The sequence below is a fragment of the Epilithonimonas hominis genome (assembly GCF_003730015.1).
GTDB lineage: Bacteria > Bacteroidota > Bacteroidia > Flavobacteriales > Weeksellaceae > Epilithonimonas > Epilithonimonas hominis.
The window spans coordinates 115,344-171,460 of sequence record NZ_RJTU01000013.1; the positions used below are offsets into that span (position 1 = coordinate 115,344).

57 protein-coding genes and 1 pseudogene (1 of these 58 only partly in view) are annotated in these 56,117 nt (G+C 34.4%); 26 read left to right on the forward strand and 32 right to left on the reverse strand.

Annotated features, from left to right (window positions below; genetic code table 11):
- Together EGH73_RS01755 and EGH73_RS01760 are read left to right on the forward strand one after the other, a co-directional pair.
- Positions 1 to 315, forward strand: partial view of a peptide deformylase gene (locus EGH73_RS01755; RefSeq protein ID WP_123280395.1) — the 3' portion only. Its footprint begins 309 nt before the window's first position; only the last 315 of its 624 coding nucleotides appear in the window; its start codon lies off the left edge, out of view; the stop codon is at positions 313 to 315.
- A 46-nt stretch (positions 316 to 361) separates the two neighbouring features.
- Positions 362 to 703, forward strand: coding sequence for a phage holin family protein (locus EGH73_RS01760; RefSeq protein ID WP_123280396.1), 342 nt, complete (start codon positions 362 to 364; stop codon positions 701 to 703).
- A 102-nt stretch (positions 704 to 805) separates the two neighbouring features.
- Here the strand turns inward: EGH73_RS01760 and trpA are convergent, their stop codons facing one another.
- From trpA to EGH73_RS01805, 9 genes are all read right to left on the reverse strand, one after another.
- Complete coding sequence (gene trpA, locus EGH73_RS01765; RefSeq protein ID WP_123280397.1) at positions 806 to 1,579, reverse strand: tryptophan synthase subunit alpha; 774 nt, start codon at positions 1,577 to 1,579, stop codon at positions 806 to 808.
- Between the two features lie 53 nt (positions 1,580 to 1,632).
- Entirely contained in the window at positions 1,633 to 2,838 is a 1,206-nt protein-coding gene (gene trpB, locus EGH73_RS01770; protein WP_123280398.1) for a tryptophan synthase subunit beta, read from the reverse strand.
- A 62-nt stretch (positions 2,839 to 2,900) separates the two neighbouring features.
- Positions 2,901 to 3,557 carry a phosphoribosylanthranilate isomerase gene (locus EGH73_RS01775; RefSeq protein WP_123280399.1) on the reverse strand — a complete coding sequence of 219 codons (657 nt, stop codon included), beginning with the start codon at positions 3,555 to 3,557 and terminating at the stop codon, positions 2,901 to 2,903.
- 5 nt (positions 3,558 to 3,562) lie between these two features.
- Positions 3,563 to 4,342: an indole-3-glycerol phosphate synthase TrpC gene (gene trpC / locus EGH73_RS01780; protein ID WP_123280400.1), complete on the reverse strand. Its 780-nt coding sequence runs from the start codon at positions 4,340 to 4,342 to the stop codon at positions 3,563 to 3,565.
- A gap of 65 nt (positions 4,343 to 4,407) precedes the next feature.
- Complete coding sequence (trpD, locus tag EGH73_RS01785; RefSeq protein ID WP_123280401.1) at positions 4,408 to 5,397, reverse strand: anthranilate phosphoribosyltransferase; 990 nt, start codon at positions 5,395 to 5,397, stop codon at positions 4,408 to 4,410.
- A 52-nt stretch (positions 5,398 to 5,449) separates the two neighbouring features.
- A complete protein-coding gene (locus EGH73_RS01790; protein ID WP_123280402.1) occupies positions 5,450 to 6,043 on the reverse strand; it encodes an anthranilate synthase component II in 594 nt (197 codons plus the stop codon).
- Between the two features lie 19 nt (positions 6,044 to 6,062).
- Complete coding sequence (locus EGH73_RS01795; RefSeq protein ID WP_123280403.1) at positions 6,063 to 6,419, reverse strand: four helix bundle protein; 357 nt, start codon at positions 6,417 to 6,419, stop codon at positions 6,063 to 6,065.
- 18 nt (positions 6,420 to 6,437) lie between these two features.
- Complete coding sequence (locus tag EGH73_RS01800; protein WP_123280404.1) at positions 6,438 to 7,886, reverse strand: anthranilate synthase component I family protein; 1,449 nt, start codon at positions 7,884 to 7,886, stop codon at positions 6,438 to 6,440.
- A 463-nt stretch (positions 7,887 to 8,349) separates the two neighbouring features.
- The gene (locus tag EGH73_RS01805; protein WP_089769095.1) at positions 8,350 to 8,817 is read right to left on the reverse strand and encodes an acyl-CoA thioesterase; all 468 of its coding nucleotides are present in this window, start codon (positions 8,815 to 8,817) and stop codon (positions 8,350 to 8,352) included.
- A gap of 123 nt (positions 8,818 to 8,940) precedes the next feature.
- On the opposite strand from EGH73_RS01805, the gene EGH73_RS01810 reads away from it, so the two are divergent.
- The 6 genes from EGH73_RS01810 to EGH73_RS01835 all read left to right on the forward strand — a co-directional run bounded on the left by EGH73_RS01810 (position 8,941) and on the right by EGH73_RS01835 (position 12,738).
- Positions 8,941 to 9,291: an arsenate reductase family protein gene (locus EGH73_RS01810; RefSeq protein WP_123280405.1), complete on the forward strand. Its 351-nt coding sequence runs from the start codon at positions 8,941 to 8,943 to the stop codon at positions 9,289 to 9,291.
- A 144-nt stretch (positions 9,292 to 9,435) separates the two neighbouring features.
- Positions 9,436 to 10,647 (forward strand): DUF763 domain-containing protein, encoded by a 1,212-nt coding sequence (locus EGH73_RS01815; RefSeq protein WP_123280406.1) that lies wholly within the window; start codon positions 9,436 to 9,438, stop codon positions 10,645 to 10,647.
- A 92-nt stretch (positions 10,648 to 10,739) separates the two neighbouring features.
- Positions 10,740 to 11,075, forward strand: coding sequence for a type II toxin-antitoxin system RelE/ParE family toxin (locus tag EGH73_RS01820; protein ID WP_123280407.1), 336 nt, complete (start codon positions 10,740 to 10,742; stop codon positions 11,073 to 11,075).
- On the forward strand, positions 11,059 to 11,364 hold the full coding sequence (locus EGH73_RS01825) for a helix-turn-helix domain-containing protein (RefSeq protein WP_123280408.1): 306 nt from the start codon (positions 11,059 to 11,061) through the stop codon (positions 11,362 to 11,364). The genes EGH73_RS01820 and EGH73_RS01825 overlap by 17 nt, the downstream gene beginning before the upstream one ends.
- A gap of 13 nt (positions 11,365 to 11,377) precedes the next feature.
- Positions 11,378 to 11,935 (forward strand): hypothetical protein, encoded by a 558-nt coding sequence (locus EGH73_RS01830; RefSeq protein WP_123280409.1) that lies wholly within the window; start codon positions 11,378 to 11,380, stop codon positions 11,933 to 11,935.
- 20 nt (positions 11,936 to 11,955) lie between these two features.
- Positions 11,956 to 12,738 (forward strand): hypothetical protein, encoded by a 783-nt coding sequence (locus EGH73_RS01835; protein WP_123280410.1) that lies wholly within the window; start codon positions 11,956 to 11,958, stop codon positions 12,736 to 12,738.
- Between the two features lie 57 nt (positions 12,739 to 12,795).
- On the opposite strand, the gene EGH73_RS01840 is transcribed toward EGH73_RS01835, so the two are convergent.
- The 10 genes and pseudogenes from EGH73_RS01840 to EGH73_RS01885 all read right to left on the reverse strand — a co-directional run bounded on the left by EGH73_RS01840 (position 12,796) and on the right by EGH73_RS01885 (position 23,248).
- Positions 12,796 to 14,583, reverse strand: coding sequence for an acyl-CoA dehydrogenase family protein (locus EGH73_RS01840; protein WP_123280411.1), 1,788 nt, complete (start codon positions 14,581 to 14,583; stop codon positions 12,796 to 12,798).
- 59 nt (positions 14,584 to 14,642) lie between these two features.
- Positions 14,643 to 14,885: a four helix bundle protein gene (locus EGH73_RS01845; protein ID WP_311316265.1), complete on the reverse strand. Its 243-nt coding sequence runs from the start codon at positions 14,883 to 14,885 to the stop codon at positions 14,643 to 14,645.
- A 149-nt stretch (positions 14,886 to 15,034) separates the two neighbouring features.
- Positions 15,035 to 16,210, reverse strand: coding sequence for an acetyl-CoA C-acyltransferase (locus EGH73_RS01850; RefSeq protein ID WP_394338730.1), 1,176 nt, complete (start codon positions 16,208 to 16,210; stop codon positions 15,035 to 15,037).
- A 27-nt stretch (positions 16,211 to 16,237) separates the two neighbouring features.
- Positions 16,238 to 18,610, reverse strand: coding sequence for a 3-hydroxyacyl-CoA dehydrogenase/enoyl-CoA hydratase family protein (locus tag EGH73_RS01855; RefSeq protein ID WP_123280413.1), 2,373 nt, complete (start codon positions 18,608 to 18,610; stop codon positions 16,238 to 16,240).
- Positions 18,611 to 18,772: 162 nt separating this feature from the next.
- Positions 18,773 to 19,225: a MarR family winged helix-turn-helix transcriptional regulator gene (locus EGH73_RS01860; protein ID WP_123280414.1), complete on the reverse strand. Its 453-nt coding sequence runs from the start codon at positions 19,223 to 19,225 to the stop codon at positions 18,773 to 18,775.
- A gap of 144 nt (positions 19,226 to 19,369) precedes the next feature.
- Positions 19,370 to 20,311: an ABC transporter ATP-binding protein gene (locus tag EGH73_RS01865; RefSeq protein ID WP_123280415.1), complete on the reverse strand. Its 942-nt coding sequence runs from the start codon at positions 20,309 to 20,311 to the stop codon at positions 19,370 to 19,372.
- A gap of 106 nt (positions 20,312 to 20,417) precedes the next feature.
- Positions 20,418 to 20,798: pseudogene (locus EGH73_RS01870) on the reverse strand (GxxExxY protein).
- A gap of 179 nt (positions 20,799 to 20,977) precedes the next feature.
- Complete coding sequence (locus EGH73_RS01875; RefSeq protein WP_123280416.1) at positions 20,978 to 21,943, reverse strand: FecCD family ABC transporter permease; 966 nt, start codon at positions 21,941 to 21,943, stop codon at positions 20,978 to 20,980.
- Between the two features lie 13 nt (positions 21,944 to 21,956).
- Positions 21,957 to 22,520, reverse strand: coding sequence for a TlpA family protein disulfide reductase (locus EGH73_RS01880; protein ID WP_089769125.1), 564 nt, complete (start codon positions 22,518 to 22,520; stop codon positions 21,957 to 21,959).
- A gap of 140 nt (positions 22,521 to 22,660) precedes the next feature.
- Positions 22,661 to 23,248 carry a zeta toxin family protein gene (locus EGH73_RS01885; protein ID WP_123280417.1) on the reverse strand — a complete coding sequence of 196 codons (588 nt, stop codon included), beginning with the start codon at positions 23,246 to 23,248 and terminating at the stop codon, positions 22,661 to 22,663.
- 56 nt (positions 23,249 to 23,304) lie between these two features.
- Between EGH73_RS01885 and EGH73_RS01890 the strand changes: the two genes are divergently transcribed.
- The 8 genes from EGH73_RS01890 (at position 23,305) to EGH73_RS01925 (ending at position 29,530) form a co-directional block, all read left to right on the forward strand.
- Entirely contained in the window at positions 23,305 to 24,432 is a 1,128-nt protein-coding gene (locus tag EGH73_RS01890; RefSeq protein WP_123280418.1) for a 2Fe-2S iron-sulfur cluster-binding protein, read from the forward strand.
- A gap of 2 nt (positions 24,433 to 24,434) precedes the next feature.
- A complete protein-coding gene (locus EGH73_RS01895; protein WP_089769131.1) occupies positions 24,435 to 25,058 on the forward strand; it encodes a SanA/YdcF family protein in 624 nt (207 codons plus the stop codon).
- An 89-nt stretch (positions 25,059 to 25,147) separates the two neighbouring features.
- Positions 25,148 to 25,765, forward strand: coding sequence for a uridine kinase (udk, locus tag EGH73_RS01900; protein ID WP_123280451.1), 618 nt, complete (start codon positions 25,148 to 25,150; stop codon positions 25,763 to 25,765).
- Between the two features lie 2 nt (positions 25,766 to 25,767).
- Entirely contained in the window at positions 25,768 to 26,118 is a 351-nt protein-coding gene (locus EGH73_RS01905; RefSeq protein ID WP_123280419.1) for an FtsB family cell division protein, read from the forward strand.
- 5 nt (positions 26,119 to 26,123) lie between these two features.
- Positions 26,124 to 27,290, forward strand: a complete 1,167-nt coding sequence (locus tag EGH73_RS01910; protein ID WP_123280420.1) for a methylmalonyl-CoA mutase family protein — start codon at positions 26,124 to 26,126, stop codon at positions 27,288 to 27,290.
- On the forward strand, positions 27,290 to 27,733 hold the full coding sequence (locus tag EGH73_RS01915) for a DinB family protein (protein ID WP_123280421.1): 444 nt from the start codon (positions 27,290 to 27,292) through the stop codon (positions 27,731 to 27,733). Before EGH73_RS01910 ends, EGH73_RS01915 begins: the two co-directional genes overlap by 1 nt.
- A gap of 90 nt (positions 27,734 to 27,823) precedes the next feature.
- On the forward strand, positions 27,824 to 28,843 hold the full coding sequence (locus EGH73_RS01920) for a pseudouridine synthase (protein WP_123280422.1): 1,020 nt from the start codon (positions 27,824 to 27,826) through the stop codon (positions 28,841 to 28,843).
- Between the two features lie 42 nt (positions 28,844 to 28,885).
- The gene (locus EGH73_RS01925) at positions 28,886 to 29,530 is read left to right on the forward strand and encodes an alpha/beta hydrolase (protein WP_123280423.1); all 645 of its coding nucleotides are present in this window, start codon (positions 28,886 to 28,888) and stop codon (positions 29,528 to 29,530) included.
- 33 nt (positions 29,531 to 29,563) lie between these two features.
- Here the strand turns inward: EGH73_RS01925 and EGH73_RS01930 are convergent, their stop codons facing one another.
- Both EGH73_RS01930 and EGH73_RS01935 read right to left on the reverse strand, forming a co-directional pair.
- Complete coding sequence (locus tag EGH73_RS01930) at positions 29,564 to 31,951, reverse strand: hypothetical protein (RefSeq protein ID WP_123280424.1); 2,388 nt, start codon at positions 31,949 to 31,951, stop codon at positions 29,564 to 29,566.
- A gap of 99 nt (positions 31,952 to 32,050) precedes the next feature.
- Positions 32,051 to 34,270, reverse strand: coding sequence for an NADP-dependent isocitrate dehydrogenase (locus EGH73_RS01935; protein WP_123280425.1), 2,220 nt, complete (start codon positions 34,268 to 34,270; stop codon positions 32,051 to 32,053).
- Positions 34,271 to 34,483: 213 nt separating this feature from the next.
- Here EGH73_RS01935 and tpx point away from each other — a divergent pair, with 213 nt between their 5' ends.
- Positions 34,484 to 34,981 (forward strand): thiol peroxidase, encoded by a 498-nt coding sequence (gene tpx, locus EGH73_RS01940; protein WP_089769147.1) that lies wholly within the window; start codon positions 34,484 to 34,486, stop codon positions 34,979 to 34,981.
- Between the two features lie 247 nt (positions 34,982 to 35,228).
- Here tpx and tatC read toward each other — a convergent pair whose 3' ends face one another.
- A complete protein-coding gene (gene tatC, locus EGH73_RS01950; RefSeq protein ID WP_123280426.1) occupies positions 35,229 to 36,035 on the reverse strand; it encodes a twin-arginine translocase subunit TatC in 807 nt (268 codons plus the stop codon).
- Between the two features lie 305 nt (positions 36,036 to 36,340).
- Here tatC and EGH73_RS01955 point away from each other — a divergent pair, with 305 nt between their 5' ends.
- The 3 genes from EGH73_RS01955 to EGH73_RS01965 are packed head-to-tail and all read left to right on the forward strand — an operon-like array spanning position 36,341 to position 39,021.
- Positions 36,341 to 37,243: a hypothetical protein gene (locus EGH73_RS01955; protein WP_123280427.1), complete on the forward strand. Its 903-nt coding sequence runs from the start codon at positions 36,341 to 36,343 to the stop codon at positions 37,241 to 37,243.
- A gap of 49 nt (positions 37,244 to 37,292) precedes the next feature.
- Positions 37,293 to 38,141 (forward strand): hypothetical protein, encoded by an 849-nt coding sequence (locus EGH73_RS01960; RefSeq protein WP_148041671.1) that lies wholly within the window; start codon positions 37,293 to 37,295, stop codon positions 38,139 to 38,141.
- Positions 38,142 to 38,172: 31 nt separating this feature from the next.
- Positions 38,173 to 39,021 carry a hypothetical protein gene (locus EGH73_RS01965; RefSeq protein ID WP_123280429.1) on the forward strand — a complete coding sequence of 283 codons (849 nt, stop codon included), beginning with the start codon at positions 38,173 to 38,175 and terminating at the stop codon, positions 39,019 to 39,021.
- Here the strand turns inward: EGH73_RS01965 and EGH73_RS01970 are convergent.
- Positions 39,014 to 39,973 carry a KpsF/GutQ family sugar-phosphate isomerase gene (locus EGH73_RS01970; protein WP_123280430.1) on the reverse strand — a complete coding sequence of 320 codons (960 nt, stop codon included), beginning with the start codon at positions 39,971 to 39,973 and terminating at the stop codon, positions 39,014 to 39,016. The genes EGH73_RS01965 and EGH73_RS01970 overlap by 8 nt on opposite strands.
- Before the next feature lie 176 nt (positions 39,974 to 40,149).
- Between EGH73_RS01970 and recQ the strand changes: the two genes are divergently transcribed.
- Positions 40,150 to 42,360: a DNA helicase RecQ gene (recQ, locus tag EGH73_RS01975; RefSeq protein WP_123280431.1), complete on the forward strand. Its 2,211-nt coding sequence runs from the start codon at positions 40,150 to 40,152 to the stop codon at positions 42,358 to 42,360.
- A gap of 75 nt (positions 42,361 to 42,435) precedes the next feature.
- Complete coding sequence (locus tag EGH73_RS01980; RefSeq protein WP_089769164.1) at positions 42,436 to 43,506, forward strand: glycosyltransferase; 1,071 nt, start codon at positions 42,436 to 42,438, stop codon at positions 43,504 to 43,506.
- 27 nt (positions 43,507 to 43,533) lie between these two features.
- On the opposite strand, the gene EGH73_RS01985 is transcribed toward EGH73_RS01980, so the two are convergent.
- Both EGH73_RS01985 and mnmD read right to left on the reverse strand, forming a co-directional pair.
- A complete protein-coding gene (locus EGH73_RS01985; protein ID WP_123280432.1) occupies positions 43,534 to 43,950 on the reverse strand; it encodes an NUDIX domain-containing protein in 417 nt (138 codons plus the stop codon).
- Positions 43,951 to 43,983: 33 nt separating this feature from the next.
- A complete protein-coding gene (gene mnmD / locus EGH73_RS01990; RefSeq protein WP_123280452.1) occupies positions 43,984 to 44,658 on the reverse strand; it encodes a tRNA (5-methylaminomethyl-2-thiouridine)(34)-methyltransferase MnmD in 675 nt (224 codons plus the stop codon).
- Positions 44,659 to 44,741: 83 nt separating this feature from the next.
- Between mnmD and EGH73_RS01995 the strand changes: the two genes are divergently transcribed.
- The 3 genes from EGH73_RS01995 (at position 44,742) to EGH73_RS02005 (ending at position 47,577) form a co-directional block, all read left to right on the forward strand.
- Positions 44,742 to 45,812, forward strand: a complete 1,071-nt coding sequence (locus EGH73_RS01995; RefSeq protein ID WP_123280433.1) for a branched-chain amino acid aminotransferase — start codon at positions 44,742 to 44,744, stop codon at positions 45,810 to 45,812.
- Between the two features lie 136 nt (positions 45,813 to 45,948).
- The gene (locus EGH73_RS02000; protein WP_123280434.1) at positions 45,949 to 46,461 is read left to right on the forward strand and encodes an FKBP-type peptidyl-prolyl cis-trans isomerase; all 513 of its coding nucleotides are present in this window, start codon (positions 45,949 to 45,951) and stop codon (positions 46,459 to 46,461) included.
- Positions 46,462 to 46,479: 18 nt separating this feature from the next.
- A complete protein-coding gene (locus EGH73_RS02005; protein ID WP_123280435.1) occupies positions 46,480 to 47,577 on the forward strand; it encodes a peptidylprolyl isomerase in 1,098 nt (365 codons plus the stop codon).
- A gap of 34 nt (positions 47,578 to 47,611) precedes the next feature.
- Here the strand turns inward: EGH73_RS02005 and EGH73_RS02010 are convergent, their stop codons facing one another.
- From EGH73_RS02010 to EGH73_RS02035, 6 genes are all read right to left on the reverse strand, one after another.
- A complete protein-coding gene (locus tag EGH73_RS02010) occupies positions 47,612 to 48,148 on the reverse strand; it encodes a biliverdin-producing heme oxygenase (RefSeq protein ID WP_123280436.1) in 537 nt (178 codons plus the stop codon).
- Positions 48,129 to 50,330, reverse strand: coding sequence for an ATP-binding protein (locus EGH73_RS02015; RefSeq protein WP_123280437.1), 2,202 nt, complete (start codon positions 50,328 to 50,330; stop codon positions 48,129 to 48,131). Before EGH73_RS02015 ends, EGH73_RS02010 begins: the two co-directional genes overlap by 20 nt.
- Before the next feature lie 184 nt (positions 50,331 to 50,514).
- Positions 50,515 to 51,756: a DUF1015 domain-containing protein gene (locus tag EGH73_RS02020; protein WP_123280438.1), complete on the reverse strand. Its 1,242-nt coding sequence runs from the start codon at positions 51,754 to 51,756 to the stop codon at positions 50,515 to 50,517.
- Between the two features lie 3 nt (positions 51,757 to 51,759).
- A complete protein-coding gene (locus EGH73_RS02025; protein WP_123280439.1) occupies positions 51,760 to 52,716 on the reverse strand; it encodes a D-2-hydroxyacid dehydrogenase in 957 nt (318 codons plus the stop codon).
- A gap of 156 nt (positions 52,717 to 52,872) precedes the next feature.
- A complete protein-coding gene (gene serC / locus EGH73_RS02030; protein WP_123280440.1) occupies positions 52,873 to 53,928 on the reverse strand; it encodes a 3-phosphoserine/phosphohydroxythreonine transaminase in 1,056 nt (351 codons plus the stop codon).
- Positions 53,929 to 54,007: 79 nt separating this feature from the next.
- Positions 54,008 to 54,358 carry a 4Fe-4S binding protein gene (locus tag EGH73_RS02035; RefSeq protein WP_089769184.1) on the reverse strand — a complete coding sequence of 117 codons (351 nt, stop codon included), beginning with the start codon at positions 54,356 to 54,358 and terminating at the stop codon, positions 54,008 to 54,010.
- 50 nt (positions 54,359 to 54,408) lie between these two features.
- On the opposite strand from EGH73_RS02035, the gene EGH73_RS02040 reads away from it, so the two are divergent.
- Entirely contained in the window at positions 54,409 to 55,443 is a 1,035-nt protein-coding gene (locus tag EGH73_RS02040; protein ID WP_123280441.1) for an acyl-CoA reductase, read from the forward strand.
- Between the two features lie 64 nt (positions 55,444 to 55,507).
- Here EGH73_RS02040 and EGH73_RS02045 read toward each other — a convergent pair whose 3' ends face one another.
- Positions 55,508 to 55,819 (reverse strand): DUF3817 domain-containing protein, encoded by a 312-nt coding sequence (locus tag EGH73_RS02045; RefSeq protein WP_123280453.1) that lies wholly within the window; start codon positions 55,817 to 55,819, stop codon positions 55,508 to 55,510.
- Between the last annotated feature and the right edge of the window lie 298 nt (positions 55,820 to 56,117).

Consider the following 56,117-nt stretch of genomic DNA (forward strand, 5'->3'; position numbering starts at 1 on the left):
GATAAAATGGATTATCCTGTAGAATATTTCATCAATCCAAAAATCATTTGGCGTTCCGAACTCCTAAGCAAAGGTCCGGAAGGCGACCTTTCTATAGATAAGTTCCGAGAGACATTTTACAGAAGCTACAGCATCCGACTGGAATATTTTGATTTGGATAACAAGAGACACGACGAGATGGTGGAAGGTTTTACGGCAGTGATTTTACAACACGAGATAGATCATCTTTCCGGTATTTTAATTCCTGATAAATTCAAAAATGACAAGGGATTACAATATAAAGAAGTGAAAGTTTATCAGAAAAATAAGAATTAGGTCTGGTTTTTGAAATAGAGAATAATAATCAATAAAACCTTAAACTATGAATTTTATTATCCGATTGCTGATTACTGCGATTTCAGCATTTTTGCTCAGCAAAATTCTTTCAGGTGTGCATTTTGACAGCTTTGGCGCAACTATTATTTTCGCCATTGTTTTAGGTCTTTTGAACGTGATTGTGAAACCGATTCTTTCAATTTTATCATTGCCGATTACAATTCTCACACTTGGATTGTTTTCCTTTGTTATTAACGCCTTGATCATTTTGCTTGCGGCTTACGTTATGGGAAGTATGCAGGTGGATGGCTTCTGGTGGGCATTGCTTTTCAGCATCTTGCTGTCGCTGGTCACATCGGCGTTTTCTACGATTTTTGAAAGAGATTAAGAATAAAAAAGAGTTTCAGATTTTTGAAACTCTTTTTTTATCTGAATTTATTTCTCGCACATTCAGCTAAATTAATTTGACTAATCTAGTCTGCGAGAATATTTACTTAATTTGTTTGATAAATTCTCTTCCTTTCGCTTCCCAATCCTCATTATCGAGAAGAATTTTCACAAAAGCTGTTCCGATAATTCCGCCTTGTGCTTTCTCAGTCACATTCTCAAAGTCAGATTTATCCTTGATTCCAAAACCGATGAAAACTGGATTTTTCAAATCCAATGAAGCCAGCGTATTGAGATAATTTTCGTTCTTCAAAACGGCATTTTTGTTTCCGGTTGTAGAGGAAGAACTTACGGCATATAGAAATCCTGAACTCAATGAATCGAGATATTTGATGCGCTCTTCCGAAGTTTCTGGTGTTACAAGAAAAGTGAAATTCAGGTTGTATTTTTTCAAGATTTCGCCATATTGATTTTCAAATGCTACTGGTGGCAAATCAGGAATAATCAATCCTGAAACACCAACTTCGGCACATTTCTGACAAAAATTTTCAAATCCAAATTGAAGTACAGGATTCAGATAACCCATTAATATTTTTGGAATCGTCACAGAATCTCTGATTTCCGCCAACTGCTCGAATAGTTTTTTGATAGACATTCCGTTTTTCAAAGCTAGAGAATGCGCATCCTGAATCACTGGCCCATCTGCGACAGGGTCAGAGTAAGGAATCCCAATTTCCATCATATCTGCTCCCGATTCTTGAATCAATTTTGCTATTTTTCCGGTGTCTTCCAAAGATGGAATTCCTGCTGTGAAGTATATGTTTAGTTTCTTTTGTTGGGAGTTGGAAGCGGGAAGCTTGGTGTTATAATCGTTCATAAATTTAATTTTAAGTAAAATAATTAATTGATTTGCGAAAAATTTAAAAACTATTAAACTTCCGTCATCTGACTTCCATCATCCAGCTTTCGCAAATACGTTTCCATATCCTTATCGCCACGACCAGAAAGACAAATCACCACAACATCATCTTTCTCAAATATCTTCTTATCCAAAACTGACAAGGCGTGCGCACTTTCCAAAGCTGGAATAATACCTTCAATTTTTGTCAGTTCAAAAGCAGATTTCAAAGCTTCATCATCATTAACACTGAAAAATTCTGCTCTTTTTTGATCGAAAAGATTAGCGTGCATCGGTCCAATCCCGGGATAATCTAAACCTGCCGAAATTGAATGCGGTTCAACGACTTGTCCGTCTTCCGTTTGCATCACGAGACTTTGACTTCCATGCAGAATTCCTAAAGTTCCGAGAAAAGTAGTCGCTGCAGATTTACCAGAATCAATGCCAAAACCTCCTGCTTCCGCTGCAATGATTTTCACGTTTTCTTCATTCACAAAATGATAAAAAGTTCCTGCCGCATTGCTTCCGCCACCAACGCAGGCAATTACATAATCAGGATTTTCTCTTCCGATTTTTTCGTTCAGTTGTTCTTTGATTTCTTTTGAAATAATACTCTGAAATCTAGCAACCAAATCCGGAAAAGGATGTGGACCAACCACGCTTCCAATAATGTAATGTGTTGTAGAAGGATTATTAATCCAATCTCTCAAAGCCTCATTCACAGCGTCTTTCAAGGTTTTGGAACCTGATGTCGCAGGAATAACAGTTGCGCCCAACATTTTCATTCTTGCAACGTTTGGCGCTTGTCTCTGGATATCGATTTCGCCCATATAAACAATGCATTCCAAACCTAACAAGGCGCAAGCTGTAGCTGTTGCAACGCCGTGTTGTCCGGCTCCGGTTTCTGCAATGATTCTATGTTTTCCTAATTTTTTTGCGAGCAAAGCTTGTCCTAAAGCGTTGTTGATTTTGTGCGCTCCGGTGTGATTCAAATCTTCTCTTTTCAGATAAATCTGAGTCTGGTATTTTTCGCTCAGATTTTTTGCGAAATAGAGTGGAGTAGCACGCCCAACATAATTCTTCAACAAATCCTGAAATTCTGTTTGGAATTCCTCTGATTCGATGATTTGAATGTATTTTTCCTGTAATTCGGCAACGTTCGGATAAAGCATTTCGGGAACAAAAGCGCCTCCGAAAATTCCGTAATAACCGTTTTTATCTGGGTTTTGGTAGTTCATAATTTTTGTGTTAATGTAAGATGTAAAAAGTAAAAAGTATTTTAAAAATGTTTAAATGGCATTTACATTATACTTTTTACATTGTATAATTTGATGAATTCTTTTATTTTATTAATGTCTTTATTGCCAGGCTCAATTTCAAATTTCGAATTGATGTCCAGCGCAAATGGTTGATGATTAATTGTTGACAGTTGATGGATATTTTCCAATGAAATTCCGCCACTTAAAAAATAAGGAATCGGGATTTTTATTTCATTCAGAAAATTCCAATCAAACGTTTTTCCTGTTCCGCCGAAAGCTTTGGAATCGGTGTCGAATAGGAGATAATCAATTTTAGATTTTAAATTAAGAATTTTAGATTCTAAATTTTCTGTCAGATTTCCTATTCTAATAACTTTAATAATTCCAATTTTTAGATTCAGTTTTTGTCTTAATTCTGAAATAAATTCTTCGGTTTCATTACCGTGAAGCTGAATGAAATTTAAGTCGGCTTGTCCCGAAATTTCTATAATTTTTTCTAAATCTTCATTCACAAAAACACCAACTTTTGCTTGATGATTGATTTCTGAAATTTGCTCCAAACTCAAATGATTCAAAACATATCTCGGAGATTTTTCATAAAAGATAAATCCCAGAAAATCAACTTTCAAATCAATTAATTCTTTAATCTGATTGAGCTTTGTTAATCCGCAGACTTTAACTTGAAACTGACTTTCCATCTTTACTAAATTGATACATTAGAAATGAATTCTCCGAATTTATTTCCAGGATTGTCATTCTTCATAAAATATTCGCCCATCAAAAATCCATCAAATCCCTTTTCTTTAAGGAATTTGAAATCTTCTTCGTTGTAAATTCCGCTTTCTGCAATGGAGAAAATATCATTTGGTAGAAGGTTTTTCAAATCAACAGAATGTTGCAAATCCACTTTAAAATCTTTCAAATTTCGATTGTTGATGCCTACAAAATCAACGTTTTTATTAATGTGTTTTAGTTCTTCTTCTGAATGGATTTCCAATAAAACTTCGAGATTTAATGAATGCGCCAATTCTGTAAATTCTGAAACTTGAGTTGCTGAAAGATTTGCAGCAATCAACAAAATAACATCTGCTCCAATTGATTTTGCTTCGTAAAATTGATATTCATCAATCATAAAATCTTTCCTCAAAATCGGAATGTTAATATGATTTCTGACACTCAAAATATCATCAAAACTTCCACCGAAAAAATCTTTATCCGTCAAAATAGAAACCGCACTTGCTCCGAATTTTTCATATTGAGAAACAACTTCTAATGGCGAAACTTTGTCATTGATAATGCCTTTGCTCGGCGATTGTCTTTTGAATTCGGTAATAATTCCGGATTTGGATTTTAAAGTTTCTTTCAGTGAAAAAGTTGGTCTTCCGAAAAACTCAGAATCTTTCACTTGTTCAATAGGAAATTTTGATTTTGCTTCCGAAACTTCCTGTTTTTTTTGTTTTATTATTTTATCTAAGATGTTCATTTATAATAATTATCAGTTGTAAATTATTAATTGTTAAATAATATTGTTCAGCTAATCATTAACAATTAATCATTAATAATTGAGCGAAGTGATTTCAATGCCTTTCCGCCTCCCAGACTTTGTATCGCCAAAGACAAACAATCTTCATAATCTCCAAATTTTCCGGTATTTTGCAATGCGATTGAAGCATTCGCCAAAACGACTGCGTTTTGCTCTTCAGTTCCGTTTCCTTCCAAAATTTTGATAAATAATTTCGCTGCATCTTCTTTACTTTCACCTCCAAAAATACTTTCCGGAGATACATTTTTAAATTTTAAATCTTCTGCGGAATAGATTTTTTCTCCGGTTTTGCTGATGATTTTTGTGTCACCAGTTAAGGAAATTTCGTCATAACCATCCAAAGCGTGAACAATCATAAATTCGCTTTTTTGTTTTTGCAAAAGATATTGATAAACGCGCGCAATTTCAAGATTTGCAACACCAATCATTGTGAAATCCGGACGAACAGGATTCACCAAAGGCCCAAGAATGTTGAAAAAAGTTTTCAGACCAAGTTGTTTTCTGAGTGGCGCAACCGACTTCAAAGCGGGATGAAACAGCGGTGCGTGAAGAAAACAGATGTTTCCTTTCTCTAAATCGGCTTTCAAATCCTCAGAATTATCTTTGAATTGATAGCCCAATTCTTCCAAAACATTGGATGAACCTGAAATAGAAGATGCGCCGTAATTGCCTTGCTTGGCTACTTTTTGTCCGGTTCCTGCAACAATAAAACTCGCTAAAGTAGAAATATTAAAGGTGTTTTTTCCGTCACCACCAGTTCCAACGATATCAACCAAATCTTTGGTTCCCAAATCAACAGGTTTCGCCAATTGCAGTAATGCTTCACGGAAACCTTCGAGTTCTTCCAAAGTAATTGTTCTCATTAGGAAAACGGTGATGAAAGAAATGACTTCGCTTTCGTTGAATTTATTTTGTGAAATTTCAATCAGAATCGCTTTGGCTTCGGCTTTTGTCAAAGTCTGATGATTGAAAAGATATTGTAGGATTTGTTTCATAATATTAGTCCGAAGTCAGAGGTCTGAAGTCAGAAGTTTTTTTCGTTAAATTTTATTCTTCGGTCTTCTGACCTCCAGCTTCCGGCTTTAAAAAATTTTCTAAAATCTGTTTTCCATCAGGTGTCAAGATACTTTCAGGATGATATTGGACAGCGTGAACATCGTATATTTTGTGTTTCAAACTCATAATCATTCCGTTTTTGTCAATGCTTGTGATTTCTAATTCAGCAGGGAAATCATCAGGATTTACAGCCCAAGAATGATAACGTCCAACTTCCAAATTTTCGGGTAAATTGTTGAAGATTTTGTGTTCTTTGGTTTGAGTAGCTTCAGTCGCAACACCGTGATAGATTTCTGAAAGGTTAATCAAACTTCCACCAAAAGCTTCTGCAATCGCTTGTTGACCGAGACAAACTCCGAAAATAGATTTAGTAGGCGCATATTTTTTAATCACGTCTAGCAAAATTCCAGCTTCTTCCGGAATTCCCGGACCTGGAGAAAGAATGATTTTATCGTATTTTTCAATGTCTTCCAAAGGGATTTGGTCATTTCTGTAAACATCTACTTTTTCACCTACAATTTGCTCGATGATTTGAACAAGATTGTATGTAAAACTGTCATAATTATCGAAGACTAATATTTTCATAATTGTTAATTATCAATTGTTAATTGTTACTTTTGGTTGTCTTTATAATGCTTGTTATTAGCTTAATAATTTCAACAGCATTTTCATTTATGCTTTCAAATTCTTGAGATGAAAGATAATTTGTGGCTTGGAACAATTCAAGCCAGTATATAGTTTCATTAATTTCTTTTTGCGCAATAGATAATTTATGGATGAAATCGGCTTTGCTTTGTGCGTGTTCACTTTCTCTAACCATTGCTCCAACACTTGTTCCGCTTCGCAAAATTTGTTTGCTTAATACAAATTCCTTTTTATCACTTGCCAAATATTGATAAAGCTTAACAATCCGAACAGCAAATTCAAAACTTTTCTTTTTGATAATATTATTTTCTTTCATTTCATTAACAATTAATAATTAACCATTAACAATTCTTTCAGCTTTGCTGATTGCTTTTTTCAAAGCACCAAGTTTATTATTAACTTCCTGAAGTTCATTTTCTGCAACAGATTTTGCAACAATTCCGGCTCCGGCTTGATAGAAAAGAGTATTGTTTTTACTCAAGAAAGTTCGAATCATAATTGCTTGATTACAACTTCCATCGAAGCCTACAAAGCCAATACAACCTGCGTAATAACTTCTGGAAGTTTTCTCGTGTTCGTCAATTAGTTGCATTGCTCGGTATTTTGGAGCGCCACTCAAAGTGCCTTGTGGGAAAGTAGTTGCAATCATTTCGTAAGGATTTTGGTCTTCTTTGACGTCAGTGACAACTTCGGAAACCATATGAATCACGTGGGAGAAAAAATGGATTTCTTTCAGTTTTGAAACCGTTGTATTTTTCCCGTGAATGCTCAAATCGTTTCTTGCCAAATCTACCAACATCGTATGTTCCGCATTTTCTTTCGGGTCTTTTTTGAGCTCTTCTGCGGATTCCAAATCTTTTTCGATGTTTCCGGTTCGTTTGAAAGTGCCTGCAATTGGATGAATTACAGCTTTTCTATTTTTGATAATCAGCTGACTTTCCGGACTTGAGCCCATTAATTTATAATCGCCATAATCGAAGAAAAATAAGTAAGGAGAAGGATTGATGTTTCGCAAAGCACGATAAACATTGAATTCGTCACCTTGAAATTTCTGCTCAAATCTTCTGCTTAAAACTAACTGAAAAACATCACCACGGAAACAATGTTTTTTGGCAAATTCAACTGATTCAAGATATTCGTTGTCAGTTAGATTTGAAGTTTCTTCTGATATAATTTCGAAAGGGAAGACCGGTGCGTTTTTTTGATTGATGATGTTTTCCAATGTTGAAAGTTCTGATTTCAAACCATCGATTTTATTTTCAATCAGGAACATTTCGTCGTTGTGATGATTGATTGCAATCACATATTGGTAAATACGATAACGCGTCAACGGAATTTTATTTTCCTCAGATTGTTCCTTGAATTTTATATTCTCAAAAAACGGAATCGCATCATAACTTGTATATCCGAAAAATCCCTGCGCTTGTTTTCCAATCTCGTGGTTTGGTTTTTCACATTTGAAACAGTTGGAAAATTCCTGCATCAAGTCAGATAAGTTCTCATTTTTCAAATCGATTTTCTGAGGATTTTCTAGGGGGAATTTCAACTCAGCTTCGTTGTAATTTCGAATTTCAATTCCGGCAATGGCATTAACGCAAATGAAAGAAAACGAATTTTCAGAATTCTGATTTCCTGCACTTTCCAAAAGAATCGTATCACGAAATTGGTCGCGAAGACGGAGATAAATCCCAATCGGCGTGTAAAGGTCTGCTAAACGGGATTTAACAGAGGTTTTTATATTGATTGGTTGATGGTTGATTGTTGATGGTTGATGGTTGCTCATCGTTTCAATTTTAAATTATTTTTATTAAAACTTATCGAAGCCTTAAAATAAAAAAGACTTCAACAAAATTTGTCAAAGTCTTATTATGATTGAGTTATAGTTAGTTCAAAATTTAGAACACCGATAATCCTTTCAGACCCGACAAAGAGTTTGAAAGCCACCACCAATTTTTTGTGTTCATTAATTTCATCTGAGAATATTTATTTTTTTATCTGACAGATGTAACTGTCGTTTCATAAGAGCAAATTTAGAAATGATTTTTAATTCTGCAACTATTTTTTTTGAAAAATTTATAGAGCTTGTTTAAATTTGTATTAGAAATAATTTTATTACCACATAGATACATAGTTTTTGAAAAAAAAGAGAAAAAAATAGTAAATATTGTACTTCTATTTTTTCTTTTTTGCAATTAATCTTGAGGTTTTCTATGTGCCTATGTGGTTTTAATTATTTTTAAACAGGCTCATAAAAAAGGTTTCATCTCGTCTTCGATATCTTTTCTCAGATTCATCAGTTTTTTCGCATATTGTTCCAATTGTAATTCCTTTTCTGTTGTAGGAATCCATTTTGGGACTTCCATCGCTTTTCCGTTTTCGTCAACCGCTACAAAAACAATGATACAATGCGTTTTCTTCTCAAATTGTTTCTCTTTTACATTCCTTGAAAATACATCAATTGCAATATGCATACTTGTACTTCCTGTGAAAATCACGTGAGATTCCAGCTTGACAATTTCTCCGATTTTGATAGGCTGATAAAACCGAATTCCGCCAACATAAACCGTTACACAATAAGTTCCCGACCAATTGCTTGCGCAGGCATAACCGACTTGGTCTATCCATTTCATCACGCTTCCTCCGTGAACATTGCCTCCAAAATTAACGTCTGTCGGTTCAGAAATGAACTGAAATGTGACTGGTTTGTTTTCCATTTTATTCTTATTATGTATCAAAAATAGGGAAGAAATTTTAGATTATAGCCTTTTATTCATTTGACATTTGCACTAAATTTGTGTTTCTTAAATTCTATTTTAAATCTCTTGACTTTAACAACAATGAAAAAAGTATTCTATCTCAAAACCTGTGGAACCAACAAGAAAATAATGACACCTCTTGACCTTTCTGACTGGGAATTGAGAGAAATGAAATCTCAACCTATAACAGAAGCTGAACTGGAAGAGATGTATGAAAAAACGAAATCTTACGAAGCACTTTTCAGTAAAAAATCGACGCAAATCAAGGAAAGAGGAATTGATGTAAGTTCTTTGAAAGAAAAGGATTTTAAGAAGTTGATTCTTGACCATTACAGTTTTTTGAAACGTCCGGTTTTCATTACAGATAAAGAAGTTTTTGCTGGAAGCGATAAAAAGAATCTTGAAAATTTGAATGCTTTTTTTGACAAATAGTTTAACCACAAAAGTTACAAAAGTTTTGGATGTTTTTCTAATGTTGAAAAGAACGAATAAACCGATATTACTGACTTTTGTAATCTTAAAAAGATAAATTCCACATCATTCTTTTGTGACTTTTGTGGTTTAAAAAAATAAAAAATGAAACGTTCCGGAACTGCAGATTTGCCACTTCATTACGGTCAGGTTCCGCCTTGGCTTTATGAACGTATGTCCAGACTTGGGCTTGCGATTGTGGAAGTGATTCTTGCAGATTACGGAAAAGATGAAGTTTTGAGAAGATTAGCCGACCCGTTTTGGTTTCAGAGTTTTGGAGCCGTGATGGGAATGGATTGGCATTCTTCAGGAATTACTACTTCTGTGATGGGCGCTTTGAAACGAGCCATTAATCCGAATTCTAAATCTCTCGGAATTTATATTGCGGGAGGAAAAGGAAAATTCTCCAAAGATGCACCTAATGAATTGATGAGAATTGCAGATTCAACAGGTTTGAATGGCGATGAATTAGTACGTTGCAGTAAGTTGTCTGCGAAGGTTGATAATACGGCTATCCAAGATGGTTATCAGCTTTATCTGCATAATTTTATTTTGTCTGACCAAGGGAATTGGGCGGTTGTTCAGCAAGGGATGCATGATTCTGACGGAACAGCGAGACGCTATCATTGGCTGTCGGAAAATGTAACTTCTTTTGTGAATGAGCCTCATACGGGAATCTCTGGCGTTAATCGTGGAAATATTCTCAATCTCACTTCTTCTGAAGCAGAACAAAACAGAAACGGAATAGTTGACATCACAAAAACCGATTCTGAGAAGTGGATGCAGGATTTCCAACGGTTGATTTTGCCGGCTCATCACGAAGTTTTGGCAAGTGATGTTGATATGAAAAAGCTAGGCAATATTCTTTGGCTGGCGAGAGAAAATGAACCTGAGAATTTTGAAGATTTACTGATGCTAAAAGGTGTTGGTCCACGAACGATGCAGTCTCTGGCTTTGGCGAGTGAGGTGATTCACGGGGCTCCTTCCAGATTTTCAGACCCTGCGCGTTTTTCTTTTGCGCACGGCGGAAAAGACGGTCATCCGTTTCCTGTTCCGACCCAAACTTATGACGAAACGATTTCTATCCTCAAAACCGGAATTGAGAAATCGAAGCTAGGGAACACGGATAAGAATCTTGCGATTAAAAAACTACACGAGATTGCTGTGAGAACCGAAGAGAATTTCACGCCGGATTTTAATCTTGAAAAAGTGATAGAAGAGGAGCGACAAAACTCTTGGCGATTTGGTGGGAAAACAGTTTTTGGTGATGCTAAACCTCTGAAACCGAATGACGGAATACAATTGAGTTTGTTTTGATTTTTAGCAGTTTGTTTTGTTAATCTAAAACATTTTATTTACTTTGTTTCACTTTAGTGAAACTTTTGTACTTTTGTTTTCTAAACACAAATATGAAATACAGAAAAGTAACATTTTTCAAAAACTACTTTCAGGATTTCTTCGAAAAACAAACTTTAAAAGTAAAAACCAAAATTGTTTGGACTTTTGAGTTGATAGAAGATTTGCAAAGAGTTCCGGAAACTTATCTTAAGCATCTGGAAAATACGGATGGACTTTACGAAATACGTGTGCAGGTTGCGAGTGATATTTTTAGAATATTCTGTTTTTTTGACGAAGGAAAACTGATTATAGTTGCAAACAGCTTTCAAAAGAAAACTCAGAAAACACCGAAGAAAGAAATTGAAATGGCATTAAAAATCAAAAAGGAATATGAAGACAGCAAATAAAAATCTGAAAACTCTTGACGAGTTTAAAGAGAAGAATTTTGGTAAGCGTGGAACCAAAGAGCGTGATGAACTGGAAGCTGGTTATGATAATTTTAAAATTGGAGCTCTCATCCACGATACACGTTTGGAATTGGGAATGACACAAGAAGAATTGGCTGAAAAAGTAGGGACAACTAAATCTTATATTTCTAAAATTGAGAATAATCTGAAGGAAACTAGAATTTCTACGCTTCAGAAGATTGTTGAATTGGGGTTTGGTGGACGATTGGAGTTGAGTATTAAGATTTGATTTTAAAATATTTATGCAAAGATATTTCTATAACAGCTTTACTATTGAAATTTTTAATGACTCAACATTTTCTCTTAATTCAAATGATAATTTGAAAATTTATGAGAATATTTATTTTGGAGAAGATGCTGAAGAATATCCAACTTCAAACCACGGAATTAAATTGATTTCTAATGATAAAGAAATTAATAATTGCTTAATTATTGGTTCAGGAGGAGCAACTGGTATTTATCAAAATTCTTCTATTTTAGATAAGGATAGTATTCTCGTATGTTGTTCTGATTCGGTTTTTTCTATTTCAATCGTAGACTTAAAATTAAATTGGGTTAAGAAATTAGATATGGCAACTTGTTTTAAAATCTTTAAAATTGAAAATGATTTTGTTATTCACGGAGAGTTAGAAATTACAAGAATTGATAGTTTCGGTAATATTATTTGGCAATTTGGAGGTTCGGATATTTTTGTTTCTTTGGATGGAGAAGATTCTTTTCAGCTTAATGATAATCATATTGTTTTGAAGGATTTTACTGGGACAAGTTATATGATTGACTTTGAAGGTAATATAATATAATTAATTTTAAAATATTTTAAATGTCACACATTGGATTAAAATACTCTAAACAAATAAAACTAGATTCTGATTCTGTCAAAGCTGTTTTAGATAGAAAACCTTCTGAAAAAGGAAAAAAGGTTATGGATGATTATGTAAAAAACAATAATTATGCAGAAGAATCTGATTATGATTTGATTTTAACCACTAAAGATTCTTTAATTTTTGGATTTGATTTTTTGCATAATGGAAAAAAATTAATGATGCCTGAAATAAATCCTATTACTATTTATTTCTCAAACGCAATTATGTCAAATGTTCAGATTGGAAAATATAAGAAAATATTAATTTCTGATGCTAAAAAGGGCATATCACAAATACATTCATTTGGTAATTTTTTTCAACTTGCTTTCAATTGTATAATGAATCTTCAATCATCAATAGAAGTATTTGTAAATTTAATTATTCAAGAAAATAATTATGTTTTTTTGAAAAAGGATGGAACACAGAGAACAGGAATAATAAATATTCACGATAAAGTAAATATTGCATTACCTCAAATACTTAATAAAAATTTCAAGACAAATTTCGAAAATGAGTATTCTCAAATAGAAGATTTGATTAAATTAAGAAATGATTTAATCCATCTGAAACCTGAAGCAGAAATAACAAATACAAAATATAAGATTCCCTATAGAAAAGTAATCGAATTTAATTTTGATAAAACAATTATAGCCGTTAAGAAGTTTATTAATTATTATGAACCAAATTTGATTGAAGAATGTAATTATGGAGTTAATTTTCATTTTGATATTATAAAATAAAACTAAAAACCCTCCGAAAAATTCAGAGGGTTTATTATTTCAATCAAAATTGATTATTTAGTAAGAACCTTTCTCAATAAAATGAGCGGCAACTTTTTCTGTCAATGCAATTGGATTTGGTGTGTTCACGTATTTAGTAAAACGTCTTAGTCCAGCTAACATCATTCTTTGCTCATCGCCTTCTGAGAAAGAAACGATGCCTTCTTTGGCGTTGGTTGTGATGATTTCAACCGCTTTGTAAAGGTTCAATCTTGCCATTGCAGCTTCCACAGAATCTGTTGAGAAATGTTTCTCAGCTCTCAGGATGGCGGATTCTGCCATATAGATTTGATTCAAGATTTCGGAAGCGTTTAATAGCAAATGCTGTTGCTTCTCGATGTCCATCATATATTTTTGAAGTGCAGAACCAGAAACCATTAAGAATACTTTCTTCAAGTTCTTAATCACTTCTTTTTCCTCAGACATATATTCTGAATAATCAGGAATGTCAAAAGACGGAATGCTCATCAATTCTTTAGCCACATTTTTCGCAGGTGTTAACAAATCGATTTTGCCTTGCATTGCACGTTTGATTAACATTCCAACGGCTAAAAGTCTGTTGATTTCGTTGGTTCCTTCGTAGATTCTGGAAATCCTTGAATCTCTCCAAGCAGATTCCATTGGTGTATCTTCTGAGAAGCCCATTCCACCGTAGATTTGGATGCCTTCATCCGCTGTATGCTGTGCTAAATCTGACACGAAAACCTTCAGGATAGAACATTCAACTGCGAATTCTTCCACACCTTTCAGTTCAGCTTGCTCGTGGTTCATTCCGCCGGCAACCAATTCTTCGATTTTGTCTTCTACATTTTTTGCCGCTCTGTAAGAACCAGCTTCGCTCACGAAAGCGCCCGTTGCCATTTCCGCCAACTTCTTACGAATCGCTCCAAATGTATTGATAGAAACTCCGAACTGTTTTCTTTCCGTAGAATAACTCAAAGAATAATTAAGGATTCTTCTTTGTGCATCCAGACAAGCTGCTGCTAATTTGATACGGCCAACGTTAAGTGCATTAAGCGCGATTTTGAAACCATTGTTTCTTTCGCCTAAAAGGTTCTCAACAGGGATTTTCATATCATTGAAGAAAACCTGACGCGTAGAAGACGCACGGATTCCCAATTTGTGTTCCTCCTCTCCGAAAGTCAGACTTTCCGGATTTTCTAATTCAGAACGATTGATGACGAATCCAGTGATGTTTTTGTCATCATCAATCTTAGCAAACAAAGTGAAAGTATCCGCAAATCCAGCATTTGAAATCCACATTTTCTGTCCGTTGATGATGTAATGTTTTCCGTCTTCCGAAAGTTTAGCTCTCGTTTTTCCACTGTTGGCGTCAGAACCTGCATCAGGTTCAGTCAAGCAATACGCTCCGAATTTAGTTCCAGCCGCCAAGTCCGGAAGATATTTTTGCTTTTGTTCTTCGGTTCCGTAAAGTAGGATAGGAAGTGTCCCGATTCCCGTATGCGCACCATAAGCTGTTGCCAATGAACCTGTAGAACCCGAAAGGTAATCGCAAGCCAACATTGTAGTCACGAATCCCATTCCTAATCCGCCAAAAGCTTCCGGAACAGCAATTCCCAAGAATCCCATTTCCCCGATTTTACGCATAACTTCTTCCGTATAAGCGTAATCTTTTTTCTCGAATCTTTCTTTATTTGGAACGACTTCTTTATCGATAAATTCCTTTGCAGAATCGCGAAGCATCTTTTGTTCTTCGGACAATTCTTCGATAGAAAATATTTCGTTTGCAGTGATTTCTTTTATTAGAAATTCGCCGCCATCTAATGTTTTAGTTTCTGTTGACATAATTTTTTATTTTGTGATTTTAAATTTTAGATTATAAATTTTAAATGTAAGATTCGCTGTTATAAATTTTCAGATGAAGTTTTGATGATTTTAGTTAGAATATTAATGATGCTTTCAATTTCTTTTAAATAAGAATCAATATCAATCTGTACAAGATTTGAAGATTCATAAAGCTTCAACCAATATTTTGTTTCTCTCGCTTCCTTATTTGCAATAGAAAGTTTTGAGATAAAATCTTTCTTTGATTGTGCTGCAATTGCTTTTTCTACATTTGCACCAATCGAAGTTCCGCAACGAAGAATCTGCTTTTAAAGAATGTATTCATTCTGAGATTTACAAATCGTATAAAATTTAATTATACTCAATGCAAATTCAAATGTTTTATTCTGAATCAAATTATCTTCTTTGAAGCTCATTTCATCTAGAATTTATAATTTTAAATCTATAATTATTAAAGTAGTTCAAACACACTCGCAGCGCCTTGACCTGTTCCAACGCACATTGTCACAACGCCATATTTGCTGTTTCTGCGTTTCATCTCATCAAGCAGTTGAACAGTTAATTTTGTTCCTGTACAGCCAAGTGGGTGACCAAGTGCGATTGCGCCTCCATTTACGTTGACGATGTCAGGATTGATGTTCAATTCTCTTAAGATTGCAACAGACTGAGAAGCAAAAGCTTCATTCAATTCAAATAAATCGATATCCGATTGTTTAAGACCAGCTTGTTCCAAAGCTTTTGGAATGGCATACATTGGTCCGATTCCCATAATTCTTGGCGGAACTCCGACAGTTGAATAGGAGAGAAGTCTCGCCACTGGTGTTAAGTTTAATTCTTTGACCATTCTTTCAGACATTACCATTGTGAAAGCCGCACCGTCAGAAGTTTGAGATGAATTACCTGCCGTTACAGAACCATTCGCTGCGAAAACAGGACGAAGTTTTGCCAAGGCCTCGATTGAAGTATCAGCTCTCGGACCTTCATCTTGCTTGAATGCGTATTCTTTGGTCTGAATCTTTTCCTTTTCATCAAGGAAATTATATTTCACATCAATCGGAACAATCTGATTATCAAATTTTCCTTCCTGTATCGCTTTTATCGCTTTCTGGTGAGAGTTATAAGCAAATTGATCCTGCTCTTCGCGACTTACTTTGAACTCGTTGGCAACCGCTTCTGCTGTTAATCCCATTCCCCAATAATAATCGGGATTTGATTTTGCTAAATCGGTATCCGGAATTGGTTTGTAACCACCCATCGGGATATAAGACATACTTTCTGCACCACCAGCGATGATGCATTCTGCCATTCCAGCTTTGATTTTTGCAGAGGCAATCGCAATCGATTCTGAACCTGATGCACAGTATCTGTTTACTGTTACGCCAGGAACTTTGTCGGTGTCTAATCCCATTAATGAAATCAGTCTTGCGACATTCAGTCCTTGTTCTGCTTCCGGCATTGCACAACCGACAATTAAGTCATCGATGCGAGCTGGGTCAAGATTTGGAACATCTTTCATCAGACGTTCTATTACAGTTGCCGCCATATCATCCGGACGTGTAAAACGCAAAGAACCTTTCGGCGCTTTACCAACTGCTGTTCTGTATCCTGTTACTATATATGCTTCCATATTTGTTTTAATTTTAATAATGACAGATTAATTTCTTACCGGTTTCCCTGTTTTTAACATTCCACCAATTCTTTCAAGTGTTTTTCTTTCTCCACAAAGTGACAAGAATGCTTCTCTTTCCAAATCCAATAAGTATTGTTCAGAAACTTCTGTCTGTTCAGAAAGATTACCACCTGTCATTACATAACCGATTTTATTCGCAATTTTTCTATCGTGTTCTGATGCGTAACCACCTGCAACCATTTGGTCTGTTCCAACGTAGAACATTCCCATTGCTTCGTTTCCAAGAACTTTAACTTTCTCAGGAACTGGTGGCGTATATCCTAATTCATCCAAAACAATTGCCTGACGTTTTGCTTCTGCAATTTGTCTGTCTTTGTTCACAACGATGATATCTTTATCAGTCAAAATTCCCATTGCTTTGGCTTCGTGAGCAGAAGTTGCCACTTTTGCAGTCGCAATATTCATAAAGTAATTTCTCAAATGATTGGTTTTAACATCATCAGGAAGCGTTCCTTTAAGCGCTCTCAAAGCAAATTCCTTAGTTCCACCACCTCCTGGAATCAAACCAACTCCAACTTCAACAAGTCCTATGTAAGTTTCTGCTGCTGCAACGATTTTATCCGCGTGCATAGAGAATTCGCAGCCACCGCCAAGCGTCATTCCGAACGGAGCAGCGATTACTGGAATTGATGAATATCTTAACTTCATAGAAGTCTGCTGGAACATTGCAATCGCCATATTCAGTTCGTACCAATCCTGTTCAACCGCCATCATCATTACCATTGCGAGATTTGCTCCAACAGAGAAATTCTCAGCCTGATTTCCTACAACCAAACCTCTGTAATCTTTCTCAGCAATGTCGATGGATTTATTAAGACCTTCTAAAACGCCTCCACCAAGAGAATTCATTTTTGAACGGAATTCGAAGTTCAAAATACCGTCGCCAAGGTCAATTAAAGCAGATTCAGAATTAGACCAAACCGTTTTTTCTTTTCTAATATTATTTAGAATAATGAAAGAATCCTGACCTGGAATTGGCTCGTAAGTTTTAGTATTCTGATTGTAGAATAATTGTTTACCGTTTTCCAACTTGTAGAATGATTCGTTTCCAGAAGCCACCATTTCCTTAACCCAATCGGCCACTTTGTAACCTTCACTTTCAACCAAGTCAATTCCTTTTTGGATTCCTACAAAATCCCAGTTTTCGAATGGTCCATATTTCCAGGCATAACCAGTCTTCATAGCATCATCGATAGAGTAGAACACATCCGTAATTTCCGGAACTCTTTGAGAAACATAAGCGAACAATGAAGCAAAATGTTTTCTAATCAATTCTCCGGCTTTGGATTGGTCTTTCAATAAAATCGGTAAACGGTTTTTCAAACTTCCGGCTTCTTTTGCTGAAGCAACGATAGGAAGTTTCGGTTGCTTTGTTGGTTCGTAGCCCAGCGTTTCATAATTAAGAACGAAACGATTCACATTTCCACCAGCATCTTTTTCTTTATAATAAAATCCTTTTTTAGCTTTATCGCCAAGGAATTTATTTTCAATAAGGAAATTCAAAGTTTTGGAATCTTTAAGAGCCTGAACCATTTCATCGTCTTTAAGATTGGCTTGAAGTCCTTTGGTTACATTGAAAGCGGTGTCCAATCCAACCAAATCTCCCAATTTGAAAGTTCCTGTTTTTGGACGATTCAGTAAATCTCCAGTCAAAGAATCCGCTTCTTCAATTGTTAAACCGATTTCTTCCGTTAATTCCATAATCTTCGCCATGGAATAAACACCAATTCTGTTTCCGATAAATCCTGGAGTATCTTTACAAAGAACGGTGGTTTTCCCCAAGAATTTTTCGCCGTAAGACATAAAGAAATCAATCACAGATTGATCCGTTTTCGGACCAGGAATCACTTCAAATAATTTCAAATATCTCGGTGGATTAAAAAAGTGTGTTCCACAGAAATGTTTCTGGAAGTCTTCTGACCTTCCTTCTGACATCAAATGAATCGGAATTCCGGATGTGTTTGATGTTACCAAAGTTCCCGGTTTGCGAAGTTTGTCCACTTTTTCAAACATCGATTGTTTGATGTCCAATCTTTCGACAATCACTTCAATAACCCAATCCGAATTTTTGATTTTATCCAAATCATCTTCGAAATTTCCAACTGTAATTCTGGAAGCGAAAGATTTGTCGTAGATTGGTGAAGGATTACTTTTCAAAGCGTTGTTAAGATGACCTTGTGCAACGCTGTTTCTTGTTTTTTTGTCGGCGTTTTCCGAATCTTTCGGAGGCATATCCAACATCAAAACCTGAATGCCGTTTCCTGCCAAATGGCAGGCGATGCCGGAACCCATAACGCCGGAACCAAGCACTGTAACGTGTTTAATTTTTCTGTTCATTATTAGATAATATTTTTATGATTTCATTTAAGCTAAATTTTATCGCAAAGGCGCAGATTTTTTATTTTACTTCTTTTTCAAGACGCTATAAAATCGAAGATTTTATTTTTTGCGACTTTTAAATATTGTGAGAAATTTCTTTCGCGACTTTGCGATAATGTTTTATTTTTTATGATTTAGTTCATTCGCGATTTTTAAGATGTCTGTCATTACTTCTTTGAAAACTTCAAATTTATCTGGAGCAATTCTTTCAACCACTTTTTTATTGAAATTAACTACAACTTCTTTTGAAAGATTTCTGGAATTGACGCCTTTTTCCGTCAGTTTGATAATGACTTCTCGTTTATCTGTCGTAGTTTTTTCTTTGTAGATATAACCGTTGTCTTCGAGAAGTTTGATGATTCTCGTCAAAGAAGTAGGCTCAATCGCCATTTTGGGACCAAGATTCGTACTTCTTGTTCCTTCTTTTGGGTCAATTTTAAGTAACGTCAATGCTTGAACTGCAGTTGAATTATACAGGGAAGCCTGATCCGAATACATTTTCGAGACCGCTAACCAAGCCGACTTTAACATTAAGTCAACACTTTCGACTTTTTCTGAATTTTTCTTTTCCATAACTAGCATATTGAAGTGCTTTTTACAAATATAAAAAAAATACTATGCATGCATAGTATTTTGATATTAAGTTGTTTAAATTGTTGATTTACAGTTGATTAATTATTATGCGAATCTTATTAAATAAAATTGATGAAAATCTATTTAGTTAGAATTGCTTGTTTTAATCAATGTTTGCAGAGACTGTTTAATTTCAGATAAATTATGACAATTATCATAAAAATCCTCCGAATTTAGTTCCCAAAAATCATTTTTAAATATCAATTTGATTTTTCGCAAATCTTGAGAGAAGTTTTTTTGGAGATAAGAAAACATCATTTCTTTTTCCAATTTCGGTGCATCAATTTCTGGAGCGTGAAATGTTTGATTAAATTCTAAAATCTTTGGTGTAATTAATTCTGGATTGTTGAGAATAACTTCTTCGGAAATTCCGCTGATGAGTTTTTTATCTTTAATCCACCAAATTTTATCGGAAAATTCCTTTGCTAATCGCCAATCGTGAGATGAGAAAAGAATGAGTTTGTTTTCAGATTTTGCAAGATTTCTGAGAAGTGAAAGAATCATTAGTTTGTTTTCTTCATCCAGATGCGTGGTTGGTTCATCCAGAATAATAAATGGAGAATTCTGCGCCAAAGATCTTCCTATAAAAGCTTTTTGAAGATTCCCGTCTGATAATTCAGTTAGTTTTTTGTTTTGATATTCTGATAAGTTGAGTTTGTTAATGATTTCTGAAATTTCCTGTTTATCAGTTTTATTTAATTTAAAATAATAAGGGTAATGAATGTATTTACCGAGCGAAATTAAATCTGTAACGGTGTAATTATCTGGAATTTCAGCTTTAGAAAAAACAATAGCAATTTGAGAAGCTATTTCGTTTGAATTCAATTTTTGAATTGATTTTCCATTGATAGAAATTTCGCCTTTCAAAAGCTTATTTTGTCCAAGAATAGATTTGATTAATGTTGTTTTTCCAATACCATTATTTCCCATCAAAAGACAAACTTCGCCTAATTCCAAAGACGAATCAATCTCCGAAACCAATGGGTTTGAATAACCGATTGTTGTTTGTTTTATTTCTAAAAACATATTTTTTGTTTACACAAGGGCACGATGAAAATTTTATTTTGGTTATGTTTTTAAGGCACAAGGTTTGAAAATCTTCGATTTTTTACTGAACTAGTTCTTGTTTTTTCTAAAAATAACCATTTATGACTCTTGTTACTCCAGATTTAAAAGTTTCTTCATTGAAATTGATGAGAAGTCCCAACTTGCAATTTGTCATTTTTAAATAAGTTAATAATTGTGCTTTATGAGATGGATTTATAAACTCAACAGCTTTGATTTCTTATATTAATTTATCTTCAATTATGATGTCAATCCGAAATGCATTATTTATTTTCAATTCTTCATAGACAATTGGAAGAACTATTTGTTTTTCAACTTTTAAATTATGTTTTTGTAGCTCGTAAAACAAACATTCTTCATAAACTGTTTCGAATAATCCAGGTCGTAATTTTTTATGAATCTTGAGTCCAAGATCAAACACAATTTTTGATAATTCATTTTCTGTCATTTGTATTTTTTATCGAAGATAAAATAAAATGGCATATTTAACACAAAGGCACTAAGTTTTCTTTTTATTCGGGTGTTTTAGGGGACAAGGATTAACTTCGTTAAAAAAATGAAAATCTTCGATTTTCTAGTGCCTTAAAATATTTTCAATTAATTCAAAAAAATCTTAGTGTTCTTGTGTTAAACCTTCCTCATTAACATCAACAATATCACAGGAATCCCAAAAAACGTTGTAATAATATTAATAGGAAATTGGCTCAACTCAGAAATAATCGAAAAAATTTGCATTATAAACACACCCAAAATCATATTCAGAACCCATTGATGCCAAAGTTGCGCTGGATTCCAAATCATTCTGCAAAAATGGGGAACTACAACGCCAATAAATAAAATCGGTCCTAAAAAAGCCGTAACCGAAGCTGAAAGTAGGGAAGAAGCTACAATGATACTGATTTTCAGTTTGGATTGACTAATTCCAAAACTCTGTGCGTAAGCTACTCCAAGAGCATTTCCTATTAATGGTTTTATCGATTTGAAAGTGAAAATCAAACCAATAGTAATTAAAACTGTAAGAATCAAAATCTGAATTAAACTCGCTTGATTATTCGCTCCAAAAGTCCATAAAATATAATTTTTCAGACTTTGACTTTCCACATAAAACTGAAGAAAAGAAACCACAGCGCCAGCCAAAGCCGAAATCAAAAATCCGAAAATAATAATGAAACTCTTATCCCGAAATCGATTCGAAAATAAGAGCAAAATCATCATCAGAATAATGCTTCCCATGATGGATGCAAAACTGATAAAACTGTTCTGTAAAAAATCAGGAATGACAATATTTTGCGAAAAGAAAATATAAAATGCCACAAACAAACTAGAAACCGAAGTGATTCCCAAAACATCTGGACCAGCCAAAGGGTTTTTGAAATATTCCTGCAAAAGAAACCCACTAGTTGGAATGGCAATTCCCGCCAATAGCATTGCTAAAGCCCGATTAATCCTGAAACCGGCAATTTGAAAATTCTCAGATTCTGAATTGAAAAAATCAGAAAAATTCAGTTTTGCAAAACCTATATTGAGATTGATGAAAAACGCAATAATCGCAAAAAGGATTATTAAAATAACCAAAACAGGAAAACGTTTCATCAAAAGTATGGTCTTATTTTAAGAATTTTTCGATTTTCTCATTAAGAGCTTCTTCCGTCATAGACCCTATGGTTTCATCCGATTCATTTCCTTTGGTCATCAAGGTAAACGGAATAGATTCACCGCCCCAAGTTTTGAAATTTTGTTTGAAAAAAGAAGTGTTCAACAGATTTCCGTCCAATAAAACGATATGATTTCTAAGTTCGTACTCATCTGCAAAATCGCTCACTTTGCTTGCCCAATCTGTTTTGTTATCGAGACTTACAAAAGTGAATTTCACAGGTTTTCCTGCCAATTCGTCCATCTTCTTTCTAAAATGCGGAATCTCCTGCATACACGGTCCACACCAAGTCGCGAAGAAGTTGGTCACATAAAGCGTGTCAGAATGATTGGACTTCAAAACTTCTGAGATTTTTTCAGGAGAAAGTTCTGTAAGTTCAGCAACATCTGCTTCCGATTTTGTTGGTTCAACTTTTATTGAGTCTTCTTTTGCTTCAGTTTCAGCAACTTTTTCATCGTTCTTTTTACAAGCTAAAAGGCTGATTGATAAAACAGAATATATCAGGAATTTTCTCATTGAATTAATTTTATGGTTTGATTTTAACAATCTTATTTTCTTTAATTATAACAATTTCGCTATTGTTTTTCCTCTTGAATTCCAGCATTTTTTCATAGGCTTTTTCAAGACCTTTCAAGATTTTTTCGCGTCTTTCTATTTTATTTTCTGTTGTCATAATAGTTTTTTAATTCGTTAAATTTTTCTTGATTGTAAATATTGATTTCGGTCTCCGAATTTTTTTCAGCAATGAGAATATGCTTGCCTTCAGAATTATCAAAAATCAAAGTCTGATTTACAATTGGAAGATATATGTTGAATAAATTGAGAATTCCGTTGTAATATCTTCTTCTAATAATATTTTCAGGAATATGATGTCCACCTTCTTTGACTCTTATTTTTACGCGTTCAATCGCCAATTCAGGATTTTTTAACCAAAAGAAAAGAAGTGTTGTATTGTAACCTTGTTCTTTTGCTTTCAGAATTTTTTGTTTATAAGTTTTGGTTGCTAAGGTTGTTTCAAATGCAAAATTTTCGTTTTGTGAAAATAACTCATCAATACGATTAAGCATAATTCTTCCAGACTCAAATGCCACTTTTTCTGGCTGAAAAGGTGAGAGCCCTTTTGCAATTTCATCTGCATTTACAAATTCTTTACAATCCAATATTTCGGGCAGAATTGTAAAAGATGCAGTGGTTTTTCCAGCACCATTACAACCAGCAATGATGTAAAGATTTTGTTCTTTCAATATTTTAATTTTAGATTTTTTCTTTTCTCAAATTTCATTAAATTTGATTCTTGATAATGGAGAATCAATTAACAATCGCAAATCAACCTCAGTTTCACAGGTTAAAAATAGCTAAAAAACGACAATTGACCAAAAATGCTTTTGCATTGGAATTGGCGATTCCCGAGGAGTTGAAATCCAACTATAAGTTCCAAGCAGGTCAATATGTGACGCTGAAATATCATTTTAATGAAAAGGAAATTCAGAATGATTATTCTTTTACATCAGCTCCTTTTGAAAACAAAATTGAATTAGTCATCAAAATCAATGGCGACGAAAGTTCAACTAATTTCTTATTCAAAAATTATCAGATTGGTGATGAAATCTCTGTGAGTGAACCTCTCGGACGTTTTTTCATTCCTTCAAGACCAAACGAAAAACGGACAATTCTGGCTTTTGCTTCCGGAATTGGAATCACACCGATTTTTAGTCATATTAAGAACATTCTTCACGAAGAACAATTCACAAGAATTTTTCTTTTTTATGGAAACAAAAGTTATGAAGATATTGTTCTAAAGCAGGAATTGGAAGATTTGCAGAAAGAAAATGTTGGCAGATTTGAAGTGTTTTATTTCTTGTCTCAGGAAAAAGTAAAAGACCAATTATTCCAAGGACGATTGGATGAAAAAAAGATTTCTCTCATTATTAATCAAATTCTACATCTGGATGAAGATGATGAAGAATCCACCATTTGGGACAGTACGGATAAAGTGCTGATATGCGGTCCTGGTGAAATGATAAAATCTGTTGCCAATGCTTGTTACAACCACGGAATTCCGAAAAAAAATATTCATTTTGAGTTGTTTGAAGCTTTCAATGATGATATCTATCCAACCGAAAAAGAGTTTCCTCTAATTGAGAATGTCAATGTTAAAATCAAATTCAATCACATCGAAAAAGATGGAATTGTTCTGAAGAATAACGAGCGAAAAATTTTGCAACAACTTTTGGATTTAGGTTATAAACTTCCTTATTCCTGCAAATCTGGCATCTGTGGAAGCTGTCTTTGTTATTTGAAAAATGGAGAAGTGGATATGACAGAAGATGAATATTTGACAGAAAATGAAAAAAGCCAGGGGAAAATTTTGCCTTGTGTTTCCATTGCAATGAGCAAAGATGTATCTTTAGATTTTGATTTGTATTAATAATGATTCGGGCAATAACTAACTTTTTCAGAATAATTTTCGGGCTTTTGGAACTCGGGGTTTTGCTGTTGATTTTAGCCAACGTTTGGGTGGTAGCCCTAACAAGTGGGAGAACTTATAATAAAATCAGTAAAGTCCCTTCAAGAGATTGTGCGCTGGTTTTGGGAACTTCTCCCAAGATGCGTTCCGGTGTTGCCAACCCATATTTTACGGCAAGGATGGATGCTGTAGGAACACTTTATCATCATGGAAAAGTCAAAAAAATTATTGTGAGTGGCGAAAAAAGCGAAAATTATGATGAGCCTGCCGCAATGAAACGTTTTTTGGTTTACACAGAAGGCGTTCCGGAAAATATTATTATTGAAGACCCCAAAGGATTCAATACCCATAAAAGTATTTTGCGTTGTAAAAATGTTTATGGTGAAAAAAATGTGATTATCGTTTCACAAGGTTTTCATAATCTTCGTGCTTTGTTCTTTGCCAGAAATAATGGGATGAATGCGTTGGGTTACGATGCTCAGGATGTAAGTAAAAATGAAAGTTTCTACCGCAATCACACCCGTGAATTCTTTGCCAGGGTTTTGGCCGTTTTTTATTACGTTTTGGGAATTTCGCCGGAAGAATAGATGTGATAATTAGTTTTGGACGATTTTTCAAAATTGATTTTTATTTGAATCCGAAAAAAAATTATACTATTTTTGTAAAAAATGTAGAAATGCTCGTGATTGGTATAGCCGGAGGAACAGGTTCCGGAAAAACAACTGTTGTTAATAAAATTCTTCAACAACTTAACTTAGAAGGCGTTAACGTGCTTTCGCAAGATAATTATTACCACGACAATCCTAATTTGACTTTGTCAGAAAGAGAAGTTCTTAATTACGATCACCCAAAATCAATCGATTTTGACTTGATGTTGCAACACGTTAAAGCCCTTAAAAATCATCAGAGTATAGAACAGCCGATATATTCTTTCGTAACGCATTCCAGAACTGGCGACCATATTACTGTGGAACCAAGAAATGTGTTGATTGTAGAAGGAATTTTGGTTTTAACAAGCAAAGAATTACTGAAAGAGTTTGATCTAAAAGTTTTTGTACACGCAGATTCTGACGAGAGATTAATCCGTAGAATTCGAAGAGATACGCAGGAGAGAGGTAGAGATTTGCAAGAAGTTTTGCATAGATACCAAACGACTTTGAAGCCGATGCATCAGGAATTTATCGAACCTTCCAAAAATGAAGCAGATCTTATTGTTCCGAATATGAGACAAAATTCTGTAGCTATCGATTTCTTAACGACTGTAATTAATAATTCGCTTAAAAAAGTTCATTAACTATGAAAGAACTAATCAAGGATATCAAAAAAAAATCGCCAACACTCAAGTTCTTTAAAACTTATGTTTTCAATAAGTATGTTTTAACGCTTACAGGATTTTTGGTGTGGATGATATTTTTTGACAGTACATCTTTTTTAGTTATAAATGAACTAAACGGCGAAATCACACGTTACGAAAATCAACTTAATTTTTATAAGACTGAGTACGAAAAGAATGACAGATTCTTTCGCAAGCTTATGAACAACAAACAAGAGAAAGAGAAATATGCACGTGAAAATTACTTTATGAAAAAACCGAACGAAGAGATTTTCATATTGGTAGTTGACAGTTCTAAAATTGCAAAAAAATAAACAAAATGAGTTTCATAGAAAATACATTGGAAGATTGGGAACAGCTTGTCAAAAAGCAACTCAAAACAGAAAATATTTATGAAATTCTTTCTAAAGATAATCTGGAAAACATCCATGTAAAACCATATTATCAGAATAAACAGGAGACGAAGATTCTACCAAAAGTTGAAGAAAGTACTCATCTTGTTGCAGAATATCAAGTTGGTTTGGAAGAACAGGCTTTCGCTTTTCTATTGAGTGAGAATGTGGAAGGCTTGGAAGAAAAAGCAATTTTCATCAATAATCCGGATTTAGCTGAACATATTTTAACTGACGAAAGCAATCGTTATTTTTCTTTGATTGATGTTTTTTCTGATGATAAGAAAGCTGAAATCAATGAGCAATTGGCTGGAGAATTATTATCAAAATCATTTGAAAGACAGATTTGTGCAGATGTAAGTTTGCATCAAAATGCTGGAGCTTCCATCATCCAGCAATTGGCTTTTGCATTGGCTAAATGTAAAGAATTAGTAGAAAAATTCGGTGCGGAGATTCTTGAAAAATTGGTATTTCGATTTGCGATTGGTTCTAATTATTTTTTCGAAATTGCTAAAATCAGAGCTTTCAAATATTTGTTTAATCAGTTTTCTAAAGAATTCAATAAAGATTTGATTCCCTACATTTTTGCTGAAACTTCATTTAGAAATAAGGCAAAAAACGATGCAGATAATAACCTGATTCGTTCTACTTTGGAATTAGCTTCGGCTATGATTGGCGGCGCTGATGCGGTTTTTTCTAATGATTATAAATTTGAAGATTCATCGGAGCTTTCAAAAGAAATTTCGTTTAAACAACAGATTGTTCTAGCTTATGAAAGTATTATTAATGTTTTTGAAGATGCAACTTCAGGAAGTTATTTTGTGGAAGATATTACACAGCAATTCGCTGAGAAATCTTGGAAATTATTCCTTGAAATCGAAGAAAAAGGTGGTTATCTTGAAGCGTTAAAATCTGGGGAAATTCAGAAAATGATTTTTGAACAAGCTGTAAAAGAACAAAGCTGGGTAGAAGAAGGCAAAATTAAATTGATTGGCGTGAATCTTTATCCAAAATTAGAAATAAAAAAATCTATTGAAGCGCTTTATAATTCTGATGAAATCAAAGCGGTTCGTTTAGCAGAAATGTTTGAATAATGAAAAAGCAATTCATTGATTTATTAGAATATAATTCTCATTTTAATCAGTTGTTGATTAAGATTTATCTTGAGAACAAAGATTCTTTTAATGAAAAAATGATTTCCCTTCTTAATCACATTCTCAATGCTCAACAAGTCTGGAATTCCAGAATTATTTTTGAAGATTCATTCGGAGTTTGGCAAATTAATCCTGATGAAAAACTTTTAGAAAACAATCAATCTAATTTCGAAAATAGCTTCAAAATTCTGAGCGAAAGAAACCTTGATGAAATCATCGTTTACAGAAATTCAAAAGGCGATGAATTCCAAAACTCAATTCGAGAGATTTTCTTTCATTTTATCAATCATTCGACTTATCATCGCGGTCAGATTGCAATGCTGATTAAACAGGCCGGATTGGAACCGATTAATACGGATTATATTTTCTACAAAAGGAAATAATTAGAATTACATTATTCTCAATTTTCGTAAAATTTAGCTAAGAATTCGTAACTCTTAACTAAATCACTATCTTTGCAAAAATTTTAGAAAATGAGCGGAGACGGAAATCAATCAGGTAGAAACAGAAAACCAAGACCATCTGGAGGCAGCAGAGCTTCCGGAAACTCCCGTAGCTCCATTGATAGCAGAGGAAAATCACCTAGCGGTAAATCTTTCGGAAACTCCAAAGGTCCTAAGACGACAAGAGGCGGAGACCGTTTTGACAGCCGTGATAAATATGAGAATGGTGACAGAAAATTCGGTCCTAAAAAACCTTTTAGCAGAGCCGAAAAAGACGAAGATAAAACCAAATCATTTATTCAGAAAAGAAGATTTGATAAAATAAGTAAATCAGTTCCCAAAGAATCCATCAGACTTAATAAATATATTGCTAACTCCGGAATCTGTAGTAGGAGAGAAGCAGATGAATTGATTACGCAAGGTCTTGTAGAAGTAAACGGAAAAGTGGTTACTGAAATGGGTTATCAGGTTCAGAAAACAGACAGAGTGGTTTTCGATGGACAGAATATCACGCCGGAAAAACCTGTTTATGTTCTTCTGAACAAACCAAAAGGATATATCTCTACAACCAAAGACGAGAAAGCGAGAAAAACGGTAATGGATTTGACCGCAAATGCTTCTCCATATAGAATTTTTCCTGTAGGCAGACTAGACAGACAAACTACAGGTGTCATTTTACTGACTAATGACGGACATCTTACTAAAAAGCTGACGCATCCGTCTTTCAATATGAGGAAAATCTATCATGTGACATTAGACAGAAAACTTTCTACAGAAGATCTTAGATCCATTGCAGATGGAATTCGCCTGGAAGAAGGTGTTGCAGAAGTGGATAGCATCTCATACATCGAAGGCAAACCAAAGAATGAAATTGGGATAGAGATTCATATTGGCTGGAACAGGGTGATCAGAAGAATTTTCCAAAAACTCGGTTATGAAGTGGAAGCATTGGACAGAGTAATGTTTGCAGGTCTGACTAAGAAAAACATCAAGCGAGGACACTGGAGAATCCTTACAGAACAGGAAGTGAATAACTTGAAAATGTTATAAATTAAAAGACTGAAAAATTTCAGTCTTTTTTTATATTTATGTATGAATAAAATTTATGTTTTCAGTGGCTTAGGCGTTGATAAAAGAGTTTATGACAATATTGATTTTGGAACTTTGGATGTTGAATTCATTGATTGGATTGAACCTCTGAAAAATGAAAGTCTAGAAAATTATGCTCTTAGAATATCTGAGAAAATAACTTGTGACAATCCGATTCTGATTGGTTTGTCTTTTGGTGGAATGTTAGTTGCTGAGATTTCAAAAATTATTAATGTCAAAAAAATAATTCTGATTGCTTCTGCAAAAAATAAATTCGAACTTCCTTTTGTTTTTAAACTTTCAGGAAAATTAAAGCTGAATCAATTGCTTCCGTATTCGATTTTAAAAAGTCAAAATTTCATTCTAAATTGGTTGTTCGGAATTGAATCTAATGAAGAAAGACAATTGCTCAAAAGTATTCTTAATGATACTAATTCGATGTTCCTAAAATGGGCAATTAATGAAATTGTAAATTGGAAGAATGAAATTTATCCTGAAAATTGTTTTCATATTCACGGAAATCAAGACAGAATTATTCCAATAAAAAATGTAAAAGCTGATTTTGTCGTTAAAAATGGTGGACATTTTATGACAGTGAATAAAGCGAAAGATATTAAAAACATTATTTTAAATTTGATTGAAAAATAAAAGACTTCCCAATTCTGAAAGTCTTTTCTATAATTATTTCACGTCATCATAATAAAGCATCTTGTCGTCTTTATCAAAACTGATAATGATGATTTCCCTGTTTTTAGCCTCGTCATTGTTGAAGAATTTTGCTCTTGGCGGTACATTGGGTTCGTCAGAGAGTTTTGGATTCCAATACAATAATTCTCTGGTGTCTTTTATGATTTTTTTGTAATTGTCACTGGTGATGTCTGGTTGTTCAAACTCAATAGCTTTATCATAACCTCTGAGCAGAGTTTTATTGGTAAAATCTTTTTTATCATCGGATTTGCTTTCCATATTGCCACGCTTGGTGTATATAGCAACAGCATTACCGGCCAGCCCGTCATTTTTAAGTACTTTCACCATTGCTATATTGCTTATCGGGATTGAGTTGATCATACTGGCATCAACAGGAATCTCATCGAGAAAAAGCTTGGCTTGAGATCCTCTTATAGATGGGATATAATTCCCGGAATTATCCATTGTGAAGGTCAGTCCCGCAGCACGCCCCTGCAACCATTGAAGAACATTCAGTGAAGTCTGTGCGTCCTGATTATCGTTAACGAAATCAAAAATAGTTGCATTGAAACTGCTGAATCTTCCGCTGGAGAGCTGCTTGTCTAGTTCTGCCGTCAAATCTTTTTTCTTCGCGGTGACCTGAACTTCTTCTATCAGGATTTCGTCATTGCGGATAGATTTTTGATTGGCAATATTTTGCAGAGCATTTGCCACAGCTTGATTAACCGTTGTTTTGTCTGCGGTCAGATGATAATTACTGGTAGGCAAATTTCCCTTGTAAGGAATATTTTCATTCAGTGTCTGGAAGGTCATATTCAGTTTATCTGTATCGGCAGAATTCTCTTTATTTAAGTAATAAGATACCGTTATTGGTACATCGAAATTGAGATTTTCCAGATAAACATAACCATTGTTGTCCGTCTGTGCCTGAGAAATTCCATTTTGAATAGTCTCGCTTTGAAACAGAAGATTTACGGTGGTATTAGGAAGCGTAATGCTGTTTTTGGTAATTCTTCCTTTAAAGCTAAGGTTGGATTTAGGTATATATTTAATTTCGGGCGTTTTTCCAGATAATAAATCGTTCCAGTCAAATCTTTTCCATTGTTCCGAAATCATCAACGCGTCCAGCGCATCAGAATTGGCGTCTTTAGAAAAGTATTGAGCTGGTGAAAATATATTTGAAGTAATATCACCAGTAAGCCAAAGTGAACTAAGAATATTACCTTTATTATGATCTGCCGGAACATTATTCACATCCCGAACTAAAACCGTGTAATGTTGATAATCTGCATCTGGATGTAAATCAAAACTATTGAATGTCCTTGGTTGATTATTAAGCGACATGCCGACAAATTCCGGCTGGCTGATGCTCAAGTTTTTTGGTTTGATAAAACATAATCTTTTTGCGACCAGATTTTCTTTGTCATCAAAGACACTTAACTGCAATATGCCATTAATCTCTTCGCTAGCTTTGATGGGAATTTTGCTAGATGCTTCAGAAGAATTATTTTTGATATTGGCTTTGTATGCCAGCTGGTTATTAATCGTTCCAACGATGGTGTAACCCTGCAAGCCGTTTGTGAGTCCAGCACTTTTGATACTAAACTGAATACCTTCAGAATTACTGTTAGCCTGAATGTTGATTCCGGTTTCCGAAACTTTTGGTAATGTTATGGTTTGTTTCTGACCTTGACCGTCTTCTATAATTGCTTTGTAGATTTTTCCGGATTTAGGCGTTAATGAAAATGAGCCGATATTTTGGTCAAGACCTTTGAAGCTGACTAATTTCTCGTTAGGCTTTTCTGAATCGATGATGTAACCGCTCCAGCTTGCAGGTGGCGTTCCTTGCGAATTAATCCGAACAGCGATTTTGGTTGGAATGTTATTGATAAAAGTGCCACCTTCCGGAAAAACACCTGCTGTCCACTTAGTGTTTTTATCAAGAACCAATTTCTGCTCGGAGTTTGGATTGTAAATAGGAACTATTTTAAGATAATTAAATTCCTCCGGAAAATTTGCCATCCAGGTTGTGTAGGCTCTTATATAATACACATCTTCCTTCAGCGCATTGGTAAGGTTGAATGTTCCGTCTCCTTCGCCATTCGCAAGATAGACAGTTCTTTTATCTATCAGATTTTTCTGGTGGTCATAGAGCTCTACAAAAAGAGTCGTAGGCGCTTCTGCTCGCGAGTATCCATTAAAAACAAACGATTTAAAATAGATATTATCGCCAACAACATATTGGTCTTTGTCCGTCAGAATATAAACTTTTTCCTGACCGTAATTTTTTTCAAGATTTTCTATGGCTTTGTCAATTTTCCCCTGTGCATTGAAAACAGAGATTCCGGCTGCATAAAGACAACAAATGAATATTTTTTTCATTCTGAGAACGTAAAATTAATTTCTTATGCAAATTACTCAAACAAAAGAAAACCCTCAGCATTTGCCAAGGGTTTTATGTAAAATTTAACAAGAATCAGATTAGATTCCGTTGACGATTTCATTAAGAGTGGCAGACGGTCTCATTGCAGCATCAGTTTTTGCGAAATCTGGTCTGTAATAACCATCAATTTCCTGAGCTTTACCTTGAGAACCAATCAATTCTTCATTGATTTTGCTTTCGTTTTCTGTCAAAGCTTTTGCAACTGGAGCAAATTTAGAAGCAATTTCAGCATCTTTAGTTTGATTAGCCAAAGCTTCTGCCCAATAAGTTGCCAAATAGAAATGCGAACCTCTGTTATCGATTGTTCCTAATTTTCTTCCTGGAGATTTGTCTTCTGCTAAGAATTTAGCATTAGCTTCGTCTAAAGCATCAGCCAAAATCTGAGCTTTTGGATTATCTTGCGTTTGAGCCAAATGTTCCAAAGAAGCCTGTAACGCCAAGAATTCACCTAAAGAATCCCATCTCAAATAACCCTCCTCAATAAACTGCTCAATGTGTTTAGGAGCAGAACCTCCAGCTCCCGTTTCGAACAAACCTCCACCATTCATCAAAGGAACGATAGACAACATTTTCGCAGAAGTTCCCAATTCCAAAATAGGGAATAGGTCAGTCAAATAATCTCTCAAAACGTTTCCAGAAACAGAAATGGTGTCTTTACCTTCTCTTGCTCTTTTAAGCGTTTCTGTCATTGCATCTTTCACATCCAGAATTCTGATGTCAAGACCAGTTGTATCGTAATCTTTAAGATATTTTTCAACTTTTTTGATGATTTCTCTATCGTGAGCTCTAGCTTTATCTAACCAGAAGATCGCAGGTGTATCAGATAATCTTGCTCTGTTTACAGCTAATTTTACCCAATCCTGGATTGGTGCATCTTTAGTCTGACACATTCTGAAGATGTCAGATTTTTCCACTTTTTGTTCAAGCAACGTGTTTCCGTTTTCGTCAAGAACTTTTACAGTTCCATCAGCTTCCGCTTGGAAAGTTTTATCGTGAGAACCATATTCTTCCGCTTTTTGAGCCATCAAACCAACATTCGGAACAGAACCCATAGTTGTTGGGTCGAGTTTTCCATTAGCTTTCATATCATCAATTGCAGCTTGGTAGAAACCTGCATAAGAACGATCCGGGATAATTGCTACTGTATCATCTTCTGCACCAGTTTTGTCCCACATTTTTCCGCCATTTCTGATTAATGCAGCCATAGATGCATCCACAATGATGTCAGAAGGAACGTGGAAATTTGTGATTCCTTTGTCAGAATTTACCATTGCTACTTTTGGACCTTCTGCCAAAACTTTATCAATATCAGCTTTGATTTCAGCTTCCTGAGGAATTCCAGCAATTTTATCGTAAAGATTTTGTAATCCGTTATTTGGATTGATGTCTAGAGATTTGAAAGTTTCTGCATATTTAGTAAATACATCTTTGAAGAAAGTCTCAACAATGGCTCCGAAGATAATTGGGTCAGAGATTTTCATCATTGTTGCTTTCAAATGCGCAGAAAGAATCACGCCTCTTTGTTTCGCTTCATCTATTGCTGTTTGTACAAAAGCTTTCAATGAGTTAAGATTCATTACAGAAGAATCGATTACTTCACCAGCTTTAAGGTTTGCGAAATCTTTAAGAACTTTTTCAGAACCATCATTCCCGAAGAAAACAATCTTGAATTTAGAATCGTTTTCAACAGTTGTAGAAGTTTCTGTTCCGTAGAAATCACCGCTTTCCATATGTGCCACATCTGTTTTGCTGTCAGATGCCCAAGCTCCCATTTTGTGAGGATTAGCTTTTGCATAATTTTTAACAGCTTTTGGCGCACGTCTGTCTGAGTTTCCTTCTCTTAAAACAGGATTCACGGCAGAACCAAGGACTTTAGCATATTTAGCTTTAATTGCTTTTTCTTCGTCATTTTTAGGTTCAGCAGGATAATTTGGAACTGCGAATCCTTTCGATTGTAACTCAGCAATTGCTTCGTCTAACTGCGGAACAGAAGCGGAAATATTTGGTAATTTAATAATGTTTGCTTCCGGAGTTGTAGCCAATTGTCCAAGTTCCGTTAAAGCATCTCCGATTTTTTGGTCATCCGTCAAGTATTCTGGAAAGTTAGCCAAGATTCTCCCTGAAAGTGAAATGTCTTTTGGAACGATGTTAACGTCTGCAACGGAAGTAAAAGCCTTAACAATAGGCAAAAAAGAATGCGTTGCAAGCATTGGCGCTTCATCCGTAAGCGTGTAGATAATTTTTGATTTTTCTGACATTATAGTAGTTGATTTTATTTACTGTTTTTTCAAAACATACAAATTTAGTGTTTTTATAATAATTTTCTAATAGTAGAAATATGATTTTTATTCAAATAGATAATTAATTACTCTTTATAAATTAGTAAAAGTTAAATTTTATTAAAGTCAATTTTATAATTTGAAAATTCAGAAATCAACCATTAACTTTGAAGAAATAAATTATACGAAACAATGTCACAAATTACATTCAAAGGAAGTCCTATAAATACAGTTGGAGCTTTGCCAGAAGTTGGAACTATCGCTCAAGAGTTTACATTAGTTGCTGCTGATTTATCAGAAAAACATTTGGCTGATTACACTGGAAAAAAAGTATTGTTGAACATCTTCCCAAGTATCGATACAGGTGTTTGCGCAGCATCTGCGAGAGAGTTTAATAAAGAAGCGAGTTCTTTGGAAAATACAGTTGTTATCAATGTTTCTAGAGATTTGCCTTTCGCACTGAGCAGATTTTGCGCAGCTGAAGGTCTTGATAATGTAGAAGTTTTGTCAGATTTCAGAGGGAATTTTGGCGAAGATTACGGTGTTACTTTGGATGATTCTCCTTTGAGAGGATTACTGAGCAGAGCAGTTGTTGCTTTAGATGAAAAAGGAACAGTAATCTATACAGAACAAGTTCCTGAAATAGGTCAGGAGCCAAACTATGAAGCTGCAATTGAAGCGTTGAAATAAACTAAATAAAATCTCCCTTATTAACGGAAAATCTGATATTTTAGATTTTCCGTTTTTTTTTCTTTGTATATACTAAAATCTATTACCAGCATCTTGCATTTTCTGAAATTTTCACCCTTAAAAAATGTGACTTCTAATCTTTGTAATAGTGAAACATCACGCAGAACGAAAAATGTATTGTTAAAGTATAAAAAAAGCATCAGTTTATTTACCGATGCTTTCAAGTTAATTATTGTGATTCAAATATTTAGGTGCTTTTTTTCTGCATCTTTTTGTAAATGATATTGGACATTACCACACTTATTTCATAAAGTAGAACCAGTGGAAGTGCTGCTGCCATCATACTCAAAACATCAGCAGGTGTAATAATTGCCGCTACAACCATAATTAGAACAATAGCGTGTCTTCTGTAAGTTCTTAGGAATTTTGGTGTTAAGATTCCTATTGATGTTAAAATGTAAACTGCGATTGGGAACAGAAAAACTACGCCCATTCCCATTGTAACTTGTAAAAACAGAGTTGTATAATCTGACAAATCAAATAATTGTACAATATTATCAGAAACTTTGAACAATAATCCGAAGTTAATTGCAAAAGGTAAAATCAAGAAATAACCCGTCAAAACGCCGGTCATAAATAAAATCCAAATTGCATTAATGTAAAAAATCGAATTCTTTTTCTCATTCGGCATTAGAGCAGGACTAATGAATTTCCAGATTTCCCAAACAATATAAGGAAAGGCTAAAACTACACCAGAAAATATTGAAACAGCCATCATCACATTAAACTGCTGAAAAAGTTGTTTCTGCTGTACACTAAAATTTGCAGGTAAAACAAAGCTGTCATTCCCCGTAAGTTCTCTAGAGAAATGATTTACGATTCTGAAGGTTAAAAAATCATTTCTTGTGGGACCAAAAAAAATGTGATCCATTACCCATTCTATATTGAAACCTACAATAACCGCTAAGATTATAATGGCAAGAATTGCTCGTATGAGATGTCCTCTGAGTTCTCCTATGTGTCCTAGAAAAGACATTTCTTTTTCGTTACTCATCTATTATTTTAAAATCAAGTCACGAAATTAATGAAATTTTTGCTGCATAAAATCTGAAACTTAAAAATTATTAATAAGACTATTGTTTTAGAAATTTTTAATACAGCAGATTATGGAATAATAATTGGTAATAAATTCTCAAAAATATTTAATTATAATTTTATTATCAGTATTTTTATTGAATATTAGCAATAATAATTAAATATAATTTGTAAATATTTTAATTTTTAAATGAATTTATATTAAATTTTTTAAAAATATTGGATTATATTAAAAAAATAAGTTTTTTTGTGTATTGAATTTTTATGAAGAAAACATTACTCAACATATTATTAATCAGTAGTTTAGGAAGCTTATATGGGCAGGTTGGAATTCAGACCAGCCAAGTTGCTCCATCTGCAATCTTGGAAATTAATACTTCGGATTTGGCAACTGGAAGTAAGAAAGGATTTCTAGGACCAAGAGTTGCACTGGCAAGTAATACTGACACGACTACTATTCCTAGTCCTGCAGTGGGTTTGCTAGTTTATAATACGGCAGATGCAGGAACTTACCCTTCTAATGTATTTGCTAACAGATATTATTTTTGGAATGGTACACAGTGGGTAGATCTTGGTTTGACATCGGTTTTACAAAATTATTTATCTAACAAGATATATAGTCTTAATTCAAAATCTACGCAGAATTTAACATATTCAACCATCAATAATACAAGCGGAACCAATGGCGGGATTCCGGTTTCTTTTGCAGATGGAGATGTTGCTATCAGTACAGGAAATATAGTTACTAAATCGGGAGATGTTTTCACCATCAATGTCACAGGACTTTACGAGATTTCTGCTTATGTTAATTACAATCCCAATCGTACAACTATTGCTGCAACTCAGAGGGGAACTTTTCTAAATTTGAAGCTTCAAAGATCTACAGATAACGGCGCCACTTGGGCAGATGTGATTGGAAACCGAACGGCTTGGGGGGTAAAAGCTACTAATTATTTGAAAACAGTTATTTTGATTTCCACACCAATTTATCTTACAGCTGGTCAAAGACTGAGATTAGTTGTTCAAAATCCTTTCGGAATTACAGATGAATCAGCTTTGCACGGAGAAAATAATACAACAAGTCCACCTCCTACAATGACAACTTCAACCAAAATACCCATTTCCAAAAGCTTAACAATGATACTTTTAGATTATGATTTACAATAGATTATTCAATATATCAAAAACAACATTTTTTGCTTTCTCGGCGTTAATATTGTCAGGGAAATTATCTGCACAGGGCGTTGGAATTGGAACAGCAACTCCGAATTCTTCTGCACTTTTAGATTTGGATGTCAGCTCTTTGGCAAGCAATAATAAAAAAGGTGTTTTGATTCCTCGCGTTGCACTGCAAAACAAAACGGATGTAGTTACCATTGCAAGTCCGGCGGTTGGATTAATTGTTTATAATACAACCAACTCTGCAACAGATTCAGCGATTGAAGCCAATACATTTTATTTCTGGAATGGAACCAATTGGATTGATGTTTCTACTACTGAAAAAGTGAAAAAAAACTTGTACGCACAGATTTTTATTGTTGCAAATACGGGAACGCAGGCTTTGAATAAGACCAATTTTAATAATGGAAATAGCATTGTTGTAACTTTCGATGCATCGGCTACTGGAGCTATGAAAGTAGATGTTGGAAACCGAGTTTCTCTGGCTAATAATAATTTCAAGATATTATCATCGGGAACATATGAAATTGCAGGTTATGTTGGTTACAATCCTTGGGTTCAAACAAATTGTAGAACGTATGCAACTGAGGCTACTTGCGTTGCAGCTTTGGATTTCATTGTTCAGAGATCTACTAACAATGGAACTACTTGGACGCAAATTGCAAAATCGAGTACAACTTGGGGCGTAGGCACAGGCGATAGAAACAGATCCGTAATGGTTGCACCGTTTGTCATTGCACTTAATGAAAATGATTTGATCCGAGCAGTTGTTAGAAAAGGATCAGACTCTAATCACGGAACCAACCCGTCTACCAGTACTTTGAATCTGGAAGCGGGAACGGGCTTGGCTTATTCAAGATTATTAAGATTTCAAAAACTTAATTAAGAGTTTTATTTAAAAATTAATTTCACTCATTATGAGATTATATAATTTATTAGCAGCATTATTATTCACATCTGGATTTTCGCAAGTAGGGATTGGAACCACAACACCACACTCTTCAGCTATTTTAGACATTACTTCTACAAGCAAAGGCTTACTGCTTCCGAGAGTTAATCTTACCGGTACTGCTGATAATACAACTATTAGTAATCCTGCAAACGGACTTTTGGTTTTCAACTTAGGAGCAGCTGGTTCTGGCACCACAGCCGTTTCTGCCAATTCACTGTATTTTAGACAGAATTCTCTTTGGCAAAAATTTACTACCAGTTCAGAAATCAATGTGGGATCAGCTTCCAATGAATATGTGTTGAGTTCTGTAAACGATCAACCATTAACGGCAAGTCAGCTTACAAGTGTCAATAGTAGTGAAACTTTTGATGTTCCAGTTACTTGGTCGGCTAGTGAAATTTTGATTGATGATCCTACTGATATTCAACTTCAAAACAATAATCAAACTTTTATAATCAAACAATCTGGTAATTACAGGGTACTGGCCAACTTTACATTTAATCCAAAAAGAAATGTAGCAACGGATAACTCCAATTATTCTTACGTTACGATTTCAATTGCTCAATCCAGAGACAATGGAAGAACTTGGACGCCGGTTATGGGAACAGCAATGCCTTATGACAATGGTTCTTCAAATCAAACTCAAACCTTGATTCTTCCAAGAACAATTTTGGCTTTTAATCAGAATGATTTGATTAGAATTTCGATTGCTAAGCCAGGAAGCACAACTCCGGCTTATGGAACCGGAGCAGGAATTGTTGCAAAAGCAGCGGGCGATACTACGAAGTTATTCCGAGTTAGAAGGATTAATTAATGCCTTCATCTAATAATGTATGGATGTCTATTATTCCGTAATATTTTCCGTTATCTGTCACTATTAATTGACCAATATTAAATTGTTTCAAAATCTGCATAGCTTCTTTTGCTAATTGATTTTTATCGATAGATTTTGGATTTTTACTAATGATGTCAGAAGCTTTAACTTTAGAGATATCATCTTGATTGAGGAGCATTCTTCGGATATCGCCATCAGTAATTACACCCAATATATTTTCGTTTTCCATAACGACCGTAATACCGTGTTTGGAACCACTTACAGAAATAATTACATCTCTTATTCCTGATTCTGGCGAAACTTCCGGTTTATTCTGAGAAACAAATTGTTCTACCTTTGCCGTTAGGTTTTTACCGAGGCTTCCACCTGGATGAAATTTAGCAAAATCTATATCTTTAAATCCGTTCAGTTCCATCAAGCAAACTGCTAAAGCATCGCCAAGAGCCATTTGAACTGTTGTAGAACTTGTAGGCGCTAGTTTGTTTGGACAGGCTTCTTTTTCTACGTGGGTATTTAGAATAATGTCAGAAGCTTTTCCTAATTTACTTTCGGGATTTCCAGTCATTCCAATCAAAGCAGACGAATATTCTTTGAGAAAGGGTAGAAGATTCACAATCTCGGGCGAATTCCCTGAATAAGAAATACATAACACGATATCCTGTTTCTGAATCACACCGAGATCCCCGTGGATAGCTTCTGCAGCGTGAAGAAATTGCGATGGAGTTCCAGTGGAATTTAGTGTAGCTACAATCTTATTAGCAACGTGCGCAGATTTTCCGATTCCAACAATGATTAATTTTCCTTTGGCTTCATTAATAGTCAAAACGCTTTTTACGAAACTGTCATCCAATCGGTTTCTGAGATTGTTCAACTCACTGATTTCTACATCCAGCGCCAGATGGGCGTTTGCTATTATCTCTTTTGGATCCAAAATTTTAAAGTATTTAATTATTTTTTTTAATAATATTTATTTTGTACCTTCACGCTAATAATTTAACAGAGCAAAATGAAGTTTTTTAGCTTCATTTTTTTATCCCTAAAAGTCAGGATTAACCATTAATGTATAACCTTTCAATAAAATGCAAATTTAGCAAACTATATTAAAGGATGGACACAAAAGACATCAACTTATCTGCTGAACTCAAAAAATATTTCGGATTTTCAAAATTCAAAGGTCAACAAGAGCAGATTATAAAAGAACTTCTCGGTGGTAAAGATATATTTGTTTTAATGCCGACTGGTGGTGGAAAATCACTTTGTTATCAGCTTCCGGCATTGATATCTGAAGGAACAGCCATTGTCGTTTCACCATTGATAGCCTTGATGAAAAATCAGGTAGATGCTGTCAACGGACTTTCTTCCGACGAAGGGGTGGCTCACGTTTTAAACTCCTCGCTTAATAAATCCCAGACCAAACAGGTGATGGATGACATCACAGCAGGCAAAACCAAATTGCTTTACGTAGCTCCAGAATCTCTTATCAAAGAAGAATATCTGGAGTTTCTAAAAGCAGTAAAAATATCTTTCGTAGCAATTGATGAAGCACACTGTATTTCGGAATGGGGACACGATTTCCGCCCAGAATACAGGAATCTGAAAGATATTATAGATAAGATTGCAGATGTTCCTGTTATCGCATTAACGGCTACTGCAACACCTAAAGTTCAGGATGATATTCAAAAAACTTTGGGAATGAACAATGCTTTGGTTTTCAAAGAAAGCTTTAACAGAGCTAATTTGTTTTACGAAATACGCCCGAAAATTAATGTAGACAAAGAAATTGTCAAGTTTATCAACCAGCATAAAGGAAAATCCGGAATCGTTTATTGTCTTAGCAGAAGAAAAGTGGAAGAATTTGCGCAGCTTTTGCAAGTCAATGGAGTGAACGCATTGCCTTACCACGCAGGATTGGATCAGAAAACAAGAGTTTCGCATCAGGACAAATTTCTGATGGAGGAGGCAGATGTGATTGTTGCAACGATTGCCTTTGGGATGGGAATTGATAAACCGGATGTTCGATTTGTAATTCATTATGATATTCCCAAATCTTTGGAAAGTTATTATCAGGAAACTGGTCGTGCAGGACGAGATGGTGGAGAAGGTCATTGTTTGGCTTTCTACGATCCAAAAGATATTGAGAAATTAGAAAAATTCCTGGCTCAGAAACCAGTTTCGGAAAGAGAAATTGGTCTTCAATTGTTGAATGAAGTGGTCGGTTATGCAGAAACCTCCATGAGCAGAAGACAATATTTGCTTTATTATTTCGGAGAAAAATTTGATCCAATAAATGGTGAAGGTGCTTTGATGTGTGATAATTCACAAAATCCACCAAAACTAAAAGATGCCTCTCAAGACTTGCAAAAAGTTTTGGAAATGATAAAGTCTTTGGGTGAAAAGTTCCGCACAAAAGATTTGATTTCCATAATTGCTGGTAAAGAATCTGCGGTTACGAAATCTTATAAATTAGAACAGACAGAATTTTTCGGATTTGGGAAAGCTGAAAGTGACAATTATTGGAAATCTATTATCAGACAAGCAACTGTTCAGGATTTCCTTAGAAAAGATATAGAAACTTATGGTGTTCTAAAAATTTCTGAAAAAGGTAATCAACTTATAAACGGTAGTTACGACGAATCTTTTCTAATAGCGGAAGACAGAACTTATGATCTCAACCAGATCAAATCAAAAGCGGATAACGAGCAGGTACAAACCCAATCTGGAGGCGGATTGGATCAATTATTATTTGGTCAACTAAAAGAACTTCGTAAAACTGTTGCCAAAAAACACGGGATCCCACCTTACACTGTTTTTATGGATCCAAGTTTGGAAGATATGACAGTTCAATACCCGATAACTGTAGAAGAAGTTGCAAAAATCTATGGTGTTGGTGAAGGAAAAGCTAGAAAATACGGAAAAGAATTTGCTGACTTTATCAAAAAATATGTTGAGGATAATGAGATAGAAAGAACTCAGGATATGGTGATGAAACAAGTAGCCAACAAATCCAGCCATAAGGTTTTCATCATCCAAAATACCGATAAAAAGATTGATTTGGAAGATATTGCTAAAGCAAAAAATCTTTCTATGACAGAACTTCTTTCCGAGATGGAAAGTATCATTTATCAAGGTACAAAACTGAATATCGATTATTATATTGATGAAAATTTTGATGAAGATATTGTCGAAGAGTTTATGGATTTTATGAAAAACTCAGAAAGTGACAGTATGAAAACTTTGCTTGCAGAATATGGCGACGATTTGACTGATGAAGAAGTTAGGATTCTCAGAATCAAATTTATTAGTGATGTAGCTAATTAGGAAAATAAAATGTCGGACTTGTTTCGGCATTTTTTATTTATAGGATTTCCCATTACGGTTTTGTAATTTTGAGTTATGAAAAAATCAATCATTTTCATATTGCCTGATTTGGAAACTGGAGGAGCAGAACGCATTGTTACAACCATCGCAAACCATCTTCCAAGAGACCGATTTTCACCTGCTATTCTTTTATTAAGGAAAGAAGGTGCTTATCTTGATTTGTTGAAGCCAGATGTAGAAATCATTGATATCCAAACGCCAAGGATCAGAAATTCTTTAAAACCAATTCTTCTCGAAATCAAACGAAGAAAACCAGATATTGTGTTTTCCGGATTTGGTGAAGTGAATGCTTATTTGTCATTATTCATCAAGCTTTTCCCAAAAACTAAATTCATTGCAAGAGAAACCAATGTTGTTTCTCAACACGTTACAAGAAAAGAAATTAAATTTTTCTATAAATTTTACAATAATTACGATAAAATCATTGCTCAAAGTAATGATATGGAAGTGGATCTAATCAAAAATTTTGGAATTAAGAAGAATAAACTATTAAAAATTAATAATCCGGTTGATATCAATTTTATAGAGGAGAAATTGAAGGAATCAGAACGACCGGTGGAATTTTCTCATCAGCATAAAAATGTAGTTGCTATTGGGAATTTATCTGCTAGAAAAGGCTTTGATAATCTTCTGAAAGTATTTTCTAGACTTAAAAACCAGAATATTTTACTTCATATTCTTGGTGATGGAAAAGACAAAGAAATGCTTTTGCAGATGAAAGAAATGCTTGGATTAGAACACGTCATTTTTCACGGTAAGAAAAACAATCCTTATCAGTATTTAAAATTTGCTGATCTTTTCATTTTGTCTTCAAGATATGAAGGTTTCCCTAATGTGCTTCTGGAAGCTGGAACTTGCGGTGTTTATTCTTTAGCTAATAATTGTCCTGGTGGGATTGATGAGATTATTATAGATCAAGTGAATGGCGAAATCTCCAATATCGAAAATTATGATGATTTTGCCGAGAAAATAAAACATTCTGTTCATAGGAGTGATGATAAAGATAATATCAAAGTCTCGATAAAATCTCGTTTTTCTTCAGAAATTATTCTGAAAAAATATGAAGATTTGCTTTGGAATATTTAATCATTTTAAATAAAAAATTCCTGAATCTTAATTCAGGAATTTTTGTTTTGCTATATCAAAAACGCGTTTGTCGATTGGTAATGGAAACGGATTTTCTCCTTCCAGCGGAATCCATTCTGTCTTTTCGATGCAAGGATCTAAGATTAATAAATCTTCTTCATTTAAGATTTCAGCCAAATAATAAATAGTAATTAATTGTTCATTCTCTCGGAATCTGGAAACCAGAAAATCGTCTTGCGTGTAAAAATGATCTTTAATTTCAATTTCAAGATTAAGTTCTTCTTGGAATTCTCTTTTTAGACATTCTAAAGTACTTTCCCCGAATTCCAATCCTCCGCCAGGTAATTTAAGAAGATGGTCGCCGGCGTATTCTTCGTGAAGTGCAAGAACTTTGTTGTCTTTTATACAAAGTGCATACACACGAATGTTGATTTTGTCTATCATATATTGTGATTTGCAGTGTCTAAATTAGCAAAATTATTTTTTCCAAGCAATCAACATTTCTCTTTTCCCCGGAGGGCCTTGTCTTTTCTCGACTTCGAAACCTAATTCTATCAAGGCTCTTCGCATAGTTCCTTTCGATGAGTAAGTGGTTAGCAACCCACCAGTTTTCATTTTAGAGGCTACGACTTCAAATATTTCCTTTTCCCAAAGATCAGGCTGAACTCTTGCTCCAAAACAATCGAAGTAAACCAAATCGATAGGAGGCAAGTCCATATTCTTTATGTTAAAGAAATCATCTTTAATTTTCTTAAGATTGAAATTAGAATCCAATTCAACTAATTTTTCCCATTCGGTTTCATGGATTTTCAGAGACAAATCTTTAACAATTGGGTTCGGAAATAATTCAGAATAAGACAATTCTGATGCCTCATGAAAAAAAATTGGATATTTTTCAACCCCATAATAATTAATTTTATGATTTTTATCATTTCGAAAATACGCATCAAATGTTACCAAAACGTTAAGACCTGTTCCAAAACCTAACTCTAAAATATTAATTTCGTAACTATTTATTAAATCTAGTCCATTTTTGATAAATACGTGATTCGCTTCTTGCAAAGCGCCATGTTTAGAATGATAAGTTTCTTCTAATCCATTGATTAATAAAGTTTTACTACCATCATTTGTGCTAATTAGTTCTCTTTTCAAAGTATTTTTTTTCAAATTTAACATAAATTTTGATTATTAAAAAATTATTATATATTTGTAATACCTCAACAAAAAATTAAAAAATGATAATTCAAAAATCTACTAATCCAAGAATTTCAACTTTCGATCCTAATAATTTCGCATTTGGTAACACTTTCATAGATCATATGATTATTTGCGAGTATGAGAATGGAAAATGGGGGGATGTGCAACTTATTCCATATGGCCCTATCGGTTTTACCCCAGCAATGATGGGGGTGAACTATGGGCAAGCTTGTTTTGAGGGTATGAAGGCTTATAAAGATAACGACGGTCAAGTATTCCTTTTTCGTCCAGAAAAGAACTTTCAAAGGATTAACAAATCCGCAAAAAGATTGGCAATTCCTGAGATTTCCGAAGAGATCTTTATGGAAGGACTGAAGGCCTTAGTTGATATCGATAGAGATTGGATTCCGCAAGGAGAGGGAACATCTCTTTATATTAGACCATTATTATTCGCAACAGAAGAAGCGCTTAAAGCTAGAATCTCTGAAAAATATATGTTTGCCATTGTAGCAACACCAGCAAAAAGCTATTATACTGCTCCAGTATCCGTGAAAATCGCAGATCATTATTCCAGAGCGGCAAGTGGAGGTGTAGGTGCTACAAAAGCTGCTGGTAACTATGCTGCGTCTTTCTATCCAACACAATTGGCTATAGAAGAAGGTTATGAGCAAATCATTTGGACAGACGATTGTTCTCACGAGTATTTTGAAGAAAGTGGAACAATGAACGTTTTTGTTAGAATCAACGATACTATCTATACGCCTAAAACATCAGACAAAATTTTGGATGGTGTCACCAGAGATAGTTTTATCCAATTGGCTAAAAAAAGAGGAATTGAAGTTGTTATTGACGATGTTAAAGTCTCTGATGTTATCGAGGCTCAGAAAAACGGAACTTTGAAAGAAGTTTGGGGCGTAGGAACAGCCGTTGTTACAAGCATCTTTGAGGCTTTAGGTTACCAAGGCGAACACCTGACTCTACCTAAACTTTCTGATGAAGAGAGTTTTGCAGCGCAGTTGAAGGCAGATCTTGTCAATATCCAGACTAATAAATCTGAAGATCCTTTTGGCTGGAGATATTTGGTTGAAGAAAATGTATACAGTGTATAGAATTAAATAAAAAGTAAATTGAAAAAGTGAAAACCGGAATTAATTTTCCGGTTTTTGTTTTAATACTGATTAAGTCTTCAAAAATTCTTAATTTTGCCACAGTTTTTTGAGGGATTTCAAAGAACAATATTGAAAAATGAAACAATTATTTTACATCTCCGTTCTGGCATTAGCAACATCGTGCGCAAAACAGACCCTTTCCCAGCATTCAGAAGATCAGTACATGTCTGAAAGCGAAATGGAAGTTTCAAAAAAAAGAAACAAAGAACTAAATACTTTGGAAAGAGCTCAGATTGAAGACTGGATCAAAGCTCAGGATGTAAAATATTATCCAATGGGAATGAACTATTGGGTAAATGTGGAAGGACTTGAGAAACAACCTCGTAAAAATAATGGTGACAAAGTTTCCTATCAGTATGACATCTATGATTTTGATAGAACTAAACTGTACATTATGCCAATCCAAAATAACAACGTAGAATTTGGCCATTTTGTAGAAATGGATGCAGTGGAAGATGTCATCCGATATCTGAAAAAAGGCGAGGAAGCAGAAATTTTAGTACCTTCAGTTTTAGCTTACGGAACCTATGGCGACAACAAAAAAATAACCAACGATATGCCTTTAATCATTAAGGTAAAAGTCTTATAACAACGATATTATAAAACTATGAAGAAAATTATAGCACTTTCTATAACATTATTAACACTATTAAATTGTAAAACATTGGAAATAGACAAAGAAGTTTATAAAAGCTTGCCAGACGGGCTTTACGGTAATTTTGAAACAAGCAAAGGTGAAATCCTTGTAAAATTCGAAGATGAAAAATCTCCGGTAACTGTTGCAAATTTTGTTGGTCTTGCAGAAGGTAAGATCGAGAACAAATCTAAGAAAAAAGGAGAACCTTTCTACGATGGAACTATCTTCCACAGAGTGATCAAAGATTTTATGATCCAAGGTGGAGATCCACAAGGAACTGGTATGGGAGATCCTGGATATAAATTTGCTGATGAGAAAAATGACCTTCAGCACAATGGAAAAGGGATTTTATCTATGGCGAATTCTGGACCTAACACCAACGGTTCTCAGTTCTTTATTACAGAAGTTGCAACACCTTGGTTGGACGGAAGACATACAATTTTTGGTAAAGTGGTTGGTAGTACAGCAACGATTGATTCTATCGCTAACGTAGAAAAAGGCGCTCAGGACAAGCCAAAGACTGATGTTGTGTTAAAAAAAGTAGCAATCTTCGGTAAAGGTGATGCTTACAAACATTATGATGCTGCAAAAATCTTCGCTGAAGGAAAAGCGAAAATTCAGGATAATAACAAAGTTTATCTAGCAAAAGCAGAAGAAGAGAAGCTGAAAAAAGAAAGAGAGTTTGCTGCAAATCAGGAAAAATTAGTAAACGATATGAAAGCCGGAATGCAGGCTACGCCGTCTGGACTTTATTACAAAATCACTAAAACCACAAGCGGAGAAACTGCAAAGGCTGGGCAGACTGTTGCAGTACATTATGCTGGAAAACTAATTAATGGTGATGAGTTTGACAATTCCTTCAAAAGAGGTCAACCAATTGACATTCCTATCGGTGTTGGACAGGTAATCAAAGGTTGGGATGAAGGTATTTTGCTACTTAAAGAAGGTGAAACCGCAACGTTACTTATTCCTCCGGCACTAGGTTATGGAGAGAGAGGCGCCGGTGGTGTTATTCCTCCAAATGCCTGGTTGGTATTCGATGTAGAACTGGTGAAAATCAGTAAATAACTAAAAAAGAGCGAAACTACTTCGCTCTTTTTTTTTATGCTAATATCCGATAAGCTTTTCTTGCACCGGTAATGCAGCTTTCATAATCTTTTTCACTAATTCTTTCATCTAAAAAAGCTTTGAATTCCTGCCACATTAGCCCGGTTTTATCACCATATATCCCAAAGTAATTGAATGTGATATCTTCAAACGCAGGATTTTTCCGAAGCTGTTTCATAATTACATTTCCTCCTAAAGTAGATCCTTCCATCACATAAAGCGCTCCAAAAGCTTCGGCTTCGTTATCAAGATTGTCGGCAATACGATCATTATTAATATCAACATTCAGATTGTTTAGATCGGTTGTTATAGCCATGATTTTTCTGCGTATATCTAGCTTCAATTCAGGATATTTATGTAAAAATTTATTGACTTGAGGCTCATATTTGCTGACGAGGAAATAATTATGAATCAAAAGATTTTTATAATTTTCCAGCGTATAAGACTTGTCAAATATTTTATTGGATTGTAAGCTTTCTTCGGTTTTATCGTGCTCCTGTTTTGTTTCTTCTTTAAGAATTAATGAAATCATAGTTGGGCTTTTGAAATTTTAAAATAAAAGTGGTTCCATTTCCGCTTTCGCTTTCATAAGATATTTTTCCGCCCATTTTTTCCATAAGATGATGCACGATGCTTAGTCCTACACCATTACCATTAAATTCTTTAGCATTGTTCATCCTACTGAATATTTTGAACATTTTTTTGGATTCTTCCTGATCTATTCCGATTCCATTATCCGTAATCTTATAAATCACAACATTGTCATTAGTTTCTCCTACAATTTTCACTTTGGGTTTTTCGGATTTGGATGAGTATTTTACCGCATTTCCGATAACATTGCCAAAAACCTGATAAACCATAGTCTGGTCACCTAAAACTTCCGGGGTATTTTGTATGATTATATCTGTATGTGGAGATTCAAAGCTGATTTTTGAGTCTTCTACAACTTTTGTTATCAAAGAGTCTACCTGAATACTTTTCAGTTTTATTTCAGATTTCTTAATCTTACTCAGTTCCAAAACGTTCAGGATCATTTCACTCATCGTATCAACTTGGTTGGTGATATTATCCAAAGCCTTGCTGACATTTTCAGAACTAGGCAGTCTTTTTGCAAGCTGCGCATTTAGTTTTATGACGGTAAGTGGTGTATTAAGATCGTGAGAAATGGTGTGAGAGAAAGAATCTAGCTCTGCATTTAGTTCCTTTAATTGATTATTGAGGTCTTGTATCTGAGAAGATTTAGTATGTGAAGCTTTTAGAATAACTGATGTTATCCATTTTGCTGACTCAATTTCTTTAATTTTCCACGGTAATGAAGTTCCTTTTACATATTCTTTCCACACTTCAAATGATTTTCTGGGTGAGAATTTAATGATTTCAACGCCGTCTTTTATTTCTGAAGTTGTCTGTTTTTCGGGTTTTCCTGCCCATTTTATTTTATAACCTTGTTCTTTTCTAAGCCAAATGAGCATGTCGGAAGTGTTGTTACATAATTCGCTGATAATAATCCCGCAGCTGGTTTCAGAATTTTCAAGATTTGTCAGAGTACTGCAAAAGGTGTTGGAAATATAAATATTTTCCTGGAAATTATGAAAGTTTTCCTTGCTCCAGTTTATAATCTTTTCAATATCTGTATTATCCGGGGTATTACCTGCTGTCAGGATTTCGTCATTAATTTTTATGATAATTCCATCTGCGTTACAAGTATTCATAATATCATTGATATTATTTTCTAACGCTTTATCGAAACTATCATCATTCAATAAATTCTGACGTAGACTAATATTATTAAGGTTAATTTTCTGATATTCTTGCAATGTTTCAAGAGATCTGTAAGAAGCAAAAGCATTTGCGGAAGCTCTGGTAAGCGTTTCGACAAGTAATCTGGATTGTAAATCAAGATGTTTTGGCTCAGAATTTTGGCATGCAACCATTCCCCAGAGTTCTCCGTTAACAATAATTGATGTACTAAAACTAGCTTCAACCTGAGCATTTTTTAGATATTGGATATGAATAGGAGATGAAGCACGAGTTACAGAATATGTAAGATCAATTTCTTCTTTTGGGATGACACCGAAAATAGGATAAGTTTTTCCGGAAACATGCGATGTTATTCTCACCGGGTTTTTAAGGTATAAAGCTCTGGCCTGCGCAGGAATGTCAGATTCTGGGTAGTGTAAATCGAGATAACTCTCAAGATTCGGTTTAACAAGTTCTTCAATCACATTTCCGCTTCCGTCATACAAAAACTGATAAATCATAACACGGTCAAAATCAATAATTTGTTGGACTTCGTGCAATAAAATTTGCCAGATATTCTTTTCATTAGAATTTCTGAGTATATTTTGTATGGCTGCGTATTCTTTATTAATCTTATGATTGGGCATTACTTTCTCTATCTCGAAAAAAGTCCAACCTTTATGAGTATGAATACTTAAAGTATATTCTTGATTTTTAAAAGTAATATGTTGTATTGCAAGTATTTCGTTATCCGAAAAGTTATTCCAATTAACATCAATATCGAAGTGTGCGAAAAGTACACGGATATCTTTCCCCAAAAGAAAATCAGAATCTACAGAAAAAAAATCTAAGATATTCCCACTATAAAAAGTGATCTTAGAGTCTTGCGAACCCAATAGATAACCATACTCTTGGACTTCTCCACAAATATGTATCGGTTCTTGGTCACAATTAATATATTCTCTCGGATACATATTATGATTATAAGTTTAATCTATCCTTTGTGTTTTGAAGAGTAAAGATAGAAATAATAATTAACTCTGGTTAATTAATTATCTTTAATCAATTTTAATTGCTGTATAAATTATAAGTGACACAATTTCAATAACTAAAATAAAAAAAAGAGATTAGTATGTGTACAATAGTTCCACTATAAGTTTATTTCATATCGTACATCATTAAAGCTGTGATTAATTTTGGCTCAATCAATGTACACTTAGGCGGCATTTTGATTTCTTTGTCAGATATTTTTAGAAGATCTGTAAAGCTTATAGGATATATTCCGAAAGCAACTTTATATTCTCCGCTATCCACTTTTTCTTTCAGTTCGATAATACCTTTGATATCTGAAGTACCTTTCTGATAAATAATCTTATCAGTATGTTTGGCATTTTCAATTCCAAGAATATTTTCAAAAATATATTTGTTTACCAGGTGATGATCCAAGTCATTGTCATTTTTATGTTCTTCACGGATGCTGTGCTTCACATGGAGGCTGTAGAATTTTCCGCTTAGATACATACTAATATGAAATTTCTGAGAAGGATAATATGGTGATTCGCCTTTATCGTGAATCTGAAAATAATCATTTAGTCTATGCAGGAATTCTTCTTCGGTAAGATTATTTAGATCCTTCAATAATCTATTATAGTCATTAATTTTTATGGATTGATTAGAAACAATAAAACTATAAACAAAATTATAATGTTCTGTTCCGTGAGATTTTTTATACTTATCTCTTTGCTTTTTTGCATATTCTGCTACCGAACCAATTCTGTGATGTCCGTCTGCAATATAAAAAGAATCAATAGGATCTAAAACTTCTTTAAACTGCTGAAGCTTAAGTCGGTTATCTATTTTCCAGATTTTATGTCTCACCCCTTTATCATCTGTATAGTTGATGATTGGGACATTTTTCTGTTCGTGATTCATCAGGAGTTCCACCTTGGAATTAGAATGGTAAGTTAGGAGAACCGGCTCCGCTTGCACGCCAACTTTTTCAAGATAGTGGGCCATTTTCATTCTTCTTTCTGTGATGGTAGATTCGTGCTTTTTTATTTTTCCATCCCAAAAATCGTCTACACTCACGAGACCCATTAAACCACGGAAACTAGTTTTATTTGGTAAAATTTGTTCATATAAATAATATGCAGAATCATCCTGTATCAGTTTCTTGTCCTGGAGAAGTTCTTCAAAATTAGATCTTATCTTCCGGAGATTCCTGTCTACATCTTTAGATTTGCTTACAACAGCAGGTTTTATCATCTGTACATAAGAATCATCTACTTGAGCTTTTTTATTGATTTCTTCTTGAGTGAAATTATCTAAAGAATAAGTAGGAAAAACATCAATAAAATCAGTATTAGGTCTGATTCCTCTAAATGGTTTAAATACTGGCATATATTATAGTTCGTCTTTTATTTTAATTATCTGCTCTGCAAGTTCCTCAGCTATTCTGTTCTGAGCTTCCAGTGTATTACCTCCAATATGTGGAGATAATGACAATGCAGGATTCATAAGTATTTCTATTTCCGGATTGGGTTCATTTTCAAAAACATCCAGTGCAGCACCCGCAACTTTGCCTCTTTCGATAGCATCAATAAGGGCTACTTCATTCAGGACTCCACCTCTTGCAGTATTGGCAATAAAAACTCCTTCTTTCATCATAACAATCTGTTCGTTATCAATAAAATATTCTTCTGTATTAGATATATTGATACTTATAAAATCAGATTTTTTTAAAACCTCATCTAAATTTACGGATTTAATTTCGAAATGCAAAGATTGTCCATCGAAGAAAGAAATTTTTACATTTTCGGTTTTTGGAGTTCTGTTATAAGCTACGATAGACATCCCTAAGGAGATTCCTATTTTTATCACTTCCAGACCTATATTACCCATTCCTATGACACCTAATGTTTTGCCGGAGAGTTCTGTAGCATTATTAAAAGATTTCTTTAAAGTGTTGAATTTGGTATCGCCTTCCAGGGGCATTAGTCTGTTACTTTCGTGGAGAAATCTTGCTAATGAAAAGAAATGAGCAAAAACCAATTCCGCCACGGATTTACAAGAAGCTTTCGGAGTGTTTATGATATAAATACCTTTATCAATGGCATAATCTACATCTATATTATCCATACCAACACCACCTCGTCCTATGATTTTTAGATTAGGACATTCATCAATCAGATTTTTTCTGACTTGCGTAGCACTTCTTACAAGTAGAACATCTACATTATTTTCATTAATGAAATTGCTCAGATGTTCGGCAGAAACTCTGGCATCCAAAACCGTAATATCAGCTTCTTTCAAAAGTTGAATTCCCTTTTCGGAGATTCCATCATTTGCTAATACAATCATTGTTTAATTCAAAAATCTTTTAGTTATTGACTTTCCTCGACTTGTTTGAGTTAAAATTCAAGGTTCGCTAAGATACGATTTTTTCTTGTGATTAACATTACATTAACAAAAAACGTCCTCAATTACCTGAGGACGTTTTTACTTATAGAAGTAAACTTATAAACTTTTCATTACATCTACCAAGGCCTGTACACTTTCTATTGGCATTGCATTATAGATACTTGCTCTGTAACCGCCAACACTTCTGTGACCATTAATGCCGCTGATTCCTGCAGCTTTCCACGCGGTGTCAAAAGCTTCTTTTTTGGATTCATCGGTTAGCGTGAATGTCACATTCATAAAAGAACGGTCTTCAACCGCCGCTACACCCTGGAAGTTTGGATTTCTGTCGATTTCATCATAAAGCAATTTGGCTTTTTCATTATTTTTTTTCTCAGCAGCTGCTATTCCTCCATTTTCTTCCAGATGTTTCAATGTAAGATAAGATGCATAAACAGCAAAAACCGGAGGTGTATTGGACATAGATTCTTTATCAATATGAACAGAATAATCCAAATAGGTAGGGATATTTCTTCCCGTTTTTCCGAGAATCGATTTCTTCACGACTACCAGTGTTGCTCCTGCAGGACCCATATTTTTCTGCGCACCGGCATAGATAAGGTCAAACTGCGAAAAATCAATTTGTCTGCTGAAAATGTCGGATGACATGTCGCAAACCATCAGCGCATCCACTTTAGGAAATTCTTTCATCTGAGTTCCGAAAATCGTATTGTTGGATGTACAGTGGAAATAATCATATTCTAATCCTACAGTATAATCTTTTGGAATAAAATTGTAATTTGCTTCTTTTGAAGAAGCTACGACATCTACATTTCCTAATTTCTTAGCTTCCTTTATAGCGCCAGAGGCCCACGTTCCAGTATCTGTATAAGCAGCTATACCATCAGTTTTAAGAAGATTGAAAGGAACCATCAAAAACTGAAGGCTTGCGCCACCCTGAAGATAAAGAACTTCATAATCGTCGCCCAGATTCATCAATCTTTTTACAATTGCCCTCGCTTCATCCATTACTGCTACGAATTCTTTGCTTCTGTGCGATGTCTCAAGAATGGATAATCCCATTCCGTTGAAATCAAGGATAGCTTCCGCAGCTTTCTGAAAAACTTCCTGAGGAAGAATACTTGGACCTGCACTAAAATTATGTTTTTTCATTTATGGTAAGTAATTTGGTGTTAGGATTTAGGTGAAAATTCTTTAGCTTAAAGCCAATTGCAATTGGTCAGCAGCAGAATTACTCGTTGTGAAGAAATGCTTTCTTGGCTAGTAACTGATCTTCAGATTCTACATGATCTTCATCTGGCACACAGCAGTCTACAGGGCACACCGCGGCACACTGTGGTTCTTCGTGAAAACCTTTGCATTCCGTACATTTATCTGTAACTATAAAATAATAATCATCGCTAACGGGTTCCTGAGCGGCATCTGCATTCACGGAAAGACCGGATGACAAAACCACCATTCCTTTCAGGGCTGTTCCTTCTGATGCTTTCCAGTCTACGGCTCCTTCATAAATAGCGTTGTTTGGACATTCCGGTTCACAAGCGCCACAATTAATACATTCGTCTGTTATCTTGATAGCCATTGCTATATTTATTTATATTTTTGCACAAAATTACAAAAAAAAAGCCAGCTATGCTGAACGAAAACAAAATTTTGGGACTTGAAAGATTAGGTCAATTCATTATCGAATTTTTTTCAAAAAATGATGATAATTATAATGAAAAAGAAGAACGCCTGGCTTATCTCATGACGCGTTCCGAAATCGAAAACCCTTGGTTTACACAAGAGAATCAAAGATTCAATTTGGAACAATGGGCAAGTCTCTTTACAAAAGACAATATTGAAAACTGGCTTTCCAAATATCCATTATCAAATTCATCCAAAAGAGTAGGGCTCATATTGGCCGGGAATATCCCGTTGGTTGGTTTTCACGATATTATTTCGGTAGTGTTGAGTAACCATATTCCTGTCATCAAATTATCTTCAAAAGACCGATTGGTTTTGCCTTTTTTGTTAGAATTATGGAATGAATTTTCTAATAATAAAATTGAATATCAGATTGTGGAGAAGCTGGTAAACTTTGATGCTGTGATTGCAACCGGAAGTAATAACACAGCCAGATATCTGGAGTATTATTTCAAAGATAACTTAAGTATCATTAGAAAAAACAGAACTTCTGTCGCTGTTTTGAAAGGCGATGAAACCGATGAAGAATTACAATTGTTAGCCGATGATATTTTCCGATATTATGGATTAGGATGCAGAAATGTAACCCGAATTCTGATTCCTAATGATATGAAATTGGATAGATTGTTTGAGAATTTCATCAATTATAAAGATATTATCAATCATAATAAATACGCCAATAATTATGATTATAACAGAGCAATATATCTTTTAAATCAGGATCTATTCTGGGATAATAATTTTGTGATGCTGAAGGAAGATGAGAAATTGTTCAGCCCGTTGTCTGTGATTAATTTTTCACGTTATGAAACCTTGGAAGAAGTGAAGCAATTTTTGGACACCAACAAAGACGAAATCCAAACTGTTGTTGCAAAACCAGAATTGGGATTAGAATCCATCGGTTTTGGAGAAACGCAAAATCCGTCGTTGGATACTTATGCGGATAATATAGATACAATGGCTTTTTTGAGTGTGATTTAATGACTTTATAAAAAACAATAATTCATAAAAAACGGAGTCCGAAAGGCTCCGTTTTTGTTTATGTTTAAGCAGTCAAAGATTCTCGCTTCAGTTTCTTATCAAATACAAAAGGAAGAAAAGGAACAACTGAACCTATCAAATAATAAATAATTCTTAAAACACTCCAACGGTATTTGAAAGCTGCAGCAATCAGAACCGCAAAATAGAAGACAAACAGCCAACCGTGTACCCAACCCATATATTTGACAGCTTCCGGAATATCAAAAATGTACTTCAAAGGCATTGCAATCAGCAACAAAATCAAATATGAAATAGCTTCTACCAGAGCAGTATGACGATAAAGATTGATTAGTTTGAATTTTTTTCCTTCTAACATTGTATTCTGATTTGAAATAATAATTGCTATTAAAAAGACAAAGAAACGGATTCCATTCAGGAAGTTCAAAGTATTCTTTTATAAAAAATCATCAATTGCAAAACAGTCTAAGTACGATTTTAAAAAAAATCAACAAACAAAATAAATGTTATACTCTGTAACAACTATTTTTTAAAACTTATGTTCATTAGTGATTTCTCTGCATACCTGAAAACAAGTTCTATCTTTGTCAAATATCTACTAAATTACAATGAAACTCTCAACCAAAATACTTATTTTACTCGTAGTGCATTATTAA

What these genes read in the sequence shown, in the direction of transcription:
- EGH73_RS01905 (WP_123280419.1), top strand. Translation starts at nt 25,768, where the DNA reads ATGAAAGAACTAATCAAGGATATCAAAAAAAAATCGCCAACACTCAAG.
- EGH73_RS01800 (WP_123280404.1), bottom strand. Translation starts at nt 7,886, where the DNA reads ATGAGCAACCATCAACCATCAACAATCAACCATCAACCAATCAATATA.
- EGH73_RS01955 (WP_123280427.1), top strand. Translation starts at nt 36,341, where the DNA reads ATGAAGAAAACATTACTCAACATATTATTAATCAGTAGTTTAGGAAGC.
- EGH73_RS01835 (WP_123280410.1), top strand. Translation starts at nt 11,956, where the DNA reads ATGTCACACATTGGATTAAAATACTCTAAACAAATAAAACTAGATTCT.
- EGH73_RS01830 (WP_123280409.1), top strand. Translation starts at nt 11,378, where the DNA reads ATGCAAAGATATTTCTATAACAGCTTTACTATTGAAATTTTTAATGAC.
- tpx (WP_089769147.1), top strand. Translation starts at nt 34,484, where the DNA reads ATGTCACAAATTACATTCAAAGGAAGTCCTATAAATACAGTTGGAGCT.
- EGH73_RS01980 (WP_089769164.1), top strand. Translation starts at nt 42,436, where the DNA reads ATGAAAAAATCAATCATTTTCATATTGCCTGATTTGGAAACTGGAGGA.
- EGH73_RS01805 (WP_089769095.1), bottom strand. Translation starts at nt 8,817, where the DNA reads ATGGAAAACAAACCAGTCACATTTCAGTTCATTTCTGAACCGACAGAC.
- EGH73_RS01790 (WP_123280402.1), bottom strand. Translation starts at nt 6,043, where the DNA reads ATGAAAATATTAGTCTTCGATAATTATGACAGTTTTACATACAATCTT.
- serC (WP_123280440.1), bottom strand. Translation starts at nt 53,928, where the DNA reads ATGAAAAAACATAATTTTAGTGCAGGTCCAAGTATTCTTCCTCAGGAA.
- EGH73_RS02035 (WP_089769184.1), bottom strand. Translation starts at nt 54,358, where the DNA reads ATGGCTATCAAGATAACAGACGAATGTATTAATTGTGGCGCTTGTGAA.
- EGH73_RS02005 (WP_123280435.1), top strand. Translation starts at nt 46,480, where the DNA reads ATGAAGAAAATTATAGCACTTTCTATAACATTATTAACACTATTAAAT.
- EGH73_RS01985 (WP_123280432.1), bottom strand. Translation starts at nt 43,950, where the DNA reads ATGATAGACAAAATCAACATTCGTGTGTATGCACTTTGTATAAAAGAC.
- EGH73_RS01795 (WP_123280403.1), bottom strand. Translation starts at nt 6,419, where the DNA reads ATGAAAGAAAATAATATTATCAAAAAGAAAAGTTTTGAATTTGCTGTT.
- EGH73_RS01860 (WP_123280414.1), bottom strand. Translation starts at nt 19,225, where the DNA reads ATGGAAAAGAAAAATTCAGAAAAAGTCGAAAGTGTTGACTTAATGTTA.
- udk (WP_123280451.1), top strand. Translation starts at nt 25,148, where the DNA reads ATGCTCGTGATTGGTATAGCCGGAGGAACAGGTTCCGGAAAAACAACT.
- EGH73_RS01810 (WP_123280405.1), top strand. Translation starts at nt 8,941, where the DNA reads ATGAAAAAAGTATTCTATCTCAAAACCTGTGGAACCAACAAGAAAATA.
- EGH73_RS02000 (WP_123280434.1), top strand. Translation starts at nt 45,949, where the DNA reads ATGAAACAATTATTTTACATCTCCGTTCTGGCATTAGCAACATCGTGC.
- EGH73_RS01850 (WP_394338730.1), bottom strand. Translation starts at nt 16,210, where the DNA reads ATGGAAGCATATATAGTAACAGGATACAGAACAGCAGTTGGTAAAGCG.
- tatC (WP_123280426.1), bottom strand. Translation starts at nt 36,035, where the DNA reads ATGAGTAACGAAAAAGAAATGTCTTTTCTAGGACACATAGGAGAACTC.
- EGH73_RS01880 (WP_089769125.1), bottom strand. Translation starts at nt 22,520, where the DNA reads ATGAGAAAATTCCTGATATATTCTGTTTTATCAATCAGCCTTTTAGCT.
- EGH73_RS01890 (WP_123280418.1), top strand. Translation starts at nt 23,305, where the DNA reads ATGGAGAATCAATTAACAATCGCAAATCAACCTCAGTTTCACAGGTTA.
- EGH73_RS01915 (WP_123280421.1), top strand. Translation starts at nt 27,290, where the DNA reads ATGAAAAAGCAATTCATTGATTTATTAGAATATAATTCTCATTTTAAT.
- recQ (WP_123280431.1), top strand. Translation starts at nt 40,150, where the DNA reads ATGGACACAAAAGACATCAACTTATCTGCTGAACTCAAAAAATATTTC.
- EGH73_RS01825 (WP_123280408.1), top strand. Translation starts at nt 11,059, where the DNA reads ATGAAGACAGCAAATAAAAATCTGAAAACTCTTGACGAGTTTAAAGAG.
- EGH73_RS01935 (WP_123280425.1), bottom strand. Translation starts at nt 34,270, where the DNA reads ATGTCAGAAAAATCAAAAATTATCTACACGCTTACGGATGAAGCGCCA.
- EGH73_RS01965 (WP_123280429.1), top strand. Translation starts at nt 38,173, where the DNA reads ATGAGATTATATAATTTATTAGCAGCATTATTATTCACATCTGGATTT.
- EGH73_RS01820 (WP_123280407.1), top strand. Translation starts at nt 10,740, where the DNA reads ATGAAATACAGAAAAGTAACATTTTTCAAAAACTACTTTCAGGATTTC.
- EGH73_RS01855 (WP_123280413.1), bottom strand. Translation starts at nt 18,610, where the DNA reads ATGAACAGAAAAATTAAACACGTTACAGTGCTTGGTTCCGGCGTTATG.
- EGH73_RS01930 (WP_123280424.1), bottom strand. Translation starts at nt 31,951, where the DNA reads ATGAAAAAAATATTCATTTGTTGTCTTTATGCAGCCGGAATCTCTGTT.
- EGH73_RS01875 (WP_123280416.1), bottom strand. Translation starts at nt 21,943, where the DNA reads ATGAAACGTTTTCCTGTTTTGGTTATTTTAATAATCCTTTTTGCGATT.
- EGH73_RS01815 (WP_123280406.1), top strand. Translation starts at nt 9,436, where the DNA reads ATGAAACGTTCCGGAACTGCAGATTTGCCACTTCATTACGGTCAGGTT.
- trpB (WP_123280398.1), bottom strand. Translation starts at nt 2,838, where the DNA reads ATGAACTACCAAAACCCAGATAAAAACGGTTATTACGGAATTTTCGGA.
- EGH73_RS01895 (WP_089769131.1), top strand. Translation starts at nt 24,435, where the DNA reads ATGATTCGGGCAATAACTAACTTTTTCAGAATAATTTTCGGGCTTTTG.
- trpC (WP_123280400.1), bottom strand. Translation starts at nt 4,342, where the DNA reads ATGAACATCTTAGATAAAATAATAAAACAAAAAAAACAGGAAGTTTCG.
- EGH73_RS02045 (WP_123280453.1), bottom strand. Translation starts at nt 55,819, where the DNA reads ATGTTAGAAGGAAAAAAATTCAAACTAATCAATCTTTATCGTCATACT.
- EGH73_RS01775 (WP_123280399.1), bottom strand. Translation starts at nt 3,557, where the DNA reads ATGGAAAGTCAGTTTCAAGTTAAAGTCTGCGGATTAACAAAGCTCAAT.
- EGH73_RS01865 (WP_123280415.1), bottom strand. Translation starts at nt 20,311, where the DNA reads ATGTTTTTAGAAATAAAACAAACAACAATCGGTTATTCAAACCCATTG.
- EGH73_RS01840 (WP_123280411.1), bottom strand. Translation starts at nt 14,583, where the DNA reads ATGTCAACAGAAACTAAAACATTAGATGGCGGCGAATTTCTAATAAAA.
- EGH73_RS02010 (WP_123280436.1), bottom strand. Translation starts at nt 48,148, where the DNA reads ATGATTTCATTAATTCTTAAAGAAGAAACAAAACAGGAGCACGATAAA.
- EGH73_RS02020 (WP_123280438.1), bottom strand. Translation starts at nt 51,756, where the DNA reads ATGCCAGTATTTAAACCATTTAGAGGAATCAGACCTAATACTGATTTT.
- trpD (WP_123280401.1), bottom strand. Translation starts at nt 5,397, where the DNA reads ATGAAACAAATCCTACAATATCTTTTCAATCATCAGACTTTGACAAAA.
- trpA (WP_123280397.1), bottom strand. Translation starts at nt 1,579, where the DNA reads ATGAACGATTATAACACCAAGCTTCCCGCTTCCAACTCCCAACAAAAG.
- EGH73_RS02040 (WP_123280441.1), top strand. Translation starts at nt 54,409, where the DNA reads ATGCTGAACGAAAACAAAATTTTGGGACTTGAAAGATTAGGTCAATTC.
- EGH73_RS01925 (WP_123280423.1), top strand. Translation starts at nt 28,886, where the DNA reads ATGAATAAAATTTATGTTTTCAGTGGCTTAGGCGTTGATAAAAGAGTT.
- EGH73_RS02015 (WP_123280437.1), bottom strand. Translation starts at nt 50,330, where the DNA reads ATGTATCCGAGAGAATATATTAATTGTGACCAAGAACCGATACATATT.
- EGH73_RS01760 (WP_123280396.1), top strand. Translation starts at nt 362, where the DNA reads ATGAATTTTATTATCCGATTGCTGATTACTGCGATTTCAGCATTTTTG.
- EGH73_RS01995 (WP_123280433.1), top strand. Translation starts at nt 44,742, where the DNA reads ATGATAATTCAAAAATCTACTAATCCAAGAATTTCAACTTTCGATCCT.
- EGH73_RS02025 (WP_123280439.1), bottom strand. Translation starts at nt 52,716, where the DNA reads ATGATTGTATTAGCAAATGATGGAATCTCCGAAAAGGGAATTCAACTT.
- EGH73_RS01910 (WP_123280420.1), top strand. Translation starts at nt 26,124, where the DNA reads ATGAGTTTCATAGAAAATACATTGGAAGATTGGGAACAGCTTGTCAAA.
- EGH73_RS01920 (WP_123280422.1), top strand. Translation starts at nt 27,824, where the DNA reads ATGAGCGGAGACGGAAATCAATCAGGTAGAAACAGAAAACCAAGACCA.